Below are 57,004 nucleotides of genomic sequence, written 5' to 3'. Positions count from 1 at the left end.
GGGCGATCGGTCACGGTGAACCGCCCCAGCCGGGGCACAAGCCCAGGTGATCTTCACCGAAGACCGCCTGGGAGAGACCATCACCGTGACCACACCCACCCGCCCGATACGCCCCGCACGTCGCCGCCCCCGCTTCGACCTGCGCACGACCGCCCTGTTCTTCGTCCTCCTCGCCATCCTCCTCACGCTCGCGGGCGTGGTCGCCCGCACCGCCGCCGCCGCGGCCGAACGCCGCCCCGCCTGGGCCGTGACCCTGGTCGTCCTCGGCATCGCCACGGCCGTCGCCTGCTACCGGGGCCGGCGCCGGTGGTCGGCCCGCAGACTCGTACGGCACGCCACCGAGGCCCTGGAGGAAGCGGCCGAGACGGCCGTCGACGCGCTCACCGAACCGCCCGCCCTGGCCGGACCGGCCGGACCGGCCGGAGTCGCCGAGCCGGCGGGATTCGCCGGACCGTCGGGAGTGGCCGGACCGGTGGGGGGTGCCGAACCGGTCCTGCCGTCCGGCACCGACGGCACGGCGGAGACGCTCGTCATCGGGACGGCCCCCGCCGCGGACACCACCTGTGTCACGGACTACTACGCCCTGGATCCCGACGAGTTCGAACAGGCGATAGCCGACCTGTGCGCCCGCGACCACTGCACGGACGTCGAAGTCGTCGGCGGCGCGGGTGATCTGGGGGCCGACGTGACGGCGGTGGCGCCGGACGGACGCCGGCTCGTCCTCCAGTGCAAGCGCTACGGGGACGGGAACAAGGTCGGTTCGCAGGACCTGCAGCGCTTCGGCGGCACCTGCTTCACCGTCCACGAGGCCGACGTCGCCGTCGTCGTCACCACCAACGACTTCACGGCGCCCGCCGTCGAGTACGCGCGGCAGTGCGGCATCGTGTGCGTGGACGCCGAGGGACTGAGCGCGTGGCACTCCGGCGTGGGCCCTCGCCCGTGGGAGCCGGCCGCCCAGGAATGACCCCGCGAGCTGCGAGGGCCGGCGACGCGGCCACCTGCCCGCACCCGGGTCCACGAGCAGGCGGCTGGCCACCTTGCCCGCACCCGGGCCCACGAGCGGGCGGCGTGGCCACCTGCCGGTCCCCGGCCAGGGGACAGACACCCCGGCCTGCACGGCCGTGGCGGAAATTCTTCGCGTTCATCCCGGTTCGCCGTCCCCGGTGTGGGCACTTGGCGGTGAGCGAAGGACGAGTAACAGGAGGTCGTCGTGGCGGTCCGGCATCGGCTGATCAAGACATCCCCGCGGCGGGTGTGGGCCGTCCTCTCGGACGGTGACCGGTACGCGGACTGGGTGGTGGGCACCGCGGAGTCCACCCCGGTGCAGGGCCGCTGGCCCCAGGTGGGCGCGGAGATCGGCTACGAGGTCCGGATCGGACCCGTCCGCCTGAACAACCGGACCGTCGTACGGCGCTGCGAGGAGGGCACCGTCCTGGAGCTGGAGGCCCGGGCGGGCGTGCTCGGCACGGCACGGGTCGCCATCGAGCTGCGGCCCTGGGGCGAGCACTGCCTGGTGCTCGTGGACGAACACCCCCTGCAGGGGGTGGGTGGGGCCCTGCACAACGCGGGCGTGGAGGCGCTGATCCAGCTCCGGCACCGCGCGATGCTCGCCCGGCTGGCCGAGGTCTGCGAGAACGAGGTGCCGGACGCCGGGCCGGGACCGGTGCCGGTACGGGCGCACGGCGGCGCCGATGCCTGACGCCGTGGTGATCGGGGCCGGACCCAACGGCCTGGTGGCCGCCAACCTGCTGGCCGACGCCGGCTGGAGCGTGGCGGTCCTGGAGGAGCAGCCCGAACCCGGCGGAGCGGTGCGGCACGACAGGGAAGTGGACCCGGACTTCGTCAACGACCTCTTCAGCTCCTTCTACCCGCTGGCCGCCGCCTCCCCGGTGGTGTCGGGTCTGCGCCTGGAGGAACACGGCCTGCGGTGGAGCCACGCCCCCCACGTCCTGGCGCACCCGCTGAGCGACGGCAGGTGCGCGGTGCTCGACCGGCGGGTCGGCACCACCGCCGCCTCCCTCGACGCCTTCCACGACGGGGACGGCGACGCCTGGCGCCGGCTGCACGAGATCTGGGAACGGCTGCGCCCCGACATCCTCGACGCCCTGTTCACCCCGTTCCCGCCGCTGAAGGCCACCGGGCGGCTCGCCCTGCGGCTGCGCACGGCGGGCGGCCTGCGACTGGCCCGCACCCTGGTGCTGCCGGTGCGGCGCATGGGCGCCGAGGAGTTCGGCGGCGAGGGCGGCCGGCTCCTCCTCGCCGGGAACGCGCTGCACGCCGACCTCGCCCCGGAGGCCGCCGGCAGCGGCGGCTTCGGCTGGCTGATGTCCATGCTGGGCCAGACGTACGGCTTCCCCGTCCCGGCCGGCGGCGCCGGGGCCCTCACCGAGGCGCTGGTGCGCCGGCTGCGCTCCCGCGGCTCCACCCTGCACTGCGGGCTCCGCGTGGACCGGGTCGTCGTCCGCGACGGACGGGCGGTGGGCGTGCGCACCGCCGACGGCGGCACCGTCACCGCCCGCCGCGCCGTCCTCGCGGACGTCTCCGTCCCCGCCCTCTACGGCGAGCTGGTCGGACCCGAACACCTTCCGGACCAGCTGCTGGCCGACCTGAAGCGGTTCCAGTGGGACTTCGCCACCTTCAAGGTCGACTGGGCCCTCGACGGCCCCGTGCCCTGGCGCGCCGAGCAGGCCGCGCGGGCCGGCACCGTCCACCTGGCCGACGGGGTCGACGAACTCACCCGCTTCGCCGCCCAGATCGCGATGCGGCGGATCCCCGACCGCCCGTTCTGCCTGTTCGGCCAGATGACGACGGCCGACGCGTCACGCTCGCCCGGCGGCACCGAGTCGGCGTGGGCCTACACCCACGTGCCGCACGAGGTGGCCGCCGACGCGGGGGACGAGGGACTCACCGGCGCCTGGGACCCGAAGGAGCAGGAGCTGATGGCCGACCGGGTGGAGCGCCAGGTCGAACGGTTCGCACCGGGCTTCCGCGCGCTGATCCGGGCCCGCCGCGTCCTCGCCCCGCCCACCCTCCAGGCACTCGACGGCAATCTCCACGCGGGCGCCATCAACGGCGGCACTGCGGGCATGCACCAGCAGCTCGTCTTCCGTCCCCTGCCCGGCACCGGACGGCCCGAGACACCCGTGCGCGGCCTGTTCCTGGCCTCCGCGGGCGCCCATCCGGGCGGCGGCGTGCACGGCGCGCCGGGCGCCAACGCGGCCCGCGCGGCACTGCGGCGGCGCCGGTCGCCGGGCCTGTCCGGGCTCCAGCGCGCCCTCACCCACCGGGACCGCGCGGGGGACGTACGACCCAGCTGACGACGGACAGCCGACGATCGGAGCACGCCGTGGCGCACACCCCCCGCAGGACCGCCACCCGCGCGAGCGCACCGCACCGCGGTGTGGCGCACGGCCCCCTGGAGAACCGCACCGTCGTCGTCACGGGCGCCGCGCGGGGGGTGGGCGCGGCCCAGGCCCGTGCCCTCGCCCGCCGCGGGGCACGCCTGGCCCTGCTCGGCCACGAGCGGCCGGCCCTGGAGGCGGTCGCGGCCTCGCTGCCCGTGCCGGCCCTCGCCGTGGAGGTGGACGTCACCGACGAGGCGGCCCTGGGGGACGCCGCCGAGACCGTCCGCGCCCGGTTCGGCCCGCCGTCGGCCGTCGTCGCGAACGCGGGCATCGCCGAGGGCGGTCCCTTCGTCGGGACCGGCATGGCCTCCTGGCGCCGCGTCGTCGACGTCAACCTCGCCGGCAGCGCCTTCACGGCCCACACGTTCCTGCCCGACCTGCGCGAGACGGCGGGCTACTACCTCCAGATCGCCTCCCTGGCCTCCCTCGGCGCCGCCCCGCTGATGAGCGCCTACTGCGCTTCCAAGGCCGGCGTGGAGGCCTTCGCGCACGCGCTGGGGGCCGAGGAGGCGCACCGCGGCGTGGCGGTCGGCATCGCCTACCTGAACTGGACCGACACCGACATGATCCGGGACGCCGACCGGTACGCCGTCCTGCGGGAACTGCGCGACCACATGCCCGCCCCCGCCCGGCGCGTGTACCCCGCCGAGGCCGTCGCCGAGGTCCTCGCCCGTGCCGTCGAACGCCGCAGCACCGCGGTCTACGTGCCCGCCTGGCTGCGCCTCGCGCAGATCGCACGGGCCGCGCTGCCGCCGCTGGTGCTGCGCGTCGCCCGGCGCGAACTGCCCCGGCTCGAGGCCGAGGAGCCCTTCCGCCCCACGGGACTGCTGGGGGCCGGCGGGCAGGCCGACCGGAACGCCCGGCCCTGACCCCGGCCCCGCGGCCCCGGCCCGCCCGGCCGTTCGTCCCGTGGCCGTGGCCGTGGCACCGGCGCCGCCACCGGCCGGCCCCGACCGGTGGGGTGACCGGCGTCGACCGGTTCCGGCCGGCTCAGAAGGCGTAGCGGACGCGCAGCCACGGCGCGTGAGCGGCGATCAGGCCGCCCAGGTCGCTGAGCGCCTCGGCCTTGACGTGGTTGCGGTAGCGGACGTTCAGAGCGCCGTTCTCGGAGCGTTTCGCCTGCTGGAGGTCCGGCCGCCACAGCACCTCCTCGGCACGGGGGTGCCAGCCCAGGTTCACCTCGTGCAGCTCGCGGTTGTGGGTGAGCATGATCACCTCGGCGGCCGCCTGCCGCTTGACCCGGTCGGGCAGCACGTCGTCCAGCCGCCGCAGCAGGTCGGCCCAGTCCTCCCGCCAGCCCGGCCGCAGGACGACGGGGGAGAAGTTGAAGTGCACCTCGTAGCCGGCGTCCAGGAAGTCGGCCGCGGCGGCGATCCGGGCGGCCACCGGCGAGGTGCGCACGTCCAGGAGGCGGGCGTCGGCCCCGGGCATCAGGGAGAACCGGATCCGGGTCCGGCCCCGCGGCTCCAGCGCGAGCAGGTCGGGGTTCACGAACTTCGTCGCGAAGGACGCCTTGGCACCGGGCCAGTCGCGGAAGGCGTGCACCAGGTCGGCGGTGTTGTCGCAGACCAGGGCGTCCACCGAGCAGTCGCCGTTCTCCCCGATGTCGTACACCCACGCCGTGGGGTCGCACTGGTTGGGCTCCCGCTTGGGGCCCTGGCGCGCGAGGTGCCGGCCGAGGTGGGCGATGATCCGGTCGATGTTGGTGAACACGGTGATGGGGTTGGCGTAGCCCTTGCGGCGCGGCACGTAGCAGTAGGCGCACGCCAGGGCGCAGCCGTTGGACGGACCAGGGGCGATCCAGTCCGCCGAGCGTCCGTTGGGGCGGACGGTGAAGGTCTTCCGCTCGCCCAGCACGAGCGTCTCGCCCTTGACGCGCACCCACCGCTCGACGTTCCCCTCGTTGCCGTGCAGTCCGGGGACGCGCCAGTGGGAGTCGATCTCGACCAGACGGGCGCCGGGGAAGCGGGCGATGATCTCGCGGCCGCGCGCGGAGGCCGCGGCGGCCGGTTCGGCGTGGATCTCCCGTACGGGCAGCAGCCGGCGCGCCGTGCCGGAGTCCCGGAACGACGTGCGGGGGCGGGCGCGGGAGGGGGGCGGTGCGAGGGCGTCGAGTCCGAACAGCGCGTCGGGTTCGCCGTCCGGGCCGACCGGCGGGGCGGGCATGGGGACTCCGAAGGGGTGACGTGCGACCACGGACGTCCCACTCTACGCATTCCGGGCAGGTGGTCGCTCCGGACCGGGACCGCGCGGGACCCGGGCGACAGCCGCGGGGAAGCCCGCGGGAGCTCGCGGGAGTCGCGCGGGCGGAGCCCGTCAGGGCCCGTCGGGGCCGGGCGGCCGTCCCCCGGCGCCCGGCCGCCTCCGCAGCACCATCAGGGCCGTGTCGTCGCCCGGCGTGCCCGCCGCGTGCCGGCGCAGATCCCGGTAGACGGTCGCCGGCAGATCCCCCGGACGGACGTCGTCCCAGGCCGCGGCCCGCTCCTCCAGCGGGTAGAAGCACCCCGACGGATCGCGCGCCTCGGTGACGCCGTCCGTGCACAGCAACAGCGTGCTGCCCTGCGGGAAGGCGAACCACTCGACCGTGCGGGGCCGCGGGGAGAGGGCGTCGAGGCCCAGCGGGACGCACGGCTCGTCCTTCAGCACCGGACCGTCCCGGCCGCCGTGCAGCATCAGCGGCGCGACGTGACCGCAGTTGATCGCCTGGACCTCGGTGTCCGGGCCGACGCCGAGGACCAGCGCCGTCACGAACCGCTCGCTCTCGCCGGTCCGCGCCGCGAAGGAGTTGTGCCGCAGCACCGCGTCCTCCAGGGCGTCGACGACGGCGGTCAGCGTGGGCTCGGCGACGGCCGCCTCCCGGAAGGCGCTGAGCACCGAGAAGGCCGCGCTGATGGCGGCCAGTCCCTTGCCCTGGACGTCGGCGATGAAGACCCGGCTGCCGTACGGCGAGGACACCACCTCGTACACGTCGCCGCCCACCCGGCTGTCCTCCTCCACCGGCTGGTAGACGCCGTGCACGATGAGCTGGTCCGTCATCAGCGGGAACGGGCGCAGCAGCTGCCGCTGGAGCGCGGCCGCGGCGGACCGCAGCCGGGCGATCTCCCGTTCGCCGCGGATCCGCTGGGCGGCCCGCGCCACGCTCAGCCCGTTGAAGACGAGGGCGAAGACGACGGTGGCCGCCGCCGCGCCGACCGTGTCGTCCGCCGTGTCGAACAGGGCCGCGACGATCATCACCGTGACCCAGGCCGAGGCGACGGCCGTCTGGCGCACGCTGCCCCGCCCGGCGATCAGGGCGGGCAGCACCACGAGGAAGGGCGCGAGCCTGGTCTCGCGGTCCAGGAAGACCCCGGTGACCGCCAGCAGCACCGTGACGGCGACGAGCCAGAACAGCACGACCGGCCACCGCAGCGGCGGCGCGCCCCGGCTCTCCCCGCCGGCCGCCGACGCCCCGCCCGGTTCTCTCGACGCGCTCACCGTCTCACCCGTTCCGTGCCCGGCCCACGGCGTCCCGCCCGGAGCCCGGCGGCGGGAACACCCCTCCTCTCAATATCCGCCTCCCGCGCCGAGCCCGCCGGTCGCGGCACGGTGATCGCACGACCGCGCGCGCCGTCCCGTTCGCCGTCCCCGGCGCCACCGGGGGCCGGGGGCACCGGCCTGGGGCCGCCGCACGCCCCGGTCCGGCGGCCCGCCCGGGCGGCCGGCGTCGCTGGTGCCGCGCCGTTCCGGGCCCTCGCCCCGGTCGACGGGCCCGTGCGCCCCCGCCGCCCGACCGCGGCCGGCGCCGGTCGGGCAGGATGTGCACCGGGGGCGTCCGGTCGGCGGAGCCGGGGAAGGAGCGGTGCGTGAGCGAGGAGCCGGGCCGCGCGTGGACGGCCATGACACCGGGGGACTTCGACCGGGAGGCGCCGCTGCGGCTGAACGTCCGCACCGGCGGCGCCGCCGTCCCCGCCGAACCGGACGAGTGCGGGACGGAACCCCTCTTCGGCGACGAGGCGCCCGCCCGGCGGCCGGCGGCCCGGCCCCGCCGGCGCGACACCACGGCCCACGAGCAGGAACGCCTGTTCTGACCGCCCGCCCGTGCGGCTCCAGGCCGGCGAGCGCCCGGCGGCAGTCCGTCCCGGGCCCGGCGACCGCTCAGCGGCGGCCCGTGAAGCGCAGGACCAGCAGCGCCACGTCGTCGGTGCGCCGCCCGGCCGTGCCGGACGTCCGCAGCAGGGTGTCGGCGAGCGCGTCCAGGTCCCCGTCGTCGGCGCGGTCCAGCTCCCCGGCGAGCTGGTCCATGGAGTCCTCCAGGTCGATCCCCGGGACCTCGATGAGCCCGTCCGTGTAGAAGGCGAGCATCAGCCCCGGCACCAGCGGGATCCGCGTCACGGGGAAATCGGCGTCGGGGTCGATCCCCAGGAGCGGCCCCGGCTGGATGCCGAGGGGCCGGGCGGCGCGGCCCGGCAGCCGCAGCAGCGGTGGCGGATGGCCGGCGCTGGCCAGCGAGACCTGCTGCCCGGTGAGGTCGAGACAGGCGTAGAGGCAGCTGGTGAACAGGTCGGGGGAGAGGTCGGTGAGGAGCCGGTTGGCTCCGGCGAGGACCCGGTCGGGGGGAGTGCCGAGGGCGGTGTGGGCGTGCACGCCGATGCGGACCTGGCCCATCAGCGCGGCGGCGGCCACGTTGTGCCCCTGGACGTCGCCGATGACGGCGGCCGCGGCGGTGCCGTCGAGGCTGATCAGGTCGTAGAAGTCCCCGCCGATGTCCATGCCGCGGGTGGCGGGCAGGTAGCGGGCGGCGACCCGCAGACCGTCGATCGACGGCAGCGTGCGCGGGAGCAGCGCCTGCTGGAGGCCGTGCGCGACGTCGTGCTTGGTGTCGTACAGCCGGGCCCGGTCCAGGGCCTGGGAGACGAGTCCGGCGAGCGAGGTCAGCACGGCGCGTTCCGCGGCCGGGAAGACGTGCGGGTGCTCGTAGGACAGGACGCAGATGCCGATCGCGCGGCCCGAGATGACCAGCGGCAGGAAGGCCCAGGCCTGCTTGCCGCTGAACCGCGGTGCGTCGGGGTAGACGCGCCGCATCTCCTCCTGGTCCGCGAAGAACGCCGGGATGCCGCTGTCCAGGGCGCGCCCCGCCGGGGTGAACCGCGTGTCCAGCGGCAGCACGTCGAAGCGCTCGATGGTCCGCGACGAGTAGCCGCGGTGCCCGATGATCCGCAGCCGGCCGGCCTCGGCCGTGGACAGCACCAGCCCCTGGGCTCCGAAGGCGGGCATGATCTGGTCGGCGACCAGGTCGACCACGTCCTGGACGCCGACGACCTCGGTGAGCGCGGCCGCCAGATGGGTGAGCTGGTAGAGCTGCCCCATCCGGGCCGGCGCGGCGCTCACCACCTGGCGGGGCGCCGGCGTGGCCGGAGCCTGCTCACCGCTGACGACGATCCGGACGCTGATGCCGCTGGCGTCCGGGTAGAGGTGGAACTCCAGCCACCGGCCGGGCGGCCGGCAGGCGGTGAAGGACACGGGGGTGCGGCTGAGCACCGCGGCGCGGTAGCGGTCCTCGTAGGTGGGGTCGTCGAGCCAGCGCAGCGACTGCCACGGCAGGGTGCCCAGCAGCTCACCGGCGTCGTGCCCGAGCAGTTCGCACGCTCCGGAGCTGAGGTAGGTGAAGCGGCCCCCCAGGTCCAGGGCACAGCTGCCGCCGGGCAGCCGTTCGACGAAGTCGGCCGCCGCCATCTCGGGTCCCGTGTCCGGGCGCCCGGTCCCCGTGGACAGGACCCGCGGCCCGTCCGCCCGGGCCGACGGCCCGCCGTGCCCGTCGGTCTCCTCCAGCAGCCGCGCCAGCCGCCGGCAGCTCGACGCGATGTTCCCCCGCTCGCGCCCGGTCATGTAGGGCGGACGGGTGGCCGGCCACATCAGCAGCAGGGCCCCCCAGCGGCGGACGCCGGTGACCGGGGCGGCGGCCAGCGCCAGCGGATAGGGGAGGGCCAGCGCGGTGCGCGGATAGGACCGTGCCAGCTCGCTCTGGCTGCCCATCCACACCACGCGGTCCTCGCGGACCGCGTCGGCCACCGGCGCCGGAGCCGCCATCGGCACGCGCGTCCACGGTTCGGCCAGCTCGGCGGGCGCCCCGCTCAGCACGTCCAGGGAGAGCACCTGCTCGTCGGGGGAGAGCAGGTAGAGGGCGCCGATCGACGCGCCGGTGCGGCGCACGGTCTCGGCGAACGCGGCGTCCAGGCCGTCGGCGTCGACGGCCGGGTCACCCGGGTCGGTCACGGGGCACCTCCAGCGCCGAGGGGAGTCTTCCGCACCGTCGCGGGCGGCTGCCGGCTCCACGCGCGGTGCGGCCCACCCCCGCGGGACGTGCCGCACCCCCGTCACCAAGGACGCTACGCCGATCCGGGACGACCGGCACGTCCCCGCCGGGGTCTCAGCCGAGGACGGAGAGCGCCGCCAGCAGCCGGTCCACGTCCTCGGCGGAGCTGTACGGCGCCAGCCCCACCCGTACGCCGCCCCCGTCCCCCAGCCCGAGGTGGCGGGAGGCCTCCAGCGCGTAGAAGGAGCCGGCCGGCGCGGCCACCCCGTGCCCGGCGAGGTGCCGGGAGACGTCGGCCGGGCGGTGGCCCGCCACCGTGAACAGCAGGGTCGGGGTGCGCCGCGCGGCCCGCGAGTACACCGTCACCCCGCCGATCTCCGACAGGCCGGCCTCCAGGCGCTCCCGCAGCGCCTCCTCGTGGGCCTCGACCGCCGCGAAGGAGGCGGCCAGCCGGGCCCGTCGGCTGTCGTCCCCGGCGCCCGGCACCAGCGCGGCCAGCACGTCCACGGCGGCCCGGACCCCGGCCAGCAGTTCGTACGGCAGCGTGCCCAGCTCGAAGCGTTCGGGGACGGTGTCGGCGGACGGCAGCAGCTTGTCCGGCCGCAGGGACTCCAGCAGGTCCGCCCGGCCGGTGAGGACCCCCAGGTGCGGACCGAGGAACTTGTACGGCGAGCACACCAGCGTGTCCGCGCCGAGCGCGGCGAGGTCGACCGTGGCGTGCGAGGCGTAATGCACGGCGTCGACGTGCAGCAGCGCGCCCGAACGGTGGGCGAGCCCGGCGACGGCCGGGATGTCGGGACGGGTGCCGATCAGGTTGGACGCCGCGGTGACCGCCACCAGCCGGGTGCGCGGGGACAGCAGATCCCCGATCCGCTCCGGTGCCAGCTCGCCGGTGCCCGGGTCGAAGTCCGCCCGGCGCACGGTCGCGCCCGCCGCCTCGGCGGCCTGGATCCAGGGCCGTATGTTGGCGTCGTGGTCGAGCCGGGTGACCACCACCTCGTCACCGGGACCCCAGCCCTTGGCCAGGGTGCGCGCGAGGTCGTAGGTGAGCTGGGTGGCGCTGCGGCCGAACACGACGGTGCCGGGGTCGGTGCCGAGCAGGTCGCCCATCGCCCGGCGGGCCGCCAGCACGATGTCCTCGGCGTTGCGCTCGCCGTCCGTGAGGTGCCCCCGGTTGGCCAGCGGGTGCGCCAGGGCCTCGGCCACGGCGTCGATCACCGGCTGCGGGGTCTGGGTGCCGCCGGGGGCGTCGAAGCGGGCCGTGCCGGACTTCAGGGCGGGGATCAGCGCGCGGATCGCGTCGACGTCGAGGTGCATGCGTACTCCTGCGGGGCGAAGGGGCGGACGGGGCCGGGGCGCGTTCCCGGCCGGACCGGGAGCCCCCAGGCATGATCGCAGCCCTCCGGGCGCCGGGGCGGCCGCCCGGACGCGAAACCGTGCGCGAGGGGGAGTGTGGAGATCCGTTTCGCGGGCAGACGCGGTCCGTGAGGCGGGGCGGTGCGCCTGGGGAGGTCTGCACCGCCCCGCCCGATGCGCCCGCCCCGCGGTGTCCGGCGGGTCCGGCCCGCGGCCCGGCGGGGCCGGCGGGGGTCAGCCGGGGAAGCGGCCCGTGGAGCGCAGGTGCCAGCGGCGTTCGGCGTACGCCAGGTCGTCGCGCCACAGGCGTCCGGCGGCCGCCCGCATGAAGGGCCGCAGCAGCGGCGTCACCGTACGGGCCACGGCGAATCCCGGGCGGTCCGAGGCCGCCACGATCGCCTCCACGACCGCGGTCCGCGGCCGGCCCCGCTCGTCCGTGCCCAGCGGTGTCGCGTGCGTCTCCACGACCGACCCCCGGCCCTCGCCCTCCGTGATGTGCATGACGACCGTGCGCGGTTCGGGCGCCGTGAACACCGCCCGCACCGGCACGACCAGCCGTCCCGCGAGCTTGAAGGAGACGTCCACCGTGAAACCGTCCCCGTCCCCGTGCCCGTCCGCCTTCCCGTCGTCCGCCGCCGGGCCCGTGCCGGCCGCGCCGCCGGCGTCGTCGGCGACGGTCAGGTCGACGAACGAGTACGGGTGGAACCAGGCCCCGTGCCACGGGTCCAGCCGGTTGGCGACGACGTCCTCCGGCTCGCACGTGCCGACGCCCACGTAGACCGCGGACACGGCGCCCGACAGGGCCGGCCGGACCGGCACCACCGGCGCCGCCAGCGGCGGCTCGCCGCCCACGTCGTCCAGCCGCACCCACACCAGCACACCGTCGTCGTGCACGGGCAGCGGCTCCCAGCCCGCGAACGGACCGCCCCGCAGCGCGAGCCCGTGCCAGTGGCAGACCAGGGTGCCGCAGCGCACCGGACTGTCCCGCAGCGGTGCGCCCAGGTGGGGGCAGACGCCGGGCCCGGCCACCAGCCGGCCCCCGGCGTCGCGCCAGACGACCAGTTCCCGTCCGGCGACCGTGCGCGCCAGGGGGCGGTCGTCGCGGACGTCCCGGGCGGCCCCCACGACGTACCAGTTGCCGGACGGGCGCGCCTGCGCCCGCTTCAGCGCCCGCGCGATCACGGCGGGCCGCGCCTCGCGCCACGTCGGGCGCTGCCGCTCCCAGGAGACCGGGTCGCGGCGCAGCGACAGCGGGTACCGGCGGCGCCCGCCGGAACGGTCGGGACTCATGCGACCTCCTCGTGCTCACGTTCCGGCGCGGGCGCGGCGCCGTGCGCGGCGGGCAGTCCGGTGGGCGGCCGCGGCGCGCCGGAGGGGGCGCCACGCCGTGCCGCGGCCCGGGCGGCCGCCACCCGGACCAGTCCGTCGAGCGCCACCGCGGCACGCCGCCGGCGGGGCACCACGGCACGGCGGTGCACGACCGCGTACCCGTCGTCGGCGACGGAGTCCAGGATCCCGCCGTACAGCACGAACGCCGTGCGGATGCAGGGGCGGGCCACCGGGTCGAGCATCGCGAGCCCCGGCGCCGCCTCGCGGTACACGCCCCGCGTCAGGTCCTCGAACGCCCTGAGCGCCTCGGTGATCCTGGGGTCCCGCCGTCCGGTGCGGCGGGACCACAGCAGCAGGTCCCGGTCGACGCCGTGGCCGTGCAGCAGGTCGGCGGGCAGGTAGACGCGGCCCCGGTCGAGGTCCTCGCCCACGTCGCGCAGGAAGTTGGTCAGCTGGAAGGCGACGCCGAGGGCGGCCGCGTGCGGGGCCGCCTCCTCGCGCGGGACGACGGTGCCCAGCACCGGCAGCATCTGGAGTCCGATCACGGCCGCCGAGCCGTGCATGTACGCGCGCAGGTGGCCGTAGGTCGGATAGTCGGTGACCGTGAGGTCGCTGCGCATGGCGGCCATGAAGTCGTGGAAGTGCGGGTGGGGGATGCCGTACCGGCGGGCCGTGTCGGCGAGGGCGAGGACGACCGGGTCGTCGCCGCCACCGCCGCGCAGACCCCGGTCGAGTCCCTCCCGGAGGGCGGCGAGGGCGGCCGCGCGGCGGTGCGGCGGGACGTCGCCCTCCAGCGAGTCGACGATGTCGTCGGCCCAGCGCGCGAAACCGTACAGGGCGTGCACGGCCGGACGCCGCTCCACCGGCAGCAGCCGGGTGGCCAGGAAGTACGTCTTGCCGTGCCGGGCGTTGAGCAGGCGGCAGCGCGTGTAGGCGGCGCGCAGGGCCGGCTCGGTGATGCCCGCCGCGTCCAGTTCGCGGGCGGTCATGACGGGGTCCCTTCCGGGGTGACGAGCGCGGAGCGCCCGCGCGGGGAGGACGACGACGATGCCGACGAGGGCGATGAGGATGACGACGGCGGGGCCTGGGCCGCCGTGCGGCCGGTGACGCGGGCCGCGGCGAGCTTGCCGGACAGCAGGACGGTCGGCACGCCGACGCCCGGCGTGGTCCCGCAGCCCGCGAGCACGGCGTTGTCGGTGCCGCGCACCAGGTTGCGCGGGCGGAACGGGCCGGTCTGCGCGAAGGTGTGGGCGGCCGAGAAGGGCGTGCCCGCCGCGTGCCCCTGGGCGTGCCAGTCGGCCGGCGTGACGAGGGTCTCGTCCTCGACGGCCGCCGCGATCCCGTCGAACCCGCGCCGCTCCAGCTCCCGCAGGACGCTGTCGCGGTAGCGCGGGCCGAGCTCGCCCCAGGCGGCGGCGTCCGGTCCGATGTCCGTGTTCGGGCAGGGGGCCAGCACGTAGTGCAGGTGGTGGCCGGGCGGGGCGAGGGACGGGTCCGTGGCGGTGGGCCGGGTGATCAGCAGCGACGGGTCGCTCATCAGCTCGCCCGAGCGGGTGAGTTCGTCGAACGTGCTGTGCCAGGCGGCGCCGAAGGAGAGCGTGTGGTGCGCGAGCGCGGGCCACGTCCGGTCGGTCCCGGCGTGCAGCACGACGGCCGACGGCGCGTGCCTGATCCGCAGGGGGCGGCGGGGGGCGCGGCCGAGGAGGCGGTGGGCGACCGGCAGGTCCGGGGTGAGGACGACGGCGTCGCAGGCGATGCGCTCGTCGGCGGTGACGACGGCGGTGATCCGGCTTCCGGAGCGCTCCAGCCGGACGACGTCCCGCCCGAACCGCAGGTCGGCGCCCGCCCGCGCGGCGGCGTCCGCCATGGCCCGCGGCAGCGCGTGCATGCCGCCGCGCGGGAAGTACACCCCGGCGACGGTGTCCATGTAGGCGATGACCGCGTACGCGGCCAGGGCGCGGGCCGGCGGGACGCCCGCGTACAGCGACTGGAAGGAGAAGACCCGGCGCAGTCGTTCGTCGCGCAGATGGCGGCCGATGCGGGCGTCGAGCCGCCCGAAGCCGCCCAGCGCGGCCAGCCGGGCCAGGTCGGGCGTCAGCAGCTGCAGGGGCGAGTCGAAGTTGGTGTCGATGAACCGCCGCATCTGCGCCCGGTAGAGCCGCTCCAGCCAGTGGCGCAGCCCGCGGTACCCCGCCGCCTCCCGCGGCCCCGCGAAGCGCTCCACCTCCGCCTCCATCGCGTCCGCGTCGGTGTGCACGTCGATGCCGCTGCCGTCGGCGAACAGCGCCCGGTAGGCCGGGTGCAGGGGGATCAGGTCGACGCTGTCGCGCAGGTTCTCGCCGACCGCCGCGAAGGCCTCGTCGGCCAGGTCCGGCATGGTCAGCACGGTCGGACCGGTGTCGATGCGGTAGCCGCCGCGCTTCAGGAGCCCCGCGCGCCCGCCGGGCAGCGCGTCGCGTTCGACGACCGTGACGCGGCGGCCGGCGCCCAGCAGGTGGAGCGCGGCCGACAGGCCGGAGAGTCCGGCACCGACCACGACGACGTGGTCGGTGCGTCCGGGAACGGTCCTCATCGCGGGGCCCCTTCGGTGAGCAGCAGCGGGACGGGCATGCCCCCGTCGGGGGGAGGAGGTGCGTCGTCGTCCGGGGCGGCCGGACCGTCCCAGAGGCCGGACAGCTCGGTCGGGACGGACGGATCGGCCGGGCCGGCCGGGGCGGACGGATCGGCCGGGGCGGAGACGGGGGGCGCGGGGGGCGTGGCCGGGGACGTGCCGGCGGTGGCGTGGAACAGTCCCACCAGGCGCCGCCTCGCCACGGGGTCGAGCACGGCCGAGTCCAGGTGGCGCATGCCCTGGGCCACCAGCCGGTCGATCTTCGCCTCGACGACGTCGCGCGCGCCGACGGAGACGAGCACGTCGCGCACCTCGGCCAGGCCGCTGTCGGACAGGTCCGCGCGGCCGACGGACCGGCCCAGCACCGCGAGGGCGCCGAGGTCGCGGTCCGCCTCCGCGCGGGCCCGGGCCACGGCCATGAGGTAGGTGGGGCGGCCCGTCCGGATGTCGCCCCCGGCCGGCTTGCCGGTCCGGCGGTCGCCGCCGAACGCGTCGAGGAGGTCGTCGCGCAGCTGGAAGGCGATGCCCACGCAGCGGCCCGCCGAGCACAGCGCCCCGGTCCGCGCGGAGTCGGCGCCCGCCAGGGCGGCGCCGAGGGCCAGCGGACGCTCCACCGAGTACAGGGCGCTCTTGAGGCACGCGGCGCGGATCGCCCGGGCGAGGGAACGCGACGACGTGGCCTGCCCCTGCACGTCCAGGTACTGGCCGGCCACCATCTCGGTGCGCATCGCGCTCCACACCTCGCGCAGCGCGCGGGCGGTGGCCGGGGGCACCTCGGTCGCCGCGACGACGTCGTCCGCCCAGGCCAGGGCCAGGTCCCCGGCGAGGATCGCGGCGGCCTCGCCGAACCGGGGACCGTGGGCCGACGGCACGGTGCCGGCGTACTGGGCGGCCACGTCCGCGTGCAGGGCGGGGCGGCCGCGGCGCAGGACCGAGCCGTCCATCACGTCGTCGTGGATCAGCGCGCACGTCTGGATCAGTTCGAGCGCGGCGCCGACGCGCAACGCGCCCCGCGCCTCGGCCGCCCCTCCGCCGCAGGCGCGCAGGGCCCACCACACGAACCGGGGCCGCATCCGCTTGCCGCCGTCCAGGGTGAAGCGCCTGACGCGTTCGGCCAGGTCCCGTGCGAACACGGGGTCCAGCGCGGCGGCCTGCTCCGCGCGCTCTGCCAGGAGGTCGTCGAGGAGGCGTCCGACGGCTCCGGGCACGTCGTCGTCGAGGGCGGACAGGTCGTTGACGTCCAGCGGGAAACGGGCGGGCATGGCGCCTTCCGGTCGACTGTCGGGGGAGGGGCCGCGACCGGCGCGCGACGGCGGCGCCCCGGTCGGACCCGGTCGGGGCGCGCGGGAGGAGGCCGGCGGCGCGTCCGCCGCGGGATCGTCTCCCGCCCTGCTGGGGCACATACCGGTGTTCCTCCCGCCGTGATCGCAGTGGGCCCTGACTGAAGGCATTCCGCGCCGGGGGCGCGGACGGATGCGCCGGACGGGGGACTGCGGGCCGTTTCCCGCCCCGCCGGAGGCCGGAGGGGAGCGCGCCGGCGAGGGGAGCGCGGAAAACGATGCAAAGACGCTGCGAGTTGTCGCGGCGGTGCGCCGCTCCGCAGGGTGAGGAGACCGGGGCCGCTCCGAGCGACCCCGGGTCCCGGCTCCGACGGGCACGCGCGGCCGCACCGGCCGCACCCGGACGAGAGGCGGACGACCGCCCGCAAGAGGAGCAGCCACCATGACGGCACAGCAGGTCACCGAGCGGACCCTCCCGACCGCGGCACCGGGTCCCGGCGGGACGTCCCCCGCCGACGAAGAACTGGCCGAGGGTTTCGCCAGGGGGGACGAAGCCTGTCTGGCCGCCGCCTACCGCCGGTGGGGCCTCCTGGTCCACACACTGGCGCGCCGCAGCCTGGGCGACGCCCGGGAGGCGGAGGACGTGACGCAGACGGTGTTCCTGGCCGCCTGGCGCGGCCGCCTCGGGTTCCGGCCCGAACGCGGCCCGCTGTCGGCCTGGCTCGTCGGCATCACCCGGCGCAAGATCGCCGACGCCCTGTCGGCGCGGACCCGGCGGGCCGATCTCGTCGCGGCGGCGGGAGCGCGGCTGGCCGTCACCGCCGACGACCGGCACACCCGGCCCGACGCCGTGCTCGACCGCGTCGTGCTCACCCGCGAACTGGCGAGGCTGCCCGCTCCGCAGCGCCGCGTCCTGACCCTCGCCTTCTACGGCGACCTCACCCAGAGCCAGATCGCCGAGCTGACGGGCTGGCCCCTGGGCACCGTCAAGAGCCACGCGCGCCGCGGACTGCACCGGCTCGGCAGCCGCGTGCGCGAGGAGGACCCGCGGGCCGACGCCGGCTGACACGGCACCCCTCGCCGACAGGCCCGACACACCCCGCCGGCGGACCCGACGCGGTCCGCACGGCCGGCACGACGGATACGTCGCACGATCGACGCGACCTCACGCACCGGCCCCGGAGAGGTGTGCGCGGCCGAGTGCGCGCCGCGCGGCCGCCGACGGTCCGCGGGCCGTGCCGCGCCCGGAGAGCCGCCCGCGGTGCGCCGCACGGCCGACTGTCCGGCCCGGCCTGCATCCGTCGGGCCGTCCGAAAGGGAATGCTCGGCACAGGACCCGTCACGGGGCCGGACCCCGGCCCCGGGGTACGGAGCCGGTACGGAGCACCGGGCACGGCACCCGGCACCGGGCGGGGCACCCGGCCGGACGGACAGGACAGGGAGGGCGCGACACGTGCGGGACGCGGACGTCGCCATCGTGGGCGCCGGAGCTGCCGGGCTGTCCCTCGCGTACCGGCTGGCCCGCGCCGACCCGGCCCGCCGGCCGTCGGTCCTCCTCTTCGAACCCCCGCCCGGCCCGCCGCGCCCGCCGAGCCGCACCTGGTGCTTCTGGGAGCCGGGTCCGGGCCCCTACGACGCCGTCCTGACCGCCGCGTGGCAGCACCTGCGGGTCCACACCCCCGAAGGGCGCGCCGTCGAGGACGGCATCGCGCCGCTGCGCTACAAGATGATCCGCTCCGACGACTTCGAGGCGTTCGTCGGGCGGGAACTGGCACGGCGCGACCACGTCCACCGCGTCGAGGCGACGGTCGAGACGGTGGACGGGACCGCCGACGGGGCGGAGATCCGGGCCCGTACCGCCGACGGCCGCCCGCTCACCGCGCGCGCCCGCTGGGTCTTCGACTCCCGGCCGCTCGGAAGCCTGCCGGCGGCCCGCACCACCCTGCTGCAGCACTTCCACGGCTGGTTCGTCCGTACGGCACGGCCGGTGTTCGACCCCCGTCGCGTCGACCTCATGGACTTCAGGGTCCCGCAGCCCGCGCACGGACTGGCCTTCGGGTACGTCCTGCCGACCGGTCCCCGCGAGGCCCTCGTGGAGTACACGGAGTTCTCCGGCGCGCCCCTGTCCCGCACGGCCTACGAGGCCGCGCTCGACCGGTACACCCGGGGCGTGCTGGAACTCGGACCGTTCGAGGTGACCGCCACCGAGACCGGCGTGATCCCCATGACGGACGCGCGGTTCGCGCGCCGGACCGCGCCCTCGGTCTTCCGGATCGGCGCGGCGGGCGGCGCCACCCGGCCGTCGACCGGCTACACCTTCGCCGCCGTCCAGCGCCAGACGCGGGCCGTCGCCGCGGCACTGGCCGCCGGCCGCCGGCCGCTGCCCCCGGCCCCCCACTCGGCCCGGTCCCGCGCCATGGACGCGGTGCTGCTGCGCGCCCTGGACAGCGGACGCGTCGGCGGCGCCGAGGTCTTCTCGAAGCTCTTCTCCCAGGTCCCGGCGGAGCGGCTGCTGCGCTTCCTGGACGGCCGGACCCGACTCCACGAGGACCTCTCCGTCGGCGCGCGCACCCCCGTGCTGCCCATGCTCCGCTCCGTCATGGACCTGCCCCGCCTGCCCCGCAGACCCTTCCCCGCCCCCTGACCGCCCACCCGGCGCGGCGCCCGCCCGCCGCCCGCCACCACCCGCCCCACGCCCCACGCCCCGAGGAGACCTGATGACCCTGCTGCGCGACGCGGATCTGGCCGCCGCGTTCGACCGTGCCGCCCGCAGCTACGACACCCTGGTGGCCGCCAACCCCGGCTACCACGCCCACCTGCGGCGCTCCGCGCGCCGCCTCGGCCTGCCGCACGGCGGGGCCGGTCTGCGCGTCCTGGACCTGGGCTGCGGCACCGGCGCCTCCACGGCCGCCCTGGCCGCGGTGTTCCCCGAGGCGCGGATCACCGCGGTGGACGCCTCCGCCGGGATGCTGGAGGAGGCGTCCCGCAAACGGTGGCGGCAGGACGTGAGCTTCGTCCACACCCCGGCGGAACGCCTGGCGGAGGTGGGGGCCGGCGGACCCTACGACGCGGTCTTCGCCGCCTACCTCTTCCGCAACGCCACCGACCCGGACGCGGTGCTCGCCGCGGTGCGCGGGGCGCTCGAGCCGCGGGGCCGGCTCGCCGTCCACGAGTACACCCTCAGCGGCCGGGCCGCCCACCGCGCGCTGTGGACGGCGGTGTGCCGGGGCTTCGTGCTCCCCGTCGCCACCGCCCTCGGCGACGGCGAGCTGTACCGCCACCTCTGGCACAGCGTCGTCCGGTTCGACACGGTCGACGCCTTCGCCCGCAGGGTCCGCTCCGCCGGCTTCGAGCAGGTGCGGGCGCTGCCCCTGCCCGGCTGGCAGACCGGCATCACCCACACCGTCGTCGCCCGCCGGCCGGGCTGCGCCACGGCGGCCGGGCGATGACGGCGCCGCGCCGCCCCGAGGCGGCCCGCCGCGGCAGGGACCGCATGGCCCGCACGATCCGCCCCCGCCCCGGAGCACCCGCGCTCACCGGCGACCACCGGCCGACCACCGCCGTCGTGGGCGGCGGCATCGCCGGTCTCGCGGCGGCGACGGCCCTGGCCGAACGAGGCGTACGCGTCACCCTCCACGAACGCGGACCGGCCCTCGGCGGACGGCTGGCCGGGTGGCCGACCACGCTGGCCGACGGCAGCACCGTCACCATGAGCCGCGGTTTCCACGCGTTCTTCCGCCAGTACTACAACCTGCGCGGACTGCTGCGGCGCACCGATCCGGGGCTCCGCCGCCTGACCGGCCTGCCCGACTACCCGCTGCGCCACAGCAGCGGCACGCACGACAGCTTCCGGCGCGTTCCGCGCACCCCGCCGTGGAGCGCGCTGGGGTTCGTCGCGCTGAGCCCCACCTTCGGCCTGCGCGACCTCGCCCGCATGAACCCGGTCGCCGCCCTGCCCCTGCTGGACGTACGGGTGCCGGACGTGTACGCACGCCTCGACGACGTCAGCGCCCACGACTTCCTGCGGTCGATCCGCTTCCCCGAGGCCGCGCACCACCTCGCGTTCGAGGTGTTCTCCCGGAGCTTCTTCGCCGATCCCCGCGGCCTGTCGGCGGCCGAGATGGTGCTGATGTTCCACATCTACTTCCTCGGCTCCGCCGAGGGGCTCCTCTTCGACGTGCCCGACGAGCCCTTCCCCGCCGCGCTCTGGGACCCCCTGGCCGGCTATCTGGAGGGCCACGGCACCGAACTGCGGACCGGCACGTCCGTCGAGGCGGTCGAACCCACCGGGGACGGCGGCTTCCGCGTGGCCGCCGCGGGCGAGGAGCGGCGGTACGACAGCGTGGTCCTCGCCCTGGACACGGCCGGCCTGCGTTCGGTGGTCGCCGGTTCCCCGCGGCTGGCCGACGCCGCGTGGCGCGAACGCGTGGCCGGGCTCCGCACCGCCCCGCCCTTCCTGGTCTCGCGCCTGTGGCTGGACCGTCCCGTCGCCGCCGACCGGCCCGGCTTCCTCGGCACCGGCGGCTACGGCTCCCTCGACAACGTCAGCGTGCTGGAACGCTGGGAGGGCGAAGCCGCGCGCTGGGCCGCCCGCACCGGGGGCTCCGTCGTGGAACTGCACGCCTACGCCCTGCCGGAGCGGGCCTCCCGCGACGCCGAACAGCGCCGCCTGCTGGAGCAGCTGCACCGGGTGTACCCGGAGACGCGCGCGGCGAGGATCGTCGACGCCCGCCACGAGTGGCGGGCCGACTGCCCGCTGTTCCCCGTCGGCGGCCACGGCGACCGGCCGGCCGTGCGCACCACCGACCCCGGACTGGTGGTCGCCGGCGACCTGGTCCGCACGGACCTGCCGGTGGCCCTGATGGAACGGGCCGCCACGAGCGGCTTCCTCGCCGCCAACGCCCTCCTGGAACGCTGGGGGGTCGCGGGCCAGACCCTGTGGACCGTGCCCGACCGCGGACGCGGTGCGCTGCTGCGCGGGCTCGCCCGTGCGGGAAGGGAACGGGGGCACGAGGTTGCGCACGCCGTGCCGAGTGAGAGACGGTTGTCGTAGGACAACATTTTCCAGTCGTAGGAAGGGGGTGGGGCGCGCACCGCGCGTCCCCCCGCTCGTGATCTCCTCACCAGGTTCCCCCACCCGCTCCCACGGTGGCGCCGGCAGCGTCGGCGCCACCTGGAACGACGCCCCGTACCCGGTTCTCGTCATGGGACGCGAGGGTGACGTCGTCGAGATCAACGACGCCGCCCGCTCGATCCTGCCCCGGCCCGCCGGCGACGACCGGCCGGAGCGGTGGTCCGTACCGTCCTGGCTGTCCGACGCGCACCGCGGGCCGACGGGGACGGGCGCCGGGAGCCGTCCGCCGGAGCCGGCCGAGGGGACGATCGACGGGCGCACCTTCCGGGCCCATCCGACCACCGGCCCGGCCCTCGGCGGCGACGTGGTGTGGTGGCTGGTCGAGGACACCGACCTCAGGCTCGCCGAGCGGGCGCTGAGGAGTTCACGGGAGCGGGCCGCCGTCTTGGCCGAGGTCTCCAGCGCCCTGCTGTCGTCGCTCAACGTCGACCAGTGCCTGGAGACGATCGCGAGGACGGCCGCCGACCACCTCGCGGACGCCGCCGTGGTCGTCGCACCGGCACCGGGCCGCCGCCATGCCCTGACGTACGCCGGCGGCGGGGGCCGCGTCACCCGGGCCGTCCTCGAGGTCGACACCGACTCGGTCCCCGGTCTGGCCGAGGCGCTCCAGGGGTTCCCGCCCGTCCCCGCCCGCTGGATCAGCCCGGACGACATCCCCGACTGGGCGGTCCCGCCCGGCTTCACCGGCCCCGTCGGCCCGGTGATCGTCGCCCCGCTGCCCGGTCACGGCGTCCCGGCCGGTGCGCTGGTCCTGCTCCGGGCCGGTGACCACGGGGTGTTCAGCGAGGGCGAGGAGGTCTTCGCGCACCTGTTCGCCGCCCGGGCAGGGGCGGCGCTGTCCGCGGCCCGCCTCTACGCCGAGCAGTCCTCGATCGCCGCGGTGCTGATGCGGGAACTCCTGCCGCCGACCGTGCGGCACGTGCACGGCGTCGGCTACGCCGGCCGCTACCGCGCCTCCCGCGACCACGAACGCGTCGGCGGCGACTTCTACGACGTGCACCCCGGCGCGGACCCCTCGCAGGAGACGCTGGTGGTCCTGGGCGACGTCGCCGGCAAGGGGCTGGAGGCCGCCGCGCTGACCGGCAAGATCCGCAGCATCCTCCAGGCGCTGCTGCCGCTCGCCGACGACCACCAACGGGTGCTCACCCTCCTCAACAGCGCCCTGCTCAACTCCCACCACACCCGGTTCGCCACCCTGATGCTGGTCTCCGCGCGGCGCCGGGCCGGACAGGTCCACCTGCGGGTGACCAGCGCCGGCCACCTGCCCGCGCTGATCGTGCGCCGCGACGGACGGGTGGAGGAGGTCGACAGCTCCGGCCAGCTCGTCGGCGCCCTCCCGCAGGTGAGCGCGCGCACCGCGGCGGCCGTCCTCGGGCCGGGCGAGACGTGCCTGCTGTACACCGACGGCATCACCGAGGCCCGCGGCGGCCCCCTGGGCGACCGGCTGTACGGTGAGCACCGGCTGCGCGCCGCCTTCGCCGAATGCGCGAGAATGCCCGCGGAAGCCGTGGTCGAACGCGTCCAGATGCTCGCGGCACAGTGGCTGGGAGGGAGCAGGCACGACGACATGGCGGCCCTGGCCATCACCAACCCGACGAGCGACCGGGGCCGGCTCCACCTCGTGGACGGACCCGCTGTCCGGACCCGGGCCGCGCAGGAGTGGACGGAGGAAGAAGGCGCATGAGCGATGCGCGAACGACCGATCGCGAGATCGCTCCGTTGCGCGAACGGCTGTGGACGGCGGCGGCCGTGGACGCGGACGAGGCGGGCGCGGTCGCCGTCCTGCGCGGCGCCGCACGGGACGGCCGGCCCCGGGAGACCCTGCTCCTCGACGTCGTCGCCGCCGTGCAGCGACGGGTGGGCGAGGAGTGGGCCGCCAACCGGATCACGGTGGCCACCGAACACGCCGCCACCGCCGTCAACGCGGGTGCCGTGTCGGCCCTCGTCCACGACCTCCCCCGGCCCGCCCGGCACCGGCCGCGGGTGACCGTGGCCTGCGTGGACGGGGAGTGGCACGCCTTCGCGGCCCGACTGCTCGCGGAGACCCTGCGCTGCCGCGGCTGGCGGGTGGACTTCCTGGGCGCCCACGTACCCACGCCCCACCTGGTCGCCCACCTGCACGCCACGGGACCCGAGGCCGTCCTGCTCTCGGCGTCGCTCCCCACCCGGCTGCCCACGGCGCACGCGGCGCTCACCGCGTGCCGGTCGACCGGCGTCCCGGTCCTGGTGGGCGGTCCCGCCTTCGGCCCCGACGGGCGCGAGGCCCGCGCGCTGCGCGCCGACGGCTGGGCGGCGGACGCGCGGCACGCCGCCGACCTGCTGGAGGCGGGTCTCGAGAGGCCGCACGCGGCGGCCCGGCACCGGACCGAGGACCTGCCGCACCTGGCCGACCAGGAGTACACGCTGATCACCCGTACCAGGACCGCCCTGGTACGGCAGGTGCTGCACGACCTGTGGGAGCGGTCCCCGGTGATGCGGTCGTACACCGAGGAGCAGCAGGACCGCACGGCCGAGGACATCCAGCACATCATCGAGTTCCTGGCCACGGCCCTCTACCTCGACGACCCGGACGTCCTGGCCCGCTTCGTCGGCTGGACCGCCGGCATCCTCACCGCCCGGGGCGTCCCCGTCGATTCGCTCCACCTCGGCCTGACGGTGCTCGCCGGCCACCTGTACGACTTCCCCCGCGCACGACGCTTCCTGAACGAGACGGCGCTGGGCCTCGACTCGTTCGCCACCCCTCTCTCCGTCACCGGCACAGGAACCCCCGCATGAGCACCCACGTCCCCTTCCAGATCACCACCGCCGTCTCCGTCCCGGACGCCCTCACCATGGCGGTCGTGGGCGAACTCGACCACGACGCCGGGCACTTCCCGGCCCTGCTCACGTGCGCCGTCGACGACCACGCGCGCCGCCACGGGACGACGCTGCGCGACCTCCACCTGGACTGCGCCGGCCTCACCCTGATCGACTCGACGGGACTGGCCATGCTTCTCATGCTGCGCCGGCGGACCTACCCGGCCGGGGTCACCCTGCACCTCGACAACCGGCCCGCCCACCTGGAACGCATGCTCCAGCTCACCGGAACCGCCGAGTACCTGACCGAGCCCCAGCCCGGTGCCGGGCGGTACGCCGACGAGCCGGACAGCGCGCCCGCGCCCTGACGCCGGCCCCCGGGGCACGTCCGGCCCTTCGCGTCGGATCGGCGCGCCGTCGTGTCGGCGCGCGGCACCCGGTGCCGGGGCACCCCCCACGCCGTTCGGGCGGCGGGGAGGCTCCGCGGGTGCGGAGGATCATCCGCGTACGGGGCGCACGCGGGTGATCCGGCGGCGCAGCGTGGGGGCACCCCCGGCCGAAGGCCGGGGGAGTGCCGTGCCGGGCGCCGCGCGCCCGGCGGGAACGGTCGGACACACCCGGGCCGGCACCAGTCGCCCGCGCGCCGACGGCGGAGTCCCACGCCCGGCTCGCCCGTCCCGCCGCACGGCGGCCGAGGCACGGGCGGCGGGACGGGCGATGCACAAGCGGCCGGCCGGGCGGGCGGCGCCGGCCGGCCGGGCGATCAGTCCAGTGCGGCGCCGCGGGCGGCGGCCTCGCGCTCGGTGCCGGCGTCGGCCGTCGCCAGGGTGCCGTTCGCGCTCTCGAGGTGGGCACGGACGAACCACTGGAACTGCTCCAGGTCCCGCAACTGCTCGATCAGCAGGTCCTCGGTGGCGGGATCGAGCTCGCCGACCTCCTTGATCGAGCTCCGTACGCCCTCGATCAGACCGGTGTAGACGACATCGAGGGCGCCGAGGTGCGCGATCGCGCTGTCCCGGCCGATGGAGTAGTCCTGCCAGGTCCGCTCCTCGACCAGCGCGCCGGGCGTGCCCTGCGCGACCCCGCCCAGGGCCGCGATGCGCTCGGCCACGTCGTCGGCCATCTCGCGCACCCGGTCGACCTGGGGGTCGATCATCTCGTGCACGGAGATGAAGTGCGGGCCCACCACGTTCCAGTGCACGTGCTTGAGGGTGAGGTGCAGATCGTTCAGGGCGTGCAGCCGCAGACGCAGCGTGCCGATGAGACGGCCGGCGGTCTCCCGCTCGATGCCCGGAACGGTGTACTTGGGAGTCAGGTCCTTCGCCATCTGCGCAGCTCCTTCAGGTCATGGGGTGTTCGGTGCCCTGGTGCCCCGCACCCGGTGCGACAGGCCTGTGAACCGCGTCGCTCCACCGATCGGACCACCGGATCGGCCGCGGCGCGGGCCGGAGGCCGCCGTACGGGTGTCGGCGCCGCACGGACCGGTCGTGCCCCGGCCGGCGTCCGGGCGGGGTGGGCCACCGCGTGCGGTACCGGCGACATTCCGGACCTGCCGGCCACCCGGACGCACAGGTGTCACCCGGATGCACAGGGAGACCCGTCAGGGCCGTGGCCTGGGCCAGTAGGGTGAAGGAGTGAACGAGGGGAGCAGCGGTGAGAGCGGCGCGTAGCCTGGCGACGCTGGACGAGGTGGAGAGCGGCGACCACGTCTGTCAGTTCCTGGAGCCGGCCGAGGACGTGGTGGAGCGCAGCCGCGCCTTCGTGGCCGACGGCGCGCTCTTCGGCGACAAACTGGTCATCGTCGGCACGGACGAGCCTCCCGCTCCGCACCTCGCCGACACCCCGGCCCGCGTCGTCCTGGACCCGGCCCGCCTGGACGGCTCCCTGCTGGCCGCGGTGCGCAGGGAGGCCGACAGCGCCGGACGCGAGGGTTTCCGGGCCCTGCGGATCCTGCGGCACGTGACGGCCGGTCACCGCGACTCCCGGCCCGACGCCATGCTCCAGAGCGAACTGGACCTGGAGGAGTTCGCCGCGGACAGCGGTGCGATGGTGCTGTGCACCTACCGGCCCGGCGACTGGGACCCGCCGACGCTCGACCAAGTCAGGTGTGTGCATCCCCACCACGTGGGCAGCCGACCGGCAGCGCCTGAGTTCCGGGTGTACACAACCGGAGAGGGCCGTTGGACAGTGAGCGGAGTGATCGATTCCGAAGGTGCCGCGGCGTTCGGCACGGTGCTGCGCAGCCTGGTCTCCCACGCCGCGACGCTCCGCCTGGTCTGCCACGGCCTGGAGTTCTTCGACGCGGCGGGCATGCGTGCCCTGGCCGACGCCGCCAGGTTCCTGCCGGAGCGCACGGTGATCGTCGAGGGGGCCAACGAGACCGTACGCCTGAGCTGGGGGCTCTCGGGATACGCCGTACCGGAGGTGCCGGTGGTGATGGTGCCATGACCGTCTCGTCCCCGAAGGGCTTCACGGACACCTCCGCGGGATACCGGCACGAGCTGTACCCGTACCGGGGCCGCCGGGAGTTCCTCGACGGCACCCTGGACTTCATCCACGAGGCGCTCGACGAGGGCGAGGCCGTCGTCGTGGCCGTGCCCCCGGACAAGGTGACGCTGCTGCGCGCGGAACTTCCCCGGCTGTCGCCGGTCCGCTTCGTCGACACCGGTGCCGTCGCCCACCATCCCGGCCGCCTCATCGCCGCCTGGCAGCGGTGGGTGGGGGAGTACACCGCCCAGGGCCGGCCCGTGCGGGGCATCGGCGAGTCGCCCTGGGACGCCGCCCGCAGCCGGGCCGAGGTGCGCGAACTGCAGTACTACGAGTGGCTGCTCAACAAGGCCTTCGCCGACAGCCCCGCCTGGTGGCTGCTGTGCCCCTACGACACCGACGGCGGGCACGCCGACCTGAAGGCGATGGCCCGCTGCCACCCCGAGGTGCGCCGGGACGGCCGCTCGCAGGCGAGCGAGGCGTACGACGCGGAGGCGGTCTACCGGTTCGAGCCCCTCGACCGGCCGTGCGACCCGTACGAGGAGCTGCCCTACGTCGGCGGAGAGCTGTCGGCGGTGCGCGCGAAGATCGCCGAGTGCGCCCGGCGGCACGGTCTGGGCGGCTCGCGGCTGAGGGAGCTGTCCCTGGCCGCCACGGAGATCGCGGGCAACAGCATCAAGCACGGCGGCGGCCACGGAGTGCTCCGGACCTGGGTCGAGGACGACCGCATGATCTGCGAGTTCCGCGACCGCGGTCACCTGGACGACCCCCTCGTGGGCCGGACCGGTCCGGACGCCGCGCAGGTCGGCGGCCGCGGACTGTGGCTGGCGCACCAGCTCTGCGACCTCGTCGAGATCCGCTCCACCCCCGAGGAGGGGACGACCGTCCGCCTGCACATGGCGCTGCACGCCTGAGACCGGCCGGCGGAACCCCCGCCGGCCGGCCCCTCCCGCCGCCCGCCGTCAGGGCAGCGGTGTGCCCCCGGTCGCGTTGAGGATCTCCGCGGTGATGTAGCCGGCCTCCTGCGAGGCGAGGTAGACGTAGGCGGGCGCCAGTTCGGCCGGCTGCGCCGGACGGCCCATCGGGCTCTGCTTGCCGAACTCGGTCGTGTCGGGCATCGTCGCCGGGATCAGGGGCGTCCACACCGGGCCCGGCGCGACCGCGTTGACCCGGATGCCGCGCTCCGCGACCATCTGCGCCAGCCCGTGCGTGAACGTGACGATCGCGCCCTTCGTCATCGCGTAGTCGAGCAGATGCGGACTGGGCTGGTACGCCTGCACGGACGTGGAGTTGATGACGCAGGCGCCCCGCGGCATGTGCGGCAGCGCGAACTTGGTGAGCCAGAACATGCCGTAGAGGTTGGTGCGCAGGACGCGGTCGAACTGCTCGGTGGTGATCGCCTCGATGCCGTCCGGCTGGGACATCTGGTACGCCGCGTTGTTGACCAGGACGTCGATCCCCCCGAACTCCGCGACCGCCCGGTCGATCAGCGCCCTGCACCGGCTCTCCTCGCGGATGTCGCACGGGACCGCGACGGCCTTGCGGCCGGCGTCCTCGACCAGCCGGGCCGTCTCGCGGGCGTCGTCCTCCTCCTCGTCGAGGTGGGTGAACAGCACGTCGGCGCCCTCCCGGGCGTAGGCGAGGGCGACCGCCCGTCCGATGCCGGAGTCCCCGCCCGTGACGACCGCCCTGCGGCCCTCCAGCCGGCCGGAACCGCGGTAGGACTCCTCCCCGTGGTCGGGCGGCGGGTCCATCGGCCCGGTCCAGCCGGGGTGCGGCTGTTCCTGGGAGGGGAAGTCCGGCCGAGGGTGCTGGGTGGTGGGGTCCTGCTGCCTGCGGTGGTCGTCCGTCACGTGGACCTCCTCGTCCTCGGGATGCGTGGACGGGCCGGGTTCCCCTTCACGGACGGCCGAAAAGTACTCGTCGCACGTCCGCCCGCAAGCACTCCGATGTCCACCCGCAAGCACTCCGAATGTTTCGGAATGGTTGCGCCCCGTCAATGGATCTCCGCGACGCCCCTTCTTCCCCGCCCTTTCCCGGAGATCAACCTGGTGAGAGCTCTGGTCTGCTGAAATGCCACCCCTTTCCCTCTCCCTTTCCCGTCCGAACGTTTCGAAAGGAACATCGAAAGTGTTGACTGTTGACGCGGACAGCTCAACACTTTCGCCATTCCCGTCCCCGAAGGAAGAGGCGCGCACATGACCGCGTTCATCCATCCGAAGAGCCGCGGACGCGGGCGGTTCCGCCTGCTCGTCCGAAGTGCCTGGGCCGTCGCCCTGGCCGCCGTGGCGGCGATGCTGCTGCCGGGAGCCGCCCACGCGGACACCGTCGTCACGTCCAACCGGACCGGCACCGACAACGGCCACTACTACTCGTTCTGGACCGACAGCGCCGGGACCGTGTCCATGAACCTGGGTGCCGGCGGCTACAGCACCTCGTGGCGCAACACCGGCAACTTCGTCGCCGGCAAGGGCTGGAGCACCGGCGGCCGCAGGGCCGTGACCTACTCCGGCACCTTCAACCCGTCCGGCAACGCCTACCTGGCGCTCTACGGGTGGTCGACCAACCCGCTCGTGGAGTACTACATCGTCGACAACTGGGGCACCTACCGGCCCACCGGCACGTTCAAGGGCACGGTCACCAGCGACGGCGGCACCTACGACATCTACCAGACCACCCGGTACAACGCCCCCTCGATCGAGGGCACCCGCACCTTCAACCAGTACTGGAGCGTCCGGCAGTCGAAGCGGACCGGCGGGACCATCACCACGGGCAACCACTTCGACGCCTGGGCCCGCGCCGGGATGAGCCTGGGCACCTTCAACTACATGATCCTCGCCACCGAGGGATACCAGAGCAGCGGGAACTCCTCCATCACGCTGGGCGACGGCGGTTCGGGCGGTGGCGGGGGAGGCGGTGGCGGTGGCACCGGTTGTTCCGCGACCCTTTCGGCGGGTCAGCGGTGGGGTGACCGGTACAACCTGAACGTGTCGGTGAGCGGGTCGAGCGCCTGGACGGTGACGATGAACGTCCCGTCCCCGGCGAAGATCCTCTCCACCTGGAACGTCAGCGCCTCCTACCCCAGCAGTCAGGTGCTGACCGCGAGGCCCGACGGCAGTGGCGACAACTGGGGCGTCACCGTGCAGCCCAACGGCAACTGGACCTGGCCCACGGTCTCCTGCACATCCGGCTGACCCCGCCGTCCCCGAGTGGAGGACCGATCCCCATGAGCACCAGAGCACGTCTCGCGACGCGCAGGCCGGGCGCGGCCCTGGCCGTCCTCGCGCTGGCCGCCGCCGGCACCCTCACCGTCCAGGCGGCCCCGGCCGGGGCCGCCGCCTGCAACGGCTACGTCGGACTCACCTTCGACGACGGCCCGTCCGGGAACACCCCGGGCCTGCTCAACGCCCTCAAGCAGAACGGGCTCCGGGCCACCATGTTCAACCAGGGGCAGTACGCCGCCGCCAACCCCGCCCAGGTGCGCGCCCAGGTCGACGCCGGCATGTGGGTGGGCAACCACAGCTACACCCACCCGCACCTGCCGCAGCTCTCCTCGTCGCAGATCGACTCGGAGATCTCCCGCACCCAGCAGGCGATCGCCGCCGCGGGCGGCGGCACCCCGAAGCTGTTCCGGCCGCCGTACGGCGAGACCAACGCGACGGTGAAGTCGGTCGAGGCCAAGTACGGCCTCACCGAGGTCATCTGGGACGTCGACTCCCAGGACTGGAACGGCGCGAGCACCGACGCGATCGTCCAGGCCGCCGCGCGGCTCACCGACGGCCAGACCATCCTCCTGCACGACTGGTCCGCCAACACCCTCGCCGCCGTCCCCCGCATCGCGCAGGGCCTGGCGGGCCGCGGCCTGTGCGCCGGCATGATCTCCCCCCGGACCGGCCGGGCGGTGGCACCCGACAGCGACGGTGGAGGAGGTGGTGGCACCGGTTGTTCCGCGACCCTTTCGGCGGGGCAGCGGTGGGGTGACCGGTACAACCTGAACGTGTCGGTGAGCGGGTCGAGCGCCTGGACGGTGACGATGAACGTCCCGTCCCCGGCGAAGATCCTCTCCACCTGGAACGTCAGCGCCTCCTACCCCAGCAGCCAGGTGCTGACCGCGAAACCCAACGGCAGTGGCGACAACTGGGGCGTCACCGTGCAGCCCAACGGCAACTGGACCTGGCCCACGGTCTCCTGCACATCCGGCTGACCGTACGTCCGAGCCCGGCTCGCGGCGGGGCGTCCGGGACCCCGGGTGCCCCGCCGTGCCGCACGGCCGCGTCCGTCTCCCGCTCGCCGGGACCGGCGCCGCGCTCTCCGGCCGGCCCGTGGCGCCGCCCGGCTCAGCCCTTCGGACCGGGCGGCTCCGGAGACTCCCCCCAGGGCAGCTCCAGCACGGCCCGCAGCTCCCGCACCGACCGGCCGCCGATGCGCTCGGCCAGCGTGCTCTCGAGCGCGTCGAGCACACCCGTCGCGCGGTCGTGCGCGCGCCGGCCCGCCGGGGTCCGGCGGATGAGCAGCTGCCGGGCCGAGGCGGGGTGGGGGGCCTGCTCCAGCAGGCCCAGGGCGACCAGGGTGTGCACGGCCTTGTGCGCGGTCTGCCGGGTGACGCCCATCCGGCGGGCGAGCTCGGACACCGTCGTGCCCCGCTCGTCGAGGACCGCGAACAGCTGGAGCTGAGTGGACGACACCTGCTCGGCGCCGTCCGCCTCCAGGGCCGCCAGCAGGGCGTCGTCGAACCACCGACGGGCCTCGCCCAGCAGCTGCGGCAGGCTGCGGCGTCCGGCGTCCATGCGCTCTCCAGGTCGGACGAAGAAAAGGTCAGCGAAGTCTTGCACGCTCCCGAACCATTATGTCAGCCTGGCTGACATCTGGCGTCGGCGCGACCGCCGCACGTCCGCGCACGCCGGCGGCCGGCCGCGGCGTCGCGACCGTCGCCGGCTGTCGCGCGACCACCGCGCGACCGACCGCCGTCGGCCACCGCGCCACGCGCCACCGCACCACCGAGGAGAGCCGTGACCATCGAGTACGCCACCCAGTACCGCCGTGCCTCGCAGATCCCGCCCGACCCGGGCAAGCCGTACTTCATCGAGCGGGGCATGGGGGACCGCGCCCTGCTCTTCACCGACCTGTTCACCGTCTACGCGGGCGGCGAGCAGACGGAGAACACGTTCAACTTCTTCACCTGCGAGGGCCCCAAGGGCGACACCATCCCCGCCCACCTCCACCCGGACACCTACGAGGTCTTCTTCGTGACGGACGGCGCGGTGCGGCTGTTCGTCGAGGACACCGCGGGCGAGCAGTACGAAAAGCTCCTGACCAGCGGCGACTTCGGCTTCGTCCCGAAGAACTGCCCGCACGCCTACCGCATCGAGCGCCACGGCAGCCGGATCGTCGGCGTCGCCGCCGGCCCCGGCGGCACGTTCGAGCGCTTCTTCGAGAACCTCGGCACGCCCGTCGAGGGCCCCGGCCTGCCCCCGGCGCCGTACGTCCCGGAACGGAGCAAGTTCGCCACCGTGCCCCAGCAGTACGACGTGCGGTTCCTGCCCGGCCACCAGTGGCGCACCCCGTGACCGCGCGCGCCGACCTGCGCGCCGTCATCGCGGCCCCCCACCCGGACGAGGCCCCGCTGCCGCCGGCCGCGCACCTGGAGGACGGGGTCCGTCTCCTGCGCGGCGTCCCCTACGCGGACGTGCCGGGGACGCGGCCCCCCGAACTGGACCTGTGGCTCCCGGAGCGCCGCCCCGGCGCCCCGGCCGTCCCGCTCGTGCTGTTCGTGCACGGCGGGGCCTGGCGCCGGGGGAGGCGCGAGGACATGGGCCACCGGACGCGGGACTGGAGGCCCGGCCCCTTCGCCCGGATCGCCGCCGCCGGACTGGCCGTCGCCTCCGCCGACTACCGGCTCAGCGGCGAGGCCGTCTTCCCCGCCCCGCTGGACGACCTGCGCGCCGCCCTGCGCTGGCTCGTCCTGCGCGCCCCCGAACTCGGCGTGGACGCCGACCGGACGGCCGTGTGGGGCGAATCGGCCGGCGGGCATCTCGCCGCCCTGCTGGCCCTGTCCGAAGGGGCGTCCCGGCTGAAGGGCGCCGTCGCCTGGTACGCGCCCAGTGACCTGACCCGGCAGGGCCCCGGCACGCCGGAGGCGCTGCTCCTCGGGGCCGCCCCCGCCGACGTGCCGGAACTGGCCCGCGAGGCGAGCCCCGTGGCCCGGGTCCGGCCCGGCGCGCCGCCGTTCCTGCTGGCCCACGGCGAGGACGACTCCATGGTCGACTGCGGCCACAGCCGCGCGCTGGCCGCCCGGCTGACGGAGGCGGGCGTCCCGGTCGACCTGTGGACGGTGCCCGATGCCGACCACGTCTGGCACGGCCTGCCCGACGAGCGGGTCGAGGACCTCTTCGTCCGCACGCTGGACTGGGTCCGGACGGTGACCCGGTAGGGCCCCGGCGGAGGACCGCGCCCACGGGCCCCGGTGCGGCCGACCGTGTCCGACCTCTTGACCTGGTCCGAACGGCCGGTTTAGCGTTCCCGCGTCGATCATGATTGAAACGATTCAATCATGAGTTGTTCTCCCGGACTCGAGGCGCACCATGGATGAAGGCATGACGCAGAGCGGCGGCATACCCCGGCGGACGGCCCTGGCCGCGGGACTGGCGGCGGGGGCGGGGGCGACGGTCCTCGGCGCCCTGCCCGGCGTGGCGGCCGCCGCCCCCGCCGCGGCCCCCGCGACCGGAGCCACGGCCTCCGCGGCCGCGGAGGCCGCTCCCGGCGCCGACTGGTTCGCGAAGCCCCCGCGGTCCGTGCGCCCCAAGTTCCGCTGGTGGTGGCCGGACGGACTGGTCGACCCGGACGAGATCGCCCGCGAGATCGACCAGATCGCGGACGCCGGCTTCGGCGGCATGGAGATCGCCGCCGTCCACCACAGCGTCAAGGACAAGTCGGTCCTGGACACCGCCCGGCACGGCTGGGGCGGCGCGGCCTGGCGGGACGGCGTCGAGGCGGCCCTGGGCAGAGCCGCCAGACGCGGTGTCACCGTCGACCTCACCCTGGGCCCCGCCTGGCCCGTCGCGGTCCCCGGCGTCACCCCCGACGACGAGAGGGCCGCGCAGGAACTCGCCCACGGCCGGGCCGCCGTGGCCGGCGGAGCGGTGTACGAGGGCCCGGTGCCCCCGCCCGTCCACGCGCCCGCCCCCGGCGTCACCCGGCAGCGGCTCCTCGCCGTGCAGGCGGCCCGCGTCGACACCGCCCACTCCACCCGCAAGGAGACCGGCCTCGACCCCGCCAGTGTTCTCGACCTGACCTCACGGGTCACCGACGGAACCCTGTCCTGGACGGCCCCGCAGGACGGCGACTGGGTGCTGATCTCCTACTGGCGACGCGGCTCGGGACAGCAGCCCGAGTCCGGACCGCACACCGCGCCCGCGGCCTACGTCGTCGACCACTTCAGCGCCGCGGGCACCGGGGCCGTCACCGGCTTCTGGGAGCGGGAGATCCTGACGTCCCGGCTGCGCGGGCTGCTGAAGGCGGCGGGCGGCGCCTTCTTCGAGGACTCCGTGGAACTGGAGACCGACGGCCTGTGCTGGACCTCCGCGCTGCCGGAGGCCTTCGAGAGGCGCACGGGACGGCCGCTCCTGCCGTACCTGCCGGCGCTCGTGCTCGACAACAGCAACCAGGTCTTCGCGTTCGAGGCCCAGCTCACCCGGCAGATCCGGCACGACTTCTGGGCGACCGTGTCCGACCTGTTCAACCGGCACCACGTCCGCGCCCTGCGGGACTGGGCGCACTCCCTCGGCATGGAACTGCGCGCGCAGCCCTACGGCCTGCAGACCGACGCCATCGCCTCGGCCGCCCTGCTCGACATCGCCGAGGGCGAGTCCCTCGGCTTCAAGAACCTCGACGACTACCGCTGCCTGGCCGGCGGCCGGGACATGGCCGGGCACACCGTCCTGTCCTGCGAGGCGGGCGCCTACAACGGGTCCGCGTACAGCACGACCTGGGACCGCTTCCTGCGCACCATGGGCGGCGCCTACACGGCGGGCGTCAACCAGACGGTCCTGCACGGCTTCTCGTACGCCACCGCACCCCAGGTGAGCTGGCCCGGTTTCGCCGCGTTCAGCCCGTACAACGGCACCTCCGGGTACGGCGAGTCCTGGGGGCCGCGGCAGCCGACCTGGCGGCACGTCGCCGACATCGCCGACTACCTCGGCCGGGTGCACCGGGTGCTCCAGACGGGCACCGCCCGCGCCGACGTGGCGATCCTGCGCCAGACCGGCTACACCGCCACCGGCATCGGCGCCTCCTGGTTCACCGCGACGGGCGTCCCGCTCGGCTGGACCCACCAGTTCCTCAGCGGCCCCCTGCTCGACCTGCCCTCCGCCACCGTGCGCGACGGCCGCCTGGCGCCCGACGGCCCGGCGTACAAGGCCCTCTTCGTCGAGGGCGACTTCTTCTACGGCTCCACGCCCACCCTCGCCCTCGACGACGCCCGCAAGGTGCTCGCCCTCGCCCGCGCCGGACTGCCCGTGGTGCTGCTCGGCGCCTTCGACCAGGCCCTGACGCCGGGTGTGCCCGCGGACGGCGAGACCGACCGGCTGCGGGACGTCCTCGCCCGGCTGCTCGCCCTGCCGAACGTCGCCCGCGTCGCCGACAAGGCGCTCGTCGGCGACGCCCTGGCCCGGCTCGGCGTCACCCCGGACGTCCGCCACGGCACCCCCTCCACCCTCCTCAACGCCCACCGGGCGACCCCCGCGGCGGACTTCTACCACCTCTGCAACGGCAAGCACGCGGAGACCGTGAAGCCCGCCGTCGCGGTCGTCGACCACGACGTGACGCTGCGCCGCACCGGTTCCGGGGAGGCGGTGCCCTACCTCCTGGACCCCTGGTCGGGCGAGGTCGTCCGGCTCGCCCGCTACACCCGCGACGGCGACGACTTCACCCTGCGGATCACCCTCCGGCCGGGGGAGACGGCCGTCGTCGCGCTGGGCCGGCCCGGACTCTTCGGGGACCGCCACGGCGCCCGCCCGCACGTCGTCGCCACCGACGCCGACGAGGCCCTGTTCACCGACGAGGGGCTCGTCGTGCGGGCGGGCGCGCCCGGCACGTACACCACCCGGCCGGACCGGGGGCGGCCGGTCACCACGACGGTCCGTGCCGTCCCCGCGGTGATCACCCCGGGCCGGTGGCGGCTCGACGTCGAGGACTGGCGGCCCGGCACCGGTGCGACCCGCACCGAACACGTCGAGGTCACCGTCACCCTGGACGCGCTGCTGCCCTGGTCGCGCATCCCCGAACTGGCCGACAGCGCGGGGATCGGCCGCTACCGCACCACCCTGGACCTCCCCGCCGACTGGACCGCCTCCCACGGCGCCCGTCTGGAGCTCGGCCAGGTCAGCGACACGTGCCGGGTGAGCGTCAACGGCGTACGCCTCGGCCCGGTCGACCGGCTGCACCCCGTCGTCGACCTCGGCACCGCCCTGCTGCGGCCCGGCCCCAACGTCGTCGAGGTCGAGGTGGCGACGCCCCTGATCAACCGCCTCCGGGTGGCGCAGCCCGCCGTGTTCGGCGGCGTCGCCCGCCAGGACCACGGCCTGGTCGGACCGGTGCGCCTGGTGCCGTACGCGCAAGAACGCGTGTCCTGATCCCCGGTGCCGCGAGCGGGGGCCCGCCCGGTGCCCCCGCTCGCGGCACCTCGGGCCGTCGTCAGTCCGTGCGGACCAGGTGGACGGCCGCGCTCGACCAGTCGCCCCCCGGCAGGTCCAGGCACAGGCCGTACTCGGCGAGGACGGTGGCGTGGTGCACGGCGCCGGTGCGGGTGTCCCGGTAACGGGCGCCGGGCGTGAGCGCCGGCAGGCGCACCGGCAGGCGCGGCACGCCGTGCCGGGGCCCGCGCTGCCAGGCCAGCACGAGCAGCTCGGCGGCGTCCTCGCCGACGTACTGCACCACCGTCGGACGGTCCTCGCCGAGCGGCTCGGACAGCCGGTACAGCGCACCCTGCTGCACGAGGTGGCGCACCTTCTTGTACTCGGCCACCAGCTCCGCGCCCTCGGCCAGTTCCTCCTCCGACCAGCGGGTGAGGTCACCGCCGATGCCCAGCAGCCCGGCCATGGCGGAGTGGAAGCGGAACCGCAGCGGCACCGTGCGGCCGGTGAGCTGGTTCGGCACGTCGGTGACCCAGGCGGACATCGCGCGGGCGGGGTAGACCTGGCCGAAGCCGTGCTGGATGACCAGGCGGTCGACGGCGTCGGTGTTGTCCGACGCCCAGGCCTGGTCGGTGCGCGCGAGGATGCCGAGGTCGACGCGCCCGCCGCCCCCGCTGCACGTCTCGATCCGCAGCCCCGGGTGGTCGGCGCGCAGCCGGTCCAGGACGCCGTAGAGGTTGGTGACGTACGCGCTCCACAGCCGGTCGCCGTCCGGGGCGGCGCCGGGCCAGCCCGCCTCGCTGAAGGCGCGGTTCATGTCCCACTTCAGGAAGTCGACGGCGTGGTCGGCGACCAGGGCGGTGAGCCACCGGTACGCCCAGTCGGCCACGTCGTCGCGGGCGAAGTTGAGGACGAGCTGGTTGCGCAGCTCGCTGCGGACCCGGCCGGGGACGTGCAGGACCCAGTCGGGGTGCGCGCGGTACAGGTCGCTGTCGGGGTTGACCATCTCCGGCTCGACCCAGATGCCGAACCGCATGCCCAGCCCGTGCACGGTGTCGGACAGCGGGCCCAGGCCGTCGGGGAAGCGGTCGGGCGCCGGCGTCCAGTCGCCGAGACCGGCGCGGTCGCTGCGGCGCGAGCCGAACCAGCCGTCGTCGACGACGTACAGCTCGACGCCCAGCGCGGCGGCCCGCTCGGCGAGGGCCTTCTGGCTCGCCTCGTCGACGTCGAAGCCGGTGGCCTCCCACGAGTTGTAGAGCACCGGCGCCGTCTCGCCACCGCGCGGCAGGACGTGCGCGAGCGTGTACGCGTGCCAGGCGCGGCTCGCGGCGCCGAACCCGCCGTCGGTGCACAGGCCGGCGAACACGGGGGTGGCGTGCTCCTCGCCCGGCGCGAGCGGCAGGCTCACGCCCTCGTGACCGGCGCCGCCGGTCCAGCCGGCCCGCCCGTCGGGGGTGCGCTGCACGGTGACGCGCCAGGTCCCGGACCAGGCGAGGGCGGCGCTCCACACCCGCCCGTGGTCCTCGGTCGCGTCGCCGGCGTCGAGCATCACCCACGGGTTGGCGTGGTGGCTGGTGATGCCGCGCCTGCTGGTCAGCACGGTCTCGCCGTAGGGGAGGGTGTCCCGGCGCAGTTGGCTCTCGGCGGACCACTGCCCGGTGACGTGGCTGAGCCGGTAGTCGGGCAGCGCGGGCAGCGTCCAGGCGGCGGAGTCGGCCCGCAGGAGCTCGACGCGCTGGTCCCCGGCGTTGCGCAGCACGGTCCGGCGCTCGATGACGTCGGTGTCCTCGTGCACCCGGTAGTGGAGCGCCACGTGCAGGGGGTAGAGGCGGTCGCGGAACTCCAGGACGAGTTCGGCGCTGCCGGGCGCCGGCTCGTCCACCCGGTGTCCGACGGGCTCCCACTCGAAGGCGCGGGAGCCGTCGGCGTGACGGACCTGGAGGGAGGGCGGGCCGAAGCGGGTGCCCCCGTCGACGGGGAGTTCCTCGCCCACCGGCGACCGCCCTCCGAAACTGTCGCCCGCCGGTCCGGCGGGCAGGGGGAGCCCCTCCGCCTCGGCGAGGGTCAGCCGCGGCCCCCACGCCAGGTGGCAGGGCGCGCCCGTCTCGTCGATCCGCAGGGCGTACGACGTCCGCGGGGTGGTCAGCAGCCAGATCCCGGTGTCCGGGGAGAAGGAGATCATCGGTGTCGGGCCTCACGTGGATGAACGGGCGGAGGGGCGGCGAAGCGGCGCGAAGCCCGGTGTGACCTTCGATCACATGAGGGGACTCCGACTCTCGTCGCGGCTTCCAAAGGAGATCACATGCCCTGGCGGCCGTTCAAGGGCTGGCGGGTTCTTTCATTGACAGCGGAAAATAAGGGACCTAGGTTCCCGGCCATGCCCTCGCCCCTCGACGCCGAGACGTTTCCCGCCACCACCCCGGCCGCCTCGCACGTCTTCACCACCGTCCTCTCCCACGGCCCCCTCACCCGGCGGGAGGTGGCCCGGCGGGCCGGTCTGTCCCCGGCCGCGGTCACCAAGGCCGTCCGTCCCCTGATCGAGTCGGGCTATCTGGTGGAGGACGCGGACGCGGAGGCCCGGCCGGCGCTCGGACGGCCCGCCGGCCTGGTGCGCGTCGACGGCGGCCGCGCGCTCTTCATCGGCGTGAAGCTCACCGGTGACGAGATCATCGGCGTGCTCACCGACCTGTGCTGCCGCACCCTCGTCGACCGCCGCGTGCCGCTGGCCGACCGCTCCCCCCGGGCGGTCCTCGCCGCGACCGCGGACCTCGTGCGCGAACTGCTCACCGAGGCGGACGGCTACGGCGTCCGCGTGGCCGGCCTCGGCATCGCCGTCTCCGGTGACGTCGACCGCGCCGAGGGCGTCGTGCGCTACTCGCCGTTCCTGGAGTGGCGTGAGCTCCCGCTGGCCGCACTCGCCGCCGCCGTCACCGGGTTGCCGGTGACCCTCGACAACGACGTGCGGGCCCTCACCGTCGCCGAGCAGTGGTTCGGCGCCGGCGTGGGCCTGTCGGACTTCGCGGTGGTCACCGTCGGCGCGGGCATCGGGTGCGGCCTCGTCGTGCACGGCCGGGTGGTCGCCGGAGCGCACGGCGTGGCCGGCGAGATCGGCCACGTGACCGTCGACCCGGCCGGGCCGCCCTGCCACTGCGGCAACCGCGGCTGCGTGGAGGCCGTCGCCGCGGACGGGGCGATCCTCGCCCGCATCCGCGAGACGGGCGGGGCCGAGGTCGCGGGCACCGCCGAGGCCGTGGACCGGGCGCGGCGCGGGGACGCCCGGGCGCGCGAGGCGTACGCCCGGGCCGGGAACGCCATAGGCCGCGGCATCGCCACCGTCGCCAACCTGCTCGGACCCTCCCGCGTGATCATCTCCGGCGAGGGGCTGGCCGCCCACGACCTGTTCGCCGAGCACATCCGCGAGGCGTTCACGGCCGCCGCGTTCGGCTCGGCCGCACGGTGCGACGTGCAGACCAGGCCGCTGCCCTTCGAGGAGTGGGCGCGCGGGGCCGCGGCCACGGCCATCCAGTCCTTCATCACCGCGCCCGACTGACGGGGAACGGTCCGATTGACTCCATGTCAGGCAAACCGCCGGAAAAGCCATGTGGACGGTCGTAGCCGGTGAAAGCGGACCGGAGCCGCACACGGGGCGGAGTGCGTGGCCGAAGGCCGGGTACCCGGGGCCGCGTGACATCTCCGACCTCCCGCATCCCCGCGACAGGGGAGCGCGTGTCCGTACAGCCCCGGCCGCCGACGGCGGAACACCCCCGCGAGGGGCTGGTGCTGGCGGGCCGTTACCGGCTGGGCCCCCTGGTCGGGCGGGGCGGTGCCGCCGACGTCCACGCGGCCTTCGACCTCCGGCTCAGGCGCCGGGTCGCGGTCAAGGTGTTCCGGGGCGGCGCGGCGCAGTCGGAGAAGGGTTTCACCGACGAGGCGGTCCTGCTCGCCGGACTCCAGCACCCCGGCCTCGTCACCGTCTACGACTCCGGCCGCGACGAGAACCTGCCCTTCCTGGTCATGCAGTTCCTCGAGGGCCCGACCCTGCGCGCCCGCATAGGGACGGGCCCCCTGCCCCCCGCCGCCGTCCGCGACCTCGGCTCCGCCCTCGCCGAGGCACTCGCGTACGTGCACGCCGCGGGCGTGGTGCACCGCGACGTCAAGCCGTCCAACATCCTCCTGGACACCGCCGGCGCGCCCCACCTGTCCGACTTCGGCATCTCGCGCCAGGCCGACGGCGCCGGGCAGACGGCCCCCGACGTGCTGGAGGGCACCGCGGCCTACCTGGCGCCCGAACAGGTCATGTCCCGTCAGGCCGGCCCCGCCGCCGACGTCTACGCCCTCGGCCTGACCCTGCTGGAGTGCGTCAAGGGCGAACTGGAGTACCCCGGCGCGCCGCTGCAGGCGGCGATCGCCCGGCTGCACCGACCGCCGGTCCTGCCCCGCTTCCTCGACGACGAACTGGCCGGCCTGCTGGCGGCCATGACGGCCGAGGACCCGCGGGCCCGCCCCGAAGCCGCCTCGTGCGCCCGCGCGCTGGCCGCCATGAGCACGCGGGACGCCGGCGACGCGGCCGGGACCCCCGGCATCAGGGGAGCGCTCCTCGGCCGCGCCGGGCGGTCCCGCGCCGCGGACCGGACGGCGGCACCCGGTGTTCCCCGCCGGGCGGGCGGGCGCACCCTGGCGGTGGCGGGCGCCGCGCTGGCCGCCGTGCTCGGCGTCACCCTGACCGGGTCGATCGGGGCGTCGCCCGACGCCGGCACCGCCCGGGCGAAGGACGCCGGTACCGGCGCACCGCCCGCCACCGAGCCGGCGGACCCGCCCGCGACCACCCCGGACACACCGGCCGGCCCGGTCTCCGGCACCCCCTCCGCGGTCCCGGACGGGACCGTGCCCGCGACCCCCGCGACCCGCGCCCCCTCGTCCGGGCGGGACGGCCGGGCCGGTGACCGGACGCAGGACCCCTCGGCGACCGGCGTTTCCCGGACGCGCGGCGGACCCGGCACGACCCGGGGACCGGCCGAGAACGCCGCCGAGCACGCCGCGGAGAACGCCGCCGAGCACGCGGCCAAGGACACCGCCAAGGACACCGCCAAGGACAACGCCGAGAACGCCGCCGGGAACGCCGCCCAGGGCAAGGGACAGGGCAGGAACAAGCGGAACCCGGCCGCGGAGCAGTGACGGCCGGCCGGCCCTCCCTACTGCACATGGCAGCCCCGGACGTCCCCCGAAGCCGCTAAACCTTCCCTCCTCCGGCATCTCTTCGCGTCCCACGGGCAAGGCCTCGCGTCATCCGACCCCGACCCGAGGAGACACTCCGCATGGTTGCCCGACCCGCCGCCGGCAGACGCCGCGCCGCCCTGACCGCCGTCAGCGCCCTCGTCCTGGCGGCCGTCCCGGCGGTCGCGGCCGCCGGACCGTCGCACTCCGCACGGCCCGGAACCGCCGCCGCCCGCACGCCCGGAGCCGAGCAACCCCCGCGGGAGGTGCTGAGCGCCCTCCAGCGCGACCTGCGCCTGACGCCCGGGCAGGCCGTCGCGCGCCTGGCCAACGAAGCCGAGGCGGGCCCGCGGGCCGGCCGGCTCCACAACGCGCTGGGCGCGCGCTTCGCCGGGGCGTGGGTGACCGGCCGGACCTCCGACGGCCTCACGGTCGCCACCACCGACGCGGCCGACGTCCCCGCGATCCGCGCCGAGGGCGCCCGGGCCGCCGTCGTCACCACCCCCCTCAGCGGCCTGCTCTCCCTCAAGGAGACCCTCGACGGGGCGGCCGGCCGGGTCCGGACCACCGAGACGCCCGTCTGGTACGTCGACGTCCGGGCGAACCGGGTCGTGGTCCAGGCGACCAGCCGGTCGGCCGCGACCGCCTTCATCGAGGCGGCCGGCGTCCAGGGCGAGCGACTCGGCATCCGGGTGTCCGCTGAACGCCCGCGCCCGATGGCCGACGTCGTCGGCGGCGACGCCTACTACATCGACGACACCGCCCGCTGCTCCGTGGGCTTCTCCGTCACCAGGGCCGAGCAGCAGGGCTTCGCCACGGCGGGCCACTGCGGCGACGCCGGGGCCACGACGAAGGGCTTCGACCAGACCGACCAGGGGACGTTCCAGGCGTCCGTCTTCCCGGGCAGGGACATGGCCTGGGTGGGCGTGAACGACGCCTGGACCGCCACCCCCGACGTCAAGGGGGAGGGCGGCGCGAGGATCCAGGTGTCCGGCTCGGTCCAGGCGCTCGTGGGCACGGCGGTGTGCCGCTCCGGCTCGACGAGCGGCTGGCACTGCGGCACGCTCGAGCAGCACGACGTGAGCGTCACCTACCCGCAGGGCACCGTCGACGGCCTGTCCCGCACGACGGTGTGCGCCGAACCCGGCGACTCCGGCGGGCCGTTCCTGGCCGGGACCCAGGCCCAGGGCGTCACCTCGGGCGGCTCGGGGGACTGCACGCGCGGCGGCACCACGTTCTTCCAGCCGGTCAACCCCCTGCTGAGCCAGTACGGGCTGACCCTGAGGACCGCGGGCGACGCCGTCACGCCCGCTCCGCAGCCGGGCACCTCCACCGACACCTGGGCCCCCGGCCGGGTCTACGAGGTGGGGGAGACCGTCTCCTTCGGCGGGGTCGACTACCGGTGCCTGCAGAACCACCAGGCGCAGGGCGCGGGATCGCCGCAGGCCGCCCCGGCACTGTGGCAGCGCGCCTGACCGCCGGCTCGCGCGGGGTCCGGCGGCGGAACGGATTCCGCCGCCGGACCCGGCCGCCCCGTGCCGGATCCGCCCGCCCCCTCCTCCCTCCTCGTCATTCCTGCGCGAGGAGCGCGTAGGCGGTGGCCACGAACGGGTCGCGGGCGCGGAACCGGCGGGTGCACACCGCCGCCAGTGCCGTGCCCGTGTCGGGCCGGAAGCCGAGGAAGGCCTGCTGGCCCATGGTCGCCCCGCTGTGGAAGTACATCGGCCCCCGGTCCGTGGGGTGACGGAACCAGCCCACCGTGTGCACGTGCCGGTGGCCGAGGCCGCGTCGCAGGACCGGGGTACGCACCGACAGCAGCGCGTCGGCCTGCGCGGTCCCGAGCGGGTCGAGATGGGCCTCCAGGAAGGTCAGCAGGTCGTGCGGCGCGGCCCGGACGGCGCCGGCCGCCCCGAAGCCGCCCGCGTCGAAGGGCGGGACGGGGGTGCGGCCGTCCTTGCCGTGCCCGACGGCGTCCTCGCCCGGTCCTCGCGGCCGTGTCCCCGTCGAGCCCAGGGCCAGGGGCTCCAGGACGTGCTCGGCGAGCAGCTCCTCCCAGGGCGTACGGGTGGCCGCGGCGACGGCGTGGCCGAGCACCGCGACGCCGAAGTTGGAGTAGTGCCACCGCGTCCCGGGCCGGTGCCGGGGCCGGTGCCGCAGGAAGGCGTCGACCACGCGCGGGCCCGGGTAGCGGGCGTAGGGGGCGGTGCGCCAGGCGGGCAGGGCCCGGACGAAGAAGTCGGGGGGCAGCGCGGGCAGTCCCGACGTGTGGGTGACGAGATGCGCGAGGGTGACGGGCGACGCCCCCGGCGCCCGGCCCGGGCGCAGACAGGCGACGGCCGGTTCGCCACCGGTCAGCGCGCCGTTCCGGATCAGCCGGGCGAGGACCAGGGCCGTGAACGCCTTGGAGGCGGAGCCCAGTTCGTAGCGCAGGTCGCCGCGGGGCACGGGCGGCGGCGGTCCGGTGCCGCCGCCGCGAAGGACGCGCTGGCCGTATTGGGACACGGCGAAGACGGCGTCGGGTGCCCCGACGGTGTCGACCGCCTCGGCCAGCCGCTCCGCCCAGGGCCGTCCGTCCGGCCGGGCCGACGGGTGCGTGCCGTGCGGCGCCTGGACGGCGTCGTCCGCGGGGAGGCCCGGCCACGGGGCGGTGCGGGCGCTCATGACGCGGCGTGCGCCAGCGCGGACAGGGCGCGGGACGTGGCCAGGGCCGAGGCGAACGCGGCGACCAGCGTGGGGTGGTAGACGGCGTCGAAGACCTGGTCGGAATCGCCGTCGGGCATCGAACGCAGCGCGGGCATCGCGCCGTCGGCCTGCTGTGCCGCGGCGAAACCCGCCCAGGCCCGCTCGTCGAGGGTGGGCCGCGGCAGACAGGCGTCGACGACCAGCAACTCGCCCAGCAGGTCCCAGCGCCGCAGGTCCAGCCAGTCGTCCAGCCACACGGGCAGCCAGTCGGCCAGGTAGGCGGCGACGCGGGGCGGCAGGCCGTCGGGCCGCTCGCCCCAGTCGGTCAGGTGGAACACGGCGTGCGTGACGTCGTAGGCGATGTGCCCCTCCACCGTCCACGGTTCCGGGGTGCGCGCCAGCCAGGTCCCGGTGAAGGCGTCGGCCTCCGGCGGGCGGGGGACCAGCCCGAACCGCCGTTGGAAGGCGGACAGGCCCAGCTGCCGGGTCGGTGTCGTCTCGAACGCCGACCAGCTGCCGGTCCGGTGGTTCAGGACGGTGGCGCGCTCGATCTCGGGCCGGCTGTGGCCCAGTTCCCTGAACGGCAGGTACACCTCGAACGGGACGGGGGAGATCGGCTCGATGCGCTGGGCCCGCACCAGCACCGCCCCGCCGTCGAGCGTGTCCCGCCAGGCGTGGTCGAGGAGCCTGCGCGCCAGCTCGGCCTGCCGGGCCCCCGCCACGCCCTCGCGGAACAGCACCTTGCAGACCAGGGCGAGTTCACCGACCGGCTTGAGCCGGTCCAGGAAGCCCACTTCGGGGTCCACGTCCGGCTCCATGCGGAAGCCCTCGCGATGGGCCCACAGCCACTCCAGGGCGCGGACGCCGACGGTGTGGACCAGCCGGGTGTCGGTCATCCCAGGGCTCCTTCCCTGCGGTCGCACGGAGCGGTCGCGCCCTCGCCGCGCCGGTGCTGCCCGATGGCCAGGGCCGCGGCGAAGGCGGCCATCAGCGTGGAGTGGTAACAGTCCGCGAAGTCGGACGCGGATCCGGGCGGTGCGCCGGAGGGAGCCGTGCCGGACGCGCCGGACCGGCGTTCCTCCGGGAGCGCGCCGTCGGCGTGCCGGGCCGCCGCGATCCGGTCCCAGGCGTGTCCCGCCGCGGCGGGGGAGAGGGGGCCGGGCAGGCTCGCCGCCACGGCGAGCAGTTCGCAGCCGAGGTCCCACAGGCCGGCGTCGAGGCAGGTGTCGAGCCACGCGGGCAGCCAGTCGGCCAGATACTCCCTCAGATCCGCGGGGACGTCCTCCGGGCGGCAGCCCCAGTCGGTCAGGTGGAACACCACGTGGGTGAGCGCGTAACCGGAGGGGCGCTCGAAGGCCCAGGGCTCCGGGAGCCCGCCCAGCCAGGTGCGGCCCAGCGACCGGTGGGCGTCCTCGTGGCGGTGGACGCCGATGCGCCGCTCCGCGGCGAGCACGCCGAGCCGCCGGGTCGGGTCCTGCTCGGTGAGCCGCCAGCCGCGTGAACGGGTCATCGCGGCCGCCGCCGCCTCGTAACCCGCGTGCCGCAGCCCGGCGGAGGCGAACGCGGCGTACACCTCCAGGGGGTAGGTGGCGAAGGGTTCGAACCGCTGCAGGCGGACGAAGAGCTCACCCTCCCCGGTCTGCCGCCAGGCGTGTGCCAGGAGGTCGTGCACGGCGGCGTGCAGGGGGTCGGAGGGCGGAGTGAGCGGGGAGAGGCTCGCACAGACCCGCGCCAGTTCCCCGAGGGGTTTCCAACTGCCGTTCACCGCACCGTCCGGCGCCAACGCGTCCGCGCCGAGGGAGAAGCGGTCGTGGTGCGCGGACATCCAGGCGAGGGCGTCCTCCTCCACCCGGCGGGCCGTGCGGAGGTGGGCGGGCGTCCCGTCGGAGTCCGTGCCCCCGGTGAGCGGCGTCATACGGAGGCTCCGGTCCGCAGCGACCGGGCCGCCTGCACCTGGAGGCCGACGCGCGGGTCGGTGCCGCCCATGAGCTCCACGAAGTCGATTCCGGCCTCGAGTCCGAGTGTCGCGGGCACCCCGTCGAGCAGGGTCAGCCAGCGTCCCGCTCCGGCGGCCTGCCGCCAGTCCCTGCGCCGTACCGCCCGGACGAAACCCCGGGCGACGTCCACGGGCCGGCGGCGGGCGGCGCGGACCACCGCGCAGTCCTCGCCGGGCAGCGCCAGCGCCGCCAGAACCGCGAGCTGGTGCGTCAGGGTCTGCCAGGGGGCGTCGTCGAGCCAGGCCGCGTCCGGTTCCGGCGGTGTGCCGCCGTCGCGCCCGCCCGGACGGGACGGCGCGTACCGGTGGAGCGCGCGGGCCATCGCCCAGTGGCTCCAGCGGATGGCCGGGGCGGTGTCCGCGCGGGGCGGGAAGGCTTCCACGGCCGCGCGGAACAGGGCGAGTTCCGCTTCGTCCGGCCGGGTGCGCAGCAGGACGTGCGGCAGGAGGAGATCGGCTCCCGTCACGCGCACGGCGGCCGGCAGGAGGTGCTCGCGGCTGCCGTCGACGGCCGTACGGCCCGCCGACGGAGCGTGGCCCCCGCCCCGAAGGGCGGAGACCACACCGGCAGCGAGGTCCTGCACCGTACCCAGCAAAAGGGGTGAAGTGCCTGACTGCTCCATTGCCTGCTCCCGTCGCTCCGTCAGCCCTTCTTGGGCCGCGGGGTGGGCGGGGACAGCAGGAGCGAGCCCCCGCCGTGGGCCAGCGCCAGCGCGGCGCACTCCCTGCTGTCACGGAAGACCCCGTCGGGCTCGGCGGGGTCGAGCACCGCCTCGAGGTCGTCGGCCCGCAGGCCGGTGAGCTCGTCGATGCGGTGGTCGGTGGTTGCCATGTCCACCATCTCCCTCTGTCTCTGGATCGGACGGCTTCCGCTACCGAGTTGACTGCATTGACCGAAATGATGCAAAAGTTACGTAGGTTCTGAAAGTAGGTTTTTCAATGTCTCGGACCCTCCGGCGATGGGTGATCGACCGCTGGGAGGCCTGGGCGCGGGAGGGCGTGCCCGGGAGGTGCGGGGCGGTCCCTGACGCGACGTCGACTACGCCGTCCGGGCGATGAGAAGGGCGACGTCGTCGTGGTCCTCGGGGTGGCGCAGGCCGTGCAGGAGCAGGTCGCAGGTCTCCTCCAGGGGGCGCCCCGGCTCGTCGAGGAAGCCGAGCATCACCTCGAGGCGGTCGTCGATGGAGTGGTGACGGGTCTCCACGAGGCCGTCGGTGTAGAGGACCAGCATGTCGCCGGGGACCAGGTCGGTCGTGGTGGTCTCGAAGGCCACGCCGCCGACCCCCAGCGGGGCCCCGGTGGGCAGGTCGAGCAGCCGGGGCTCGTGACCGGGGCCGGCCAGCGCGGGCGGCATGTGGCCGGCGTTGGCGATCCGGCACCGGCCCGTGCGGGGGTCGTAGACGGCGTAGAGACAGGTGACGATGTAGTGCTCCAGGCCGCGGGTGATCCTGTCGAGGTGCTGGAGGACCGATCCGGGATCGAGTTCGAGGTCCGCGTACGCGCAGGTGGCGGTACGCAGCCGGCCCATGGTGGCGGCCGCGTCGATGCCGTTGCCCATCACGTCGCCGACGACCAGTGCCGTCTTGCCGTCGGTGAGGGGGATGACGTCGTACCAGTCGCCGCCCACCTCGCTGGTGGCCTGCGCGGGCTGGTAGCGCGAGGCCAGCTCCAGACCCGGGTGCCGGGGCGGGTGGTCGGGCAGCAGACTGCGCTGGAGGGTCAGGGCGGTGTTGCGCACGCTCTGGAACCAGCGCGCGTTGTCGATGGCCACGGCGGCGCGGCCGGCCAGCTCGGCGGCGAGGACGACGTCGTCCTCGTCGAACGGGAGCGGGTTGCGGGTGCGCTTCAGGTCCAGGGCGCCCAGCACCTCGCCGTGGGCGATCAGCGGGACGGCGAGGTACGAGTGCACACCGGCCCGGGCCAGGAGCGCGCAGGCCTCGGCGCTGCGGGCGATGCGCGGCAGATCGCGCTCGCCCACGTGCGGCACCAGGACCGGCCGGCCGCTGTGCACGCACAGGGTGACCAGACGGTCGCCCTCGTACGTGGTGAGGTCGCCCGGCGGGTCGGCGGCGAGCTCCGCCACGGTGGAGTGGGAGGCCTTGAGCGCGAGGGCGCGGAAGAGCTCGGGCCCGTCGTCCGGCCGGCGTCTGCTGCGGCAGGCCAGCGCCGAGTCGAGGATGTCGACGGCGGCCACGTCGGCGAGTTGCGGCGCGGCGATCTCGGCGAGCTCCCGGGCGGTGTGCTCCACCTCCAGCGTGGTGCCCACGCGCGTGGAGGCGTCGGCGATGAGCGCCAGGCGTCTGCGGGCCCGGTCGGCCTCGGCGGCCGCGAGGTGGCGTTCGGTGACGTCGACCAGCGAGAGGGCCGCGCCCAGGACCTTGCCGCCCGGATCCTCCAGCCGGTAGAAGGACAGCGACCACGCGTGCTCGTGGTCGGGGTCGGTGGGCGGGCGGCCCACGTGGAACTGGTCGAGCAGCGGGGTGCCGGTGGCGATCACCTGCCGCAGCGCCGACTCGACGGTGTCGACGTCGGGCAGGGGCAGCGCCTCCCGCAGGCGGCGCGCGACGTGCTCCCCGGCGGGGATGCCGTCGATGCGCTCCAGCGCCGGGTTGACGAGCAGGTACCGCAGGTCGGTGTCGACGAGGGCCAGGCCGATCGGCGACTGGTCGATGAGCCGCTCGCACAGCGCGAGGTCGGTCTCGACGCGCTGGAGAAGCTGGTGATCGGCCACGATGCCCAGGGCGTAGACGTCCCCCAGATCGTCCTGCAGCCGGATGTTGCGGAACTCCACCAGACGGCTGCCGCCGTCCTTGTGCCGGACGGGGAACGCGCCGGCCCAGCCGCGTCCGGTCTCCAGCACCTCCGCGAACAGCCGTACGACGGCCTGCAGATGCTCGGGGTCGATGAACAGCCGCGCCGCGTACGCGCCCAGGGCCTCCGCCGCGGTGTAGCCGAACAGCTCCTCGGCCTGCGGCGTCCAGAAGACGATGCGTCCCTCGGCGTCGAGGACCACCGCCGCGACGCTCAGCATGTCCAGCAGACCGGTGGTGCGGGGCGGCTCGAAACCGTACGGGTCGCGGCCGGGCCGGAAGGAATCGGACGTCATCCCTGAGCCTCCTCCACCGGTCGGCGCGACGGGGCGGCGACGGTCCGTACCGCCGCGCACCCGGCACGCGGGCACCGGCCCTTCCATGCTCCCCCCGCACGGCGGATCCCGGAAACCGGGCCGCCGACGGCACCGGCCGGACCGGCCGGTGCCGTGCGTATCGGCCGGACTAGCAGGACCATGGTCGTGAAGAGGATGGCAGCCATGGAATCTGCTCGAGACACTCCCAAGGGTCCGCCGCCCGACGGACCCGGACACGTCCCCGGCGGGCCCGCGCCCGTCGGCCCCGGGGACGTGCCCGGCGACCCGCCGCCCGCCGGCCCCGGGGAGGCTCCCGACGACCGGCCGCGTGCCGATCCCGGCGGGGGTTCCGGTGACCGGCCGCGCGACGGCTCCGGAGGCGTGCCCGGCGACCCGTCGGCCGCCGGCCCGGTGGGGCCCTCCGGTGAGCGGGGCGGGGCGGGAGGCGGGGCGGGGGCCGGTGGGCCCGACGGTGTTGCGGACGGGGCGGCGGCCGGGGAGTCCGGCGGGTCGCCGGCCGGTGGAGCCGACGGCGTCCTCGACGCGTCCACCGACGCGGTGGCCGTCGTCACCGTCGGCGGTGTCGTCGTGGGCTGGACCCGCGGGGCCGAAGCGCTGCTCGGCCGCCCGGCGGACGAGGTGGTCGGCGGACCCGCCGCGCGCCTGGTGGCGATGCCCGCCGACCCGGCGCGGGTGGCCGGCGTCGCCGGGCGCTGCCGCGCCGGAATGGGCTGGAACGGGCACGTCTGCCTGCGCCACCGCGACGGCCGTCCCCTCGACGTCGACCTGCGCGTCTCCGCCTCCTTCCGCCTGGGCGACGACGAGTGCTTCCTGCTCTCGGCCCGTGAGCGGCGGACGCGGTGGACGGTCGGCCGGTCCGTCGTCGACGGATTCCTGACCCGCTCGCCGATCGGCATGGCGGTGATGGACCTGGACCTGCGGTACGTGTGGCTGAACGACACCCTGGAGCACTACGGCGGCATCCCCCGCGAGCAGCGGCTGGGACGCCGGCTGAGCGAGTTGCTCCCCGGCCTCCAGGCGGAGACCCTCGAACGCCTGATGCGCAAGGTCCTGGAGACGGGCGCCCCGGTCACCGACTACGAGTACGTGGGATGGAGCTGGGCCGACCCGCGCCGGCAGCACGCCTACTCGACCTCGTTCTTCCCGCTGCTGGACGACCACGACGCGGTCACCGGCGTCTGCTACGTGGTCCTGGACGTCACCGAGCGGTGGAACGCGCGCCGCCTGCTGTCGATGGTCAACGAGGCCGGAACCTGCGTCGGCACGACCCTGGACGTGATGCGGACGGCCCAGGAACTCGCCGACTTCGCCGTTCCGGGCCTCGCCGACTTCGTCATCGTCGATCTCCTGGAGACGGTCCTCAGCACCGAGGGGCACGGCGCGTGGCTGACCGACGCGGGCCCGGCGCCCGCCAGACCGGTGATGCGCCGCGCCGCGCTGAGCTCGGTGCGCGAGGGCTGCCCGGAGGCGGTGGCGCGGATCGGCGACCGGGTGGGCTTCCTCCCGCCGCCGCACGGGATGAACCTGCTGCTGGCGGGGGACGCGATCCTCATCCCGGTCCTCGACCCCTCCGAGGACCTGTGGGTGGCGGCGGAACCCGCACGCGCGGAGCGGGTCCGGGAGTTCGGGCTGCACTCGCTGATCTCCGTGCCGATGCGGGCGCGGAACACCGTCCTGGGGGTCACCACGTTCGTCCGCTCGCTCAACCCGGTCTCCTTCCAGCCCGACGACGTGCTGCTGGCCCGGGAGCTGGTCGCGCGGGCGGCCCTGTGCGTCGACAACGCGCGGCGCTACACCCGGGAGCACACGGCCGCCGTCACCCTGCAGCGCAGCCTGCTGCCGGACGTCCTGATCGGCGGTTCGGCGCTGGAGGTCGCCTCCAGCTATCTGCCGGCCGACCCGACGGACGGCGTGGGCGGCGACTGGTTCGACGTCATCCCGCTCTCCGGGGCCCGCGTGGGCCTGGTGGTCGGGGACGTGGTGGGGCACGGCATCACCGCCGCGGCGACGATGGGCCGGCTGCGCACCGCCGTACAGACCCTCGCCGACATGGAGATGCCCCCGGACGAACTGCTGGCGCACCTCGACGACCTGGTGCTCCGGCTGAGCGCGGAGGGCAGCGACGAGGAGGCGGTCCGCACGGCGGCGGCGACCTTCCTCGGCGCGACGTGCCTCTACGCCGTCTACGACCCCGTCACCCGGCGGTGCTCGATCGCCCGGGCCGGGCACCCGCCCCCCGTCGTGGTCTCGCCCGACGGACGGGTCACCTTCCCGGAGGTGCCCGCCGGGCCCCCGCTCGGACTCGGCGGCATGGGCTTCGAGACCACCGAGATCGAACTCGCCGAGAACAGCCTTCTGGGCCTCTACACCGACGGCCTCATCGAAGGGGCCGACCACGACATGGAACGGGGCATGACCCGGCTCGGCGAGCTGCTGGCCCACCCGGACGGCGACCTCGACACCCTGTGCTCGACGGCGGTACGGCACCTCGTGCCCGCGCCCCGGCCCGACGACGTCGCCCTGCTCCTGGCCCGCACCCACGCCCTGGGCGCCGCCGACGTGGTGTCCTGGGAGGTCCCCGTGGACCCGGCCGCCGTCGCCGACGTACGGGCCCGCGCGACCCGCCAGGTGGAGGCGTGGGGGCTGGGGGACCTCGCGATGACGACCGAACTCGTCGTGAGCGAGCTGGTCACCAACGCGATCCGGCACGCCGTTCCCCCCATCCGGCTCCGCCTGCTCCGAGACGCCCGGCTGACCTGCGAGGTCTGCGACGCCAGCAGTACGGCCCCCCGGCTCCGGCACGCCCGCAGCACGGACGAGGGGGGCCGGGGCCTGTTCCTCGTCGCCCAGCTCGCGCACCGCTGGGGTGCGCGCTACACACCCGGCGGCAAGATCATCTGGGCCGAACAGGAGATCCCGGCGCCCCCGTAGGCGGGGGCACCGAGAGGTTCGGGGCGGACGTTCACGCACAGCCCCAGGCGTTCATGCCCTGCATCGCCGCGAGCCGGCGGGCGACGGCGATCTGCGACTTCCTGCTCGCCAGGTCGGCTCGCGGCGCGTGTCTGAGTCCGCCCGCGGCGACCCAGCTGCGCTGGGAGAACTGGAGGCCGCCGTAGTAGCCGTTCCCGGTGTTGGCCCGCCAGTCGCCGCCGGATTCGCAGCGGGCGATGGCGTCCCAGTCGGCCCGCGCGGGGGCGGCGGAGGCGGCCCCGGCGGCGGGGGCCATGACGGTCAGGAGAGCGGCGGCGGGCAGGCCGAACCACAGGGCGGGGCGGGCCGGACGGAGCGGTCCGCGCGCAGGACGGCGCGTCAGGTGTTTCTGAAGTGAAAACATGACAAGTGACATTAAGTGGAGGAATTCGTCACGGCCCGTCATTGCGCCCGCACGTGGCTCCCCGTACGGCCTTCCGGGTGACGGACCGCCGGTCCGTCCCGTCCGCGGCGGCCGGTCCGTCCCGTCCGCGGGCGGGTCCGGGGGAGGGCTCCTCCCGGTGGGGGAGGGCGGCGGAAGCCTCCCCCGCGCACCCGTCTACGATGTCCTGGCCCCTGCCCGACCGGCGTGGGAGCGAGTCGGCGTCCGGTGACCCGGTCCGACTCGGTGGACAGGGGTCGACACCGGCGTCGACCCGCCCCGTCGACCCTGCCTGTCCGCCGGACCAACTGGCCCTGTCGGGGCCGCCGTCTGCCGAAAGTGACGTCCCTACGTGTTCCAGGAAACGCCGATCTTCCATCGTCTCGTCGCCGAGCGGGGCGACATCCCGACCCAGGTGCGGGGCGAGGCCGAGCGGATCCAGCGCGATCTCGCCTCGGTCATCCCGTCCCCGGCCGCCGCCGGCAACCTGCCCGCGCAGCACTTCCTCGCGGTGCGGGGCCGCCCCGAGTGAACCACCCCGGCCGACCGCGACACCAGGTCGACCGACAGGACTTGCAGACGTCGAACCCGTGCTGAGCAGCCGCTTTGCTTCACGGTTGGACGACGTCTGAAAACACCTTCATCTCTTTGCGCAAGAGGTGAGGAGCCGTGAGGATGACGCGTCAGGACGCTCCACCGTCATCCGACCGTCCGCCCTCACCTCTTGGGGAAGAGTCATGCCGCATCTCCTCGCACAGGCCGCGGCCACGGCCGCCGCCGCACTCACCGTCCTGCTGACGGGTCCGGCGGCCTCCCGTGCCGCGACCGCCGGCCCGGCCGGGACACCGGCCCCCGACTGCGCGCACCACTACGCCGACCGGCGCCACACCACCGTCGTCAACGACTGCGACACCACCGTGAGCGTGACCGTCGACTACGCCGACGGTCAGTGGGCCCCGTGCCGCACCCTCGCACCGCACGACATCGCCACCTTCGCCGGGTACGGCTTCGGCGACAACCGCGTCACCGGTCTCAGCACCTGCTCACTGGAGACCGTCTGACCACACCCGCACCGTCGGGCCGGCCCGCACCGCCTGACCGCATCCGCCCTTCGCTCCCGGTCCCGTTCCCCGGCCTCGCACCCCGCCGGGCGCGGGGCCGAGGAACGCCGCGCCCGTGCCGGTCACGGCGGGCCGGGCCGCCCGCCCGCCCGTCCGGGATCCCGCGACCGGAATCGGCGTGTGTGCGTCGCGGGCGTCGGGTACTCGGCCCGCGACCTGTTCGACGTGCGCGGAAGGGACGGCCGGGATGACGGTGCCGGAAGAGAATCGGACGAAGACCGACACGAGCGACGAAGTGATCGGCGGGGGCGTCGATTCCGGGGGTTCCCCCCGTCCGGGCGCGGCATCGGGCCGCACGATGCGCGAGGCGATGGAAGAAGCCGGTGTCCGCTCCGAGGACTACCGGCCCGCCGGGCGGCCGGAGGGGACGTAGCGCCCCTTCCGCCCGGTACGTCCGGCCGGAGCGCGCGAACCGTTCCGGCCCGACCGGGCCCGCCGCCGTCGGTCACCCGACTGGTGGACGAGCCACTGCGGCGGTCTCCCGACCGTGCCAGATTGATGCACGGAACCACCTTTTCGTAGGCCTTTGTGTGCCTTTGACGTGTGGTCCCCGGCCCGCCGCCACCCGCGAGCAGGTGGCGGCCGACGTCGTACGCCCCCCGCTGCCGTCGGCGGCCGGACCGCCGCGCGGCCCCGGCACACACGCGCTCCACGAGTCGAGAAGCGAAGGAAGCGATGAGCGAGAGCAATCCCATCAAGCGGGCGGCGGAGAAGGTCGTCGACACCCTGCGCGCCGACGGGGCGGGGCCGGAGGACGGGATCCCCGGGAAGCCGGGCTTCCAGTCCCCTCCGGTCGCCGAACCGACCCGGCCGACGGACCCCCTCCCGCCGAAGCCGGACCAGAGCGGACCCGACACGGTGTCCCCGACGGGACAGCCCACGGGAGCCGACCAGGCCCGCGTCGCGCAGTCCGGCAGCTACCTGACGAACGCGCAGGGGACCCGCCTCCCCGACACCGACCACTCGCTCAAGGCCGGGCCCCGCGGCCCCGTCCTGCTCCAGGACCACCACCTGCGCGAGAAGGTCATGCACTTCGACCACGAGCGCATCCCGGAGCGGGTGGTGCACGCCCGGGGCGCGGCGGCGCACGGGGTGTTCCAGAGCTACGGCACGGCGGCCTCCGTGACCAAGGCCGCCTTCCTCGCGGAAGAGGAGGAGACGCCCGTCTTCGTGCGCTTCTCCACGGTGCTGGGATCGCGCGGCTCGTCCGACACCGTGCGGGACACCCGCGGTTTCGCGACGAAGTTCTACACCAGCGAGGGAGTCTTCGACCTGGTCGGCAACAACATGCCGGTCTTCTTCATCCAGGACGCCATCAAGTTCCCGGACGTCATCCACGCGGGCAAACCGCACCCGGACCGCGAGATCCCGCAGGCCCAGAGCGCGCACGACACCTTCTGGGACTTCGTCACCCTGCACACCGAGGCCACCCACCACACCCTGTGGAACATGTCCGACCGGGGCATCCCCCGCTCGTACCGCACGATGGAGGGCTTCGGCGTCCACACCTTCCGCCTGGTCGCCGCCGACGGCGGCACGACGCTGGTGAAGTTCCACTGGAAGCCCAAGCTGGGCGTGCACTCCCTGGTGTGGGAGGAGGCGCAGATCATCAACGGCGTCGACCCGGACTTCCACCGCCGGGACCTCGCCGACGCCATCGAGGCGGGCGCGTACCCCCAGTGGGAGCTGGGCATCCAGACCTTCCCGGACACCCCGGAGCAGACCTTCGAGGGCATCGACCTGCTGGACCCGACCAACCTCGTCCCCGAGGAACTGGCCCCCGTGCGGCCGGTCGGGCTGCTGACCCTCAACCGCAACCCGTCGAACTTCTTCGCCGAGACCGAGCAGGTCGCCTTCCACGTCGGCCACCTGGTGCCGGGCATCGACGTCACCGACGACCCGTTGCTGGCGGGGCGCCTGTTCTCCTACCTCGACACCCAGATCACCCGGCTCGGCGGCCCCAACTTCCCCCAGCTGCCCATCAACCGGCCGCACGCGCCGGTCAACGACATGCTGCGCGACGGCATGCACCAGACGGCCGTGCACCGGGGGGTCGCCCCCTACCGGCCCAACTCCCTGGACGGCGGCTGCCCGTTCACCGCCGGCGCCGACGCCGGTGCCTACATCGAGACGCCGGTGCCGCTGCCCGCGTCCACCAAGGTGCGTGAGGCACCCGAGTCGTTCGCGGACCACTTCAGCCAGCCGCGCCGGTTCTGGCTCAGCATGAGCCCGGTGGAGCGCGAGCACATCATCGGCGCCTACACCTTCGAACTCTCCAAGTGCTACGAACAGGCCATCAGGGAAAGGGCGTTGCAGGTCCTGGCCAACATCGACCCGGAGCTGTGCGGCGAGGTGGCGAAGGGCCTCGGTCTGCCGGCGCCGCAGCCGACCGTGCCGCTCGCGGACGTCGAGCCCAGTCCGGCCCTGTCGCAGGTGGGCCGCGCCTGGCCCACGGACGGCCGGATCATCGGCATCGTCGCGGGCCCCGACGGCGACCTCGACGGGGTGCGCGCCGTGCGCGACGCCGTCCTCGAGGGTGGCATGGTCCCGCTGGTGATCGGCCCGGTCGGCGGCACCCTGGGACCCCTGACCGTGCAGCGCACCTACGCCACCGCGCGGTCCGTCGAGTTCGACGCGCTGCTGCTGGCGGGCACCCCCGCCGTGGGCGGCGACGCCTACGGCGCCCGTGACGCCAAGGGGCTCCCCGTCGCCGCGGGCCCGGCGGCCGTGGACCCGCGTGTCGGCCTGCTGGTGTCGGAGGCCTTCCGGCACGGCAAGGCCCTCGGTGCCTGGGCGGGCGGCGAGGCGGTCCTGGACGCCTCCGGGGTGCCCGCCGACGCGGCGGGCGTCGTCACCGGTTCCTCGGGCACGGCCGTCCTGGAGCAGCTCGCCCCCCTCCTGGGCGAGCACCGCGCGTGGGACAGGTTCACCGCGGCCTGACCGGCCGTACCGAGGCCCGGACGATTGGCCGAAGCCGGACGACCGGCCGAGCCCGACCGACCGGCCGAGGTCCGACCGGTCGGTCGTCCGGCCCGCCGGCCCACGGCGGGCCGTCCCCCGCCCGGGCGGGGGGCCCGCCCCCCCCCCCCCGGGGGGGCGAGGCGCCCCCCGGGCCCCCCAGCGGGCGGCCGGGCGGGACCGCCACCCCCCCCCCCCCCCGCACCCGGCCCCCC

The 57,004-nt window shown here is 75.4% G+C and carries 45 protein-coding genes; 26 read left to right on the top strand and 19 right to left on the bottom strand.

What is annotated here, in order from left to right:
* Nucleotides 1–85 precede the first annotated feature (85 nt).
* From ACZ5FU_RS20140 to ACZ5FU_RS20125, 4 genes are all read left to right on the top strand, one after another.
* Complete coding sequence (locus ACZ5FU_RS20140) at nt 86–964, top strand: restriction endonuclease (RefSeq protein ID WP_468646580.1); 879 nt, start codon at nt 86–88, stop codon at nt 962–964.
* A gap of 246 nt (nt 965–1,210) precedes the next feature.
* Nucleotides 1,211–1,699: an SRPBCC family protein gene (locus ACZ5FU_RS20135; RefSeq protein WP_451528594.1), complete on the top strand. Its 489-nt coding sequence runs from the start codon at nt 1,211–1,213 to the stop codon at nt 1,697–1,699.
* Nucleotides 1,692–3,317: a phytoene desaturase family protein gene (locus tag ACZ5FU_RS20130; RefSeq protein ID WP_451528593.1), complete on the top strand. Its 1,626-nt coding sequence runs from the start codon at nt 1,692–1,694 to the stop codon at nt 3,315–3,317. The genes ACZ5FU_RS20135 and ACZ5FU_RS20130 overlap by 8 nt, the downstream gene beginning before the upstream one ends.
* Before the next feature lie 83 nt (nt 3,318–3,400).
* Nucleotides 3,401–4,273, top strand: coding sequence for an SDR family oxidoreductase (locus tag ACZ5FU_RS20125; protein ID WP_469046141.1), 873 nt, complete (start codon nt 3,401–3,403; stop codon nt 4,271–4,273).
* Between the two features lie 121 nt (nt 4,274–4,394).
* Here ACZ5FU_RS20125 and ACZ5FU_RS20120 read toward each other — a convergent pair whose 3' ends face one another.
* Nucleotides 4,395–5,570: a spore photoproduct lyase family protein gene (locus tag ACZ5FU_RS20120; RefSeq protein WP_468838179.1), complete on the bottom strand. Its 1,176-nt coding sequence runs from the start codon at nt 5,568–5,570 to the stop codon at nt 4,395–4,397.
* A 150-nt stretch (nt 5,571–5,720) separates the two neighbouring features.
* Nucleotides 5,721–6,878: a PP2C family protein-serine/threonine phosphatase gene (locus ACZ5FU_RS20115; protein WP_451528591.1), complete on the bottom strand. Its 1,158-nt coding sequence runs from the start codon at nt 6,876–6,878 to the stop codon at nt 5,721–5,723.
* A 368-nt stretch (nt 6,879–7,246) separates the two neighbouring features.
* Between ACZ5FU_RS20115 and ACZ5FU_RS20110 the strand changes: the two genes are divergently transcribed.
* Nucleotides 7,247–7,471, top strand: coding sequence for a hypothetical protein (locus tag ACZ5FU_RS20110; RefSeq protein WP_451528590.1), 225 nt, complete (start codon nt 7,247–7,249; stop codon nt 7,469–7,471).
* A 67-nt stretch (nt 7,472–7,538) separates the two neighbouring features.
* Here ACZ5FU_RS20110 and ACZ5FU_RS20105 read toward each other — a convergent pair whose 3' ends face one another.
* From ACZ5FU_RS20105 to ACZ5FU_RS20080, 6 genes are all read right to left on the bottom strand, one after another.
* The gene (locus ACZ5FU_RS20105) at nt 7,539–9,656 is read right to left on the bottom strand and encodes a SpoIIE family protein phosphatase (protein WP_468646584.1); all 2,118 of its coding nucleotides are present in this window, start codon (nt 9,654–9,656) and stop codon (nt 7,539–7,541) included.
* Between the two features lie 154 nt (nt 9,657–9,810).
* On the bottom strand, nt 9,811–11,013 hold the full coding sequence (locus ACZ5FU_RS20100; RefSeq protein WP_451528588.1) for a cysteine desulfurase-like protein: 1,203 nt from the start codon (nt 11,011–11,013) through the stop codon (nt 9,811–9,813).
* A gap of 273 nt (nt 11,014–11,286) precedes the next feature.
* Nucleotides 11,287–12,342 (bottom strand): DUF5914 domain-containing protein, encoded by a 1,056-nt coding sequence (locus ACZ5FU_RS20095; RefSeq protein WP_469046051.1) that lies wholly within the window; start codon nt 12,340–12,342, stop codon nt 11,287–11,289.
* Nucleotides 12,339–13,370 carry a phytoene/squalene synthase family protein gene (locus ACZ5FU_RS20090; protein WP_469046049.1) on the bottom strand — a complete coding sequence of 344 codons (1,032 nt, stop codon included), beginning with the start codon at nt 13,368–13,370 and terminating at the stop codon, nt 12,339–12,341. The genes ACZ5FU_RS20095 and ACZ5FU_RS20090 overlap by 4 nt, the downstream gene beginning before the upstream one ends.
* Nucleotides 13,367–14,953, bottom strand: a complete 1,587-nt coding sequence (gene crtI, locus ACZ5FU_RS20085) for a phytoene desaturase family protein (protein ID WP_469046048.1) — start codon at nt 14,951–14,953, stop codon at nt 13,367–13,369. The genes ACZ5FU_RS20090 and crtI overlap by 4 nt, the downstream gene beginning before the upstream one ends.
* Nucleotides 14,950–16,395, bottom strand: a complete 1,446-nt coding sequence (locus ACZ5FU_RS20080) for a polyprenyl synthetase family protein (protein ID WP_469046047.1) — start codon at nt 16,393–16,395, stop codon at nt 14,950–14,952. The genes crtI and ACZ5FU_RS20080 overlap by 4 nt, the downstream gene beginning before the upstream one ends.
* A 319-nt stretch (nt 16,396–16,714) precedes the next feature.
* Here ACZ5FU_RS20080 and ACZ5FU_RS20075 point away from each other — a divergent pair, with 319 nt between their 5' ends.
* From ACZ5FU_RS20075 to ACZ5FU_RS20045, 7 genes are all read left to right on the top strand, one after another.
* A complete protein-coding gene (locus tag ACZ5FU_RS20075; protein WP_469046045.1) occupies nt 16,715–17,338 on the top strand; it encodes an RNA polymerase sigma factor in 624 nt (207 codons plus the stop codon).
* A 387-nt stretch (nt 17,339–17,725) separates the two neighbouring features.
* Nucleotides 17,726–18,916, top strand: a complete 1,191-nt coding sequence (locus tag ACZ5FU_RS20070) for a lycopene cyclase family protein (RefSeq protein WP_468646588.1) — start codon at nt 17,726–17,728, stop codon at nt 18,914–18,916.
* A 73-nt stretch (nt 18,917–18,989) separates the two neighbouring features.
* A complete protein-coding gene (locus ACZ5FU_RS20065) occupies nt 18,990–19,721 on the top strand; it encodes a methyltransferase domain-containing protein (protein WP_469045987.1) in 732 nt (243 codons plus the stop codon).
* A complete protein-coding gene (locus ACZ5FU_RS20060) occupies nt 19,718–21,325 on the top strand; it encodes an FAD-dependent oxidoreductase (RefSeq protein WP_468646589.1) in 1,608 nt (535 codons plus the stop codon). Before ACZ5FU_RS20065 ends, ACZ5FU_RS20060 begins: the two co-directional genes overlap by 4 nt.
* Before the next feature lie 58 nt (nt 21,326–21,383).
* On the top strand, nt 21,384–23,090 hold the full coding sequence (locus ACZ5FU_RS20055) for a SpoIIE family protein phosphatase (protein ID WP_469045985.1): 1,707 nt from the start codon (nt 21,384–21,386) through the stop codon (nt 23,088–23,090).
* Complete coding sequence (locus tag ACZ5FU_RS20050) at nt 23,087–24,181, top strand: cobalamin B12-binding domain-containing protein (RefSeq protein ID WP_468646591.1); 1,095 nt, start codon at nt 23,087–23,089, stop codon at nt 24,179–24,181. The genes ACZ5FU_RS20055 and ACZ5FU_RS20050 overlap by 4 nt, the downstream gene beginning before the upstream one ends.
* Nucleotides 24,178–24,570 (top strand): STAS domain-containing protein, encoded by a 393-nt coding sequence (locus tag ACZ5FU_RS20045; protein ID WP_469045983.1) that lies wholly within the window; start codon nt 24,178–24,180, stop codon nt 24,568–24,570. The genes ACZ5FU_RS20050 and ACZ5FU_RS20045 overlap by 4 nt, the downstream gene beginning before the upstream one ends.
* 395 nt (nt 24,571–24,965) lie before the next feature.
* Here ACZ5FU_RS20045 and ACZ5FU_RS20040 read toward each other — a convergent pair whose 3' ends face one another.
* Nucleotides 24,966–25,529, bottom strand: a complete 564-nt coding sequence (locus tag ACZ5FU_RS20040; RefSeq protein WP_451528577.1) for a Dps family protein — start codon at nt 25,527–25,529, stop codon at nt 24,966–24,968.
* 326 nt (nt 25,530–25,855) lie between these two features.
* Between ACZ5FU_RS20040 and ACZ5FU_RS20035 the strand changes: the two genes are divergently transcribed.
* Together ACZ5FU_RS20035 and ACZ5FU_RS20030 are read left to right on the top strand one after the other, a co-directional pair.
* Nucleotides 25,856–26,650, top strand: coding sequence for an MEDS domain-containing protein (locus ACZ5FU_RS20035; protein ID WP_451528576.1), 795 nt, complete (start codon nt 25,856–25,858; stop codon nt 26,648–26,650).
* The gene (locus ACZ5FU_RS20030; protein WP_451528575.1) at nt 26,647–27,603 is read left to right on the top strand and encodes an anti-sigma factor RsbA family regulatory protein; all 957 of its coding nucleotides are present in this window, start codon (nt 26,647–26,649) and stop codon (nt 27,601–27,603) included. The genes ACZ5FU_RS20035 and ACZ5FU_RS20030 overlap by 4 nt, the downstream gene beginning before the upstream one ends.
* Before the next feature lie 48 nt (nt 27,604–27,651).
* Here the strand turns inward: ACZ5FU_RS20030 and ACZ5FU_RS20025 are convergent, their stop codons facing one another.
* Nucleotides 27,652–28,542, bottom strand: a complete 891-nt coding sequence (locus ACZ5FU_RS20025; protein ID WP_468838151.1) for an SDR family oxidoreductase — start codon at nt 28,540–28,542, stop codon at nt 27,652–27,654.
* Between the two features lie 345 nt (nt 28,543–28,887).
* Between ACZ5FU_RS20025 and ACZ5FU_RS20020 the strand changes: the two genes are divergently transcribed.
* Both ACZ5FU_RS20020 and ACZ5FU_RS20015 read left to right on the top strand, forming a co-directional pair.
* Entirely contained in the window at nt 28,888–29,883 is a 996-nt protein-coding gene (locus tag ACZ5FU_RS20020) for a glycoside hydrolase family 11 protein (RefSeq protein ID WP_469045982.1), read from the top strand.
* Between the two features lie 32 nt (nt 29,884–29,915).
* Nucleotides 29,916–30,893, top strand: a complete 978-nt coding sequence (locus tag ACZ5FU_RS20015) for a polysaccharide deacetylase family protein (protein WP_469045980.1) — start codon at nt 29,916–29,918, stop codon at nt 30,891–30,893.
* A gap of 133 nt (nt 30,894–31,026) precedes the next feature.
* On the opposite strand, the gene ACZ5FU_RS20010 is transcribed toward ACZ5FU_RS20015, so the two are convergent.
* Entirely contained in the window at nt 31,027–31,476 is a 450-nt protein-coding gene (locus tag ACZ5FU_RS20010) for a MarR family winged helix-turn-helix transcriptional regulator (RefSeq protein ID WP_469045978.1), read from the bottom strand.
* A 222-nt stretch (nt 31,477–31,698) separates the two neighbouring features.
* Between ACZ5FU_RS20010 and ACZ5FU_RS20005 the strand changes: the two genes are divergently transcribed.
* The 3 genes from ACZ5FU_RS20005 to ACZ5FU_RS19995 all read left to right on the top strand — a co-directional run bounded on the left by ACZ5FU_RS20005 (nt 31,699) and on the right by ACZ5FU_RS19995 (nt 36,318).
* Nucleotides 31,699–32,256 (top strand): quercetin 2,3-dioxygenase, encoded by a 558-nt coding sequence (locus ACZ5FU_RS20005; RefSeq protein WP_451528570.1) that lies wholly within the window; start codon nt 31,699–31,701, stop codon nt 32,254–32,256.
* Nucleotides 32,253–33,119, top strand: a complete 867-nt coding sequence (locus ACZ5FU_RS20000) for an alpha/beta hydrolase fold domain-containing protein (protein WP_469045976.1) — start codon at nt 32,253–32,255, stop codon at nt 33,117–33,119. Before ACZ5FU_RS20005 ends, ACZ5FU_RS20000 begins: the two co-directional genes overlap by 4 nt.
* A gap of 151 nt (nt 33,120–33,270) precedes the next feature.
* Nucleotides 33,271–36,318 carry a glycosyl hydrolase gene (locus ACZ5FU_RS19995; protein ID WP_469045974.1) on the top strand — a complete coding sequence of 1,016 codons (3,048 nt, stop codon included), beginning with the start codon at nt 33,271–33,273 and terminating at the stop codon, nt 36,316–36,318.
* Nucleotides 36,319–36,379: 61 nt separating this feature from the next.
* On the opposite strand, the gene ACZ5FU_RS19990 is transcribed toward ACZ5FU_RS19995, so the two are convergent.
* The gene (locus tag ACZ5FU_RS19990; RefSeq protein WP_451528567.1) at nt 36,380–38,500 is read right to left on the bottom strand and encodes an alpha-galactosidase; all 2,121 of its coding nucleotides are present in this window, start codon (nt 38,498–38,500) and stop codon (nt 36,380–36,382) included.
* 195 nt (nt 38,501–38,695) lie between these two features.
* On the opposite strand from ACZ5FU_RS19990, the gene ACZ5FU_RS19985 reads away from it, so the two are divergent.
* From ACZ5FU_RS19985 to ACZ5FU_RS19975, 3 genes are all read left to right on the top strand, one after another.
* On the top strand, nt 38,696–39,868 hold the full coding sequence (locus ACZ5FU_RS19985; protein ID WP_468646398.1) for an ROK family protein: 1,173 nt from the start codon (nt 38,696–38,698) through the stop codon (nt 39,866–39,868).
* Between the two features lie 176 nt (nt 39,869–40,044).
* Nucleotides 40,045–41,493, top strand: coding sequence for a serine/threonine-protein kinase (locus ACZ5FU_RS19980; RefSeq protein WP_468646397.1), 1,449 nt, complete (start codon nt 40,045–40,047; stop codon nt 41,491–41,493).
* 140 nt (nt 41,494–41,633) lie between these two features.
* Entirely contained in the window at nt 41,634–43,007 is a 1,374-nt protein-coding gene (locus tag ACZ5FU_RS19975; RefSeq protein ID WP_451528564.1) for a trypsin-like serine protease, read from the top strand.
* A 94-nt stretch (nt 43,008–43,101) separates the two neighbouring features.
* On the opposite strand, the gene ACZ5FU_RS19970 is transcribed toward ACZ5FU_RS19975, so the two are convergent.
* The 6 genes from ACZ5FU_RS19970 to ACZ5FU_RS19945 all read right to left on the bottom strand — a co-directional run bounded on the left by ACZ5FU_RS19970 (nt 43,102) and on the right by ACZ5FU_RS19945 (nt 49,316).
* Entirely contained in the window at nt 43,102–44,193 is a 1,092-nt protein-coding gene (locus ACZ5FU_RS19970; protein WP_469045972.1) for a serine hydrolase domain-containing protein, read from the bottom strand.
* Nucleotides 44,190–45,110 carry a DUF6895 family protein gene (locus tag ACZ5FU_RS19965; protein ID WP_469045970.1) on the bottom strand — a complete coding sequence of 307 codons (921 nt, stop codon included), beginning with the start codon at nt 45,108–45,110 and terminating at the stop codon, nt 44,190–44,192. Before ACZ5FU_RS19965 ends, ACZ5FU_RS19970 begins: the two co-directional genes overlap by 4 nt.
* Complete coding sequence (locus tag ACZ5FU_RS19960; RefSeq protein WP_469045968.1) at nt 45,107–46,129, bottom strand: DUF6895 family protein; 1,023 nt, start codon at nt 46,127–46,129, stop codon at nt 45,107–45,109. The genes ACZ5FU_RS19965 and ACZ5FU_RS19960 overlap by 4 nt, the downstream gene beginning before the upstream one ends.
* Complete coding sequence (locus tag ACZ5FU_RS19955; RefSeq protein WP_451528560.1) at nt 46,126–46,833, bottom strand: hypothetical protein; 708 nt, start codon at nt 46,831–46,833, stop codon at nt 46,126–46,128. Before ACZ5FU_RS19955 ends, ACZ5FU_RS19960 begins: the two co-directional genes overlap by 4 nt.
* Before the next feature lie 20 nt (nt 46,834–46,853).
* Nucleotides 46,854–47,042 carry a hypothetical protein gene (locus ACZ5FU_RS19950; RefSeq protein ID WP_451528559.1) on the bottom strand — a complete coding sequence of 63 codons (189 nt, stop codon included), beginning with the start codon at nt 47,040–47,042 and terminating at the stop codon, nt 46,854–46,856.
* A 207-nt stretch (nt 47,043–47,249) separates the two neighbouring features.
* Nucleotides 47,250–49,316 carry a SpoIIE family protein phosphatase gene (locus ACZ5FU_RS19945; protein ID WP_451779855.1) on the bottom strand — a complete coding sequence of 689 codons (2,067 nt, stop codon included), beginning with the start codon at nt 49,314–49,316 and terminating at the stop codon, nt 47,250–47,252.
* 204 nt (nt 49,317–49,520) lie between these two features.
* Between ACZ5FU_RS19945 and ACZ5FU_RS19940 the strand changes: the two genes are divergently transcribed.
* Nucleotides 49,521–52,289 (top strand): SpoIIE family protein phosphatase, encoded by a 2,769-nt coding sequence (locus tag ACZ5FU_RS19940; RefSeq protein WP_469045966.1) that lies wholly within the window; start codon nt 49,521–49,523, stop codon nt 52,287–52,289.
* Nucleotides 52,290–52,320: 31 nt separating this feature from the next.
* On the opposite strand, the gene ACZ5FU_RS19935 is transcribed toward ACZ5FU_RS19940, so the two are convergent.
* Nucleotides 52,321–52,584, bottom strand: a complete 264-nt coding sequence (locus tag ACZ5FU_RS19935) for a transglycosylase family protein (protein WP_451528642.1) — start codon at nt 52,582–52,584, stop codon at nt 52,321–52,323.
* Between the two features lie 478 nt (nt 52,585–53,062).
* Between ACZ5FU_RS19935 and ACZ5FU_RS19930 the strand changes: the two genes are divergently transcribed.
* The 3 genes from ACZ5FU_RS19930 to ACZ5FU_RS19920 all read left to right on the top strand — a co-directional run bounded on the left by ACZ5FU_RS19930 (nt 53,063) and on the right by ACZ5FU_RS19920 (nt 56,771).
* On the top strand, nt 53,063–53,242 hold the full coding sequence (locus ACZ5FU_RS19930; RefSeq protein WP_451528556.1) for a hypothetical protein: 180 nt from the start codon (nt 53,063–53,065) through the stop codon (nt 53,240–53,242).
* 205 nt (nt 53,243–53,447) lie between these two features.
* Nucleotides 53,448–53,771 (top strand): alpha-amylase, encoded by a 324-nt coding sequence (locus tag ACZ5FU_RS19925; RefSeq protein WP_468646392.1) that lies wholly within the window; start codon nt 53,448–53,450, stop codon nt 53,769–53,771.
* 735 nt (nt 53,772–54,506) lie between these two features.
* Nucleotides 54,507–56,771, top strand: coding sequence for a catalase (locus ACZ5FU_RS19920; RefSeq protein WP_451528553.1), 2,265 nt, complete (start codon nt 54,507–54,509; stop codon nt 56,769–56,771).
* Nucleotides 56,772–57,004: the final 233 nt, after the last annotated feature.

It is taken from the genome of Streptomyces sp. NPDC031554, assembly GCF_055580685.1.
Note: the sequence above shows the minus strand (reverse complement) of the source record. Positions and strands in the feature narration are given on the sequence as shown.

Excerpts from the sequence above, each read along its gene's own strand:
- ACZ5FU_RS20130 (WP_451528593.1), top strand. The coding sequence starts at position 1,692 with ATGCCTGACGCCGTGGTGATCGGGGCCGGACCCAACGGCCTGGTGGCC.
- ACZ5FU_RS20120 (WP_468838179.1), bottom strand. The coding sequence starts at position 5,570 with ATGCCCGCCCCGCCGGTCGGCCCGGACGGCGAACCCGACGCGCTGTTC.
- ACZ5FU_RS20100 (WP_451528588.1), bottom strand. The coding sequence starts at position 11,013 with ATGCACCTCGACGTCGACGCGATCCGCGCGCTGATCCCCGCCCTGAAG.
- ACZ5FU_RS20095 (WP_469046051.1), bottom strand. The coding sequence starts at position 12,342 with ATGAGTCCCGACCGTTCCGGCGGGCGCCGCCGGTACCCGCTGTCGCTG.
- ACZ5FU_RS20090 (WP_469046049.1), bottom strand. The coding sequence starts at position 13,370 with ATGACCGCCCGCGAACTGGACGCGGCGGGCATCACCGAGCCGGCCCTG.
- crtI (WP_469046048.1), bottom strand. The coding sequence starts at position 14,953 with ATGAGGACCGTTCCCGGACGCACCGACCACGTCGTCGTGGTCGGTGCC.
- ACZ5FU_RS20080 (WP_469046047.1), bottom strand. The coding sequence starts at position 16,395 with ATGTGCCCCAGCAGGGCGGGAGACGATCCCGCGGCGGACGCGCCGCCG.
- ACZ5FU_RS20075 (WP_469046045.1), top strand. The coding sequence starts at position 16,715 with ATGACGGCACAGCAGGTCACCGAGCGGACCCTCCCGACCGCGGCACCG.
- ACZ5FU_RS20065 (WP_469045987.1), top strand. The coding sequence starts at position 18,990 with ATGACCCTGCTGCGCGACGCGGATCTGGCCGCCGCGTTCGACCGTGCC.
- ACZ5FU_RS20060 (WP_468646589.1), top strand. The coding sequence starts at position 19,718 with ATGACGGCGCCGCGCCGCCCCGAGGCGGCCCGCCGCGGCAGGGACCGC.
- ACZ5FU_RS20050 (WP_468646591.1), top strand. The coding sequence starts at position 23,087 with ATGAGCGATGCGCGAACGACCGATCGCGAGATCGCTCCGTTGCGCGAA.
- ACZ5FU_RS20045 (WP_469045983.1), top strand. The coding sequence starts at position 24,178 with ATGAGCACCCACGTCCCCTTCCAGATCACCACCGCCGTCTCCGTCCCG.
- ACZ5FU_RS20040 (WP_451528577.1), bottom strand. The coding sequence starts at position 25,529 with ATGGCGAAGGACCTGACTCCCAAGTACACCGTTCCGGGCATCGAGCGG.
- ACZ5FU_RS20030 (WP_451528575.1), top strand. The coding sequence starts at position 26,647 with ATGACCGTCTCGTCCCCGAAGGGCTTCACGGACACCTCCGCGGGATAC.
- ACZ5FU_RS20020 (WP_469045982.1), top strand. The coding sequence starts at position 28,888 with ATGACCGCGTTCATCCATCCGAAGAGCCGCGGACGCGGGCGGTTCCGC.
- ACZ5FU_RS20015 (WP_469045980.1), top strand. The coding sequence starts at position 29,916 with ATGAGCACCAGAGCACGTCTCGCGACGCGCAGGCCGGGCGCGGCCCTG.
- ACZ5FU_RS20010 (WP_469045978.1), bottom strand. The coding sequence starts at position 31,476 with ATGGACGCCGGACGCCGCAGCCTGCCGCAGCTGCTGGGCGAGGCCCGT.
- ACZ5FU_RS19995 (WP_469045974.1), top strand. The coding sequence starts at position 33,271 with ATGGATGAAGGCATGACGCAGAGCGGCGGCATACCCCGGCGGACGGCC.
- ACZ5FU_RS19990 (WP_451528567.1), bottom strand. The coding sequence starts at position 38,500 with ATGATCTCCTTCTCCCCGGACACCGGGATCTGGCTGCTGACCACCCCG.
- ACZ5FU_RS19985 (WP_468646398.1), top strand. The coding sequence starts at position 38,696 with ATGCCCTCGCCCCTCGACGCCGAGACGTTTCCCGCCACCACCCCGGCC.
- ACZ5FU_RS19975 (WP_451528564.1), top strand. The coding sequence starts at position 41,634 with ATGGTTGCCCGACCCGCCGCCGGCAGACGCCGCGCCGCCCTGACCGCC.
- ACZ5FU_RS19970 (WP_469045972.1), bottom strand. The coding sequence starts at position 44,193 with ATGAGCGCCCGCACCGCCCCGTGGCCGGGCCTCCCCGCGGACGACGCC.
- ACZ5FU_RS19965 (WP_469045970.1), bottom strand. The coding sequence starts at position 45,110 with ATGACCGACACCCGGCTGGTCCACACCGTCGGCGTCCGCGCCCTGGAG.
- ACZ5FU_RS19960 (WP_469045968.1), bottom strand. The coding sequence starts at position 46,129 with ATGACGCCGCTCACCGGGGGCACGGACTCCGACGGGACGCCCGCCCAC.
- ACZ5FU_RS19955 (WP_451528560.1), bottom strand. The coding sequence starts at position 46,833 with ATGGAGCAGTCAGGCACTTCACCCCTTTTGCTGGGTACGGTGCAGGAC.
- ACZ5FU_RS19950 (WP_451528559.1), bottom strand. The coding sequence starts at position 47,042 with ATGGCAACCACCGACCACCGCATCGACGAGCTCACCGGCCTGCGGGCC.
- ACZ5FU_RS19945 (WP_451779855.1), bottom strand. The coding sequence starts at position 49,316 with ATGACGTCCGATTCCTTCCGGCCCGGCCGCGACCCGTACGGTTTCGAG.
- ACZ5FU_RS19940 (WP_469045966.1), top strand. The coding sequence starts at position 49,521 with ATGGAATCTGCTCGAGACACTCCCAAGGGTCCGCCGCCCGACGGACCC.
- ACZ5FU_RS19935 (WP_451528642.1), bottom strand. The coding sequence starts at position 52,584 with ATGGCCCCCGCCGCCGGGGCCGCCTCCGCCGCCCCCGCGCGGGCCGAC.
- ACZ5FU_RS19925 (WP_468646392.1), top strand. The coding sequence starts at position 53,448 with ATGCCGCATCTCCTCGCACAGGCCGCGGCCACGGCCGCCGCCGCACTC.
- ACZ5FU_RS19920 (WP_451528553.1), top strand. The coding sequence starts at position 54,507 with ATGAGCGAGAGCAATCCCATCAAGCGGGCGGCGGAGAAGGTCGTCGAC.